Origin of the sequence: Streptomyces sp. NPDC006012 (assembly GCF_042871185.1) — a bacterium.
Taxonomy (GTDB): domain Bacteria; phylum Actinomycetota; class Actinomycetes; order Streptomycetales; family Streptomycetaceae; genus Streptomyces.
The window spans coordinates 57,672-115,342 of the sequence record NZ_JBIAIE010000024.1; the positions used below are offsets into that span (position 1 = coordinate 57,672).

50 protein-coding genes, 1 tRNA gene and 1 riboswitch (2 of these 52 cut by a window edge) are annotated in these 57,671 nt (G+C 70.4%); of the genes, 29 read left to right on the top strand and 22 right to left on the bottom strand.

All coding sequences use genetic code 11. The features are described 5' to 3' along the window. Positions 1-81, top strand: partial view of an ATP-binding protein gene (locus ACFYPJ_RS30690; RefSeq protein WP_389024166.1) — the 3' portion only. The gene continues 558 nt to the left of window position 1, outside the view; 81 of the gene's 639 nt are visible here — the last part of the coding sequence; its start codon lies beyond the left edge, outside the window; it ends in the stop codon at positions 79-81. A 397-nt stretch (positions 82-478) separates the two neighbouring features. After that, positions 479-1,468 carry a DUF5926 family protein gene (locus ACFYPJ_RS30695; RefSeq protein ID WP_389024174.1) on the top strand — a complete coding sequence of 330 codons (990 nt, stop codon included), beginning with the start codon at positions 479-481 and terminating at the stop codon, positions 1,466-1,468. Between the two features lie 244 nt (positions 1,469-1,712). Here ACFYPJ_RS30695 and ACFYPJ_RS30700 read toward each other — a convergent pair whose 3' ends face one another. Both ACFYPJ_RS30700 and ACFYPJ_RS30705 read right to left on the bottom strand, forming a co-directional pair. Next, a complete protein-coding gene (locus tag ACFYPJ_RS30700) occupies positions 1,713-2,318 on the bottom strand; it encodes a hypothetical protein (RefSeq protein ID WP_389024177.1) in 606 nt (201 codons plus the stop codon). 55 nt (positions 2,319-2,373) lie between these two features. Further along, positions 2,374-3,039, bottom strand: a complete 666-nt coding sequence (locus ACFYPJ_RS30705) for a bifunctional DNA primase/polymerase (RefSeq protein ID WP_389024180.1) — start codon at positions 3,037-3,039, stop codon at positions 2,374-2,376. A 636-nt stretch (positions 3,040-3,675) separates the two neighbouring features. Between ACFYPJ_RS30705 and ACFYPJ_RS30710 the strand changes: the two genes are divergently transcribed. From ACFYPJ_RS30710 to ACFYPJ_RS30720, 3 genes are all read left to right on the top strand, one after another. Further along, positions 3,676-5,088, top strand: coding sequence for a PP2C family protein-serine/threonine phosphatase (locus ACFYPJ_RS30710; RefSeq protein WP_389024183.1), 1,413 nt, complete (start codon positions 3,676-3,678; stop codon positions 5,086-5,088). A gap of 430 nt (positions 5,089-5,518) precedes the next feature. Next, positions 5,519-6,985, top strand: coding sequence for an aminopeptidase P family protein (locus ACFYPJ_RS30715; RefSeq protein WP_389024186.1), 1,467 nt, complete (start codon positions 5,519-5,521; stop codon positions 6,983-6,985). A 78-nt stretch (positions 6,986-7,063) separates the two neighbouring features. After that, the gene (locus ACFYPJ_RS30720) at positions 7,064-7,909 is read left to right on the top strand and encodes an aminotransferase class I/II-fold pyridoxal phosphate-dependent enzyme (protein WP_389024189.1); all 846 of its coding nucleotides are present in this window, start codon (positions 7,064-7,066) and stop codon (positions 7,907-7,909) included. 116 nt (positions 7,910-8,025) lie between these two features. Here the strand turns inward: ACFYPJ_RS30720 and ACFYPJ_RS30725 are convergent, their stop codons facing one another. After that, positions 8,026-8,466: an ATP-binding protein gene (locus ACFYPJ_RS30725; RefSeq protein ID WP_389024192.1), complete on the bottom strand. Its 441-nt coding sequence runs from the start codon at positions 8,464-8,466 to the stop codon at positions 8,026-8,028. A 183-nt stretch (positions 8,467-8,649) separates the two neighbouring features. Between ACFYPJ_RS30725 and ACFYPJ_RS30730 the strand changes: the two genes are divergently transcribed. The 9 genes from ACFYPJ_RS30730 to ACFYPJ_RS30770 all read left to right on the top strand — a co-directional run bounded on the left by ACFYPJ_RS30730 (position 8,650) and on the right by ACFYPJ_RS30770 (position 18,854). Further along, positions 8,650-9,579 carry a hypothetical protein gene (locus ACFYPJ_RS30730; RefSeq protein WP_389024195.1) on the top strand — a complete coding sequence of 310 codons (930 nt, stop codon included), beginning with the start codon at positions 8,650-8,652 and terminating at the stop codon, positions 9,577-9,579. Between the two features lie 193 nt (positions 9,580-9,772). After that, on the top strand, positions 9,773-10,522 hold the full coding sequence (locus ACFYPJ_RS30735) for a YcnI family protein (protein ID WP_389024198.1): 750 nt from the start codon (positions 9,773-9,775) through the stop codon (positions 10,520-10,522). A 90-nt stretch (positions 10,523-10,612) separates the two neighbouring features. Further along, positions 10,613-11,266, top strand: a complete 654-nt coding sequence (locus ACFYPJ_RS30740) for an SCO family protein (RefSeq protein WP_389024201.1) — start codon at positions 10,613-10,615, stop codon at positions 11,264-11,266. Beyond that, on the top strand, positions 11,263-11,715 hold the full coding sequence (locus ACFYPJ_RS30745) for a copper chaperone PCu(A)C (RefSeq protein WP_389024204.1): 453 nt from the start codon (positions 11,263-11,265) through the stop codon (positions 11,713-11,715). The genes ACFYPJ_RS30740 and ACFYPJ_RS30745 overlap by 4 nt, the downstream gene beginning before the upstream one ends. A 13-nt stretch (positions 11,716-11,728) precedes the next feature. Beyond that, on the top strand, positions 11,729-13,840 hold the full coding sequence (locus ACFYPJ_RS30750; protein ID WP_389024207.1) for a copper resistance CopC/CopD family protein: 2,112 nt from the start codon (positions 11,729-11,731) through the stop codon (positions 13,838-13,840). An 8-nt stretch (positions 13,841-13,848) separates the two neighbouring features. Further along, the gene (gene efeB / locus ACFYPJ_RS30755) at positions 13,849-15,147 is read left to right on the top strand and encodes an iron uptake transporter deferrochelatase/peroxidase subunit (RefSeq protein WP_389024210.1); all 1,299 of its coding nucleotides are present in this window, start codon (positions 13,849-13,851) and stop codon (positions 15,145-15,147) included. A 158-nt stretch (positions 15,148-15,305) separates the two neighbouring features. Then, entirely contained in the window at positions 15,306-16,238 is a 933-nt protein-coding gene (pheA, locus tag ACFYPJ_RS30760; RefSeq protein WP_389024213.1) for a prephenate dehydratase, read from the top strand. 529 nt (positions 16,239-16,767) lie between these two features. Next, the gene (gene serS, locus ACFYPJ_RS30765; protein ID WP_389024216.1) at positions 16,768-18,045 is read left to right on the top strand and encodes a serine--tRNA ligase; all 1,278 of its coding nucleotides are present in this window, start codon (positions 16,768-16,770) and stop codon (positions 18,043-18,045) included. Further along, positions 18,042-18,854, top strand: a complete 813-nt coding sequence (locus ACFYPJ_RS30770; protein WP_389024219.1) for an HAD family hydrolase — start codon at positions 18,042-18,044, stop codon at positions 18,852-18,854. The genes serS and ACFYPJ_RS30770 overlap by 4 nt, the downstream gene beginning before the upstream one ends. A gap of 307 nt (positions 18,855-19,161) precedes the next feature. On the opposite strand, the gene ACFYPJ_RS30775 is transcribed toward ACFYPJ_RS30770, so the two are convergent. From ACFYPJ_RS30775 to ACFYPJ_RS30800, 6 genes are all read right to left on the bottom strand, one after another. Beyond that, positions 19,162-19,249 (bottom strand) — tRNA-Ser (locus ACFYPJ_RS30775). A 266-nt stretch (positions 19,250-19,515) separates the two neighbouring features. Next, complete coding sequence (locus ACFYPJ_RS30780) at positions 19,516-19,758, bottom strand: hypothetical protein (protein ID WP_389024222.1); 243 nt, start codon at positions 19,756-19,758, stop codon at positions 19,516-19,518. A 102-nt stretch (positions 19,759-19,860) separates the two neighbouring features. Next, complete coding sequence (locus tag ACFYPJ_RS30785) at positions 19,861-20,580, bottom strand: ABC transporter permease (RefSeq protein WP_389024225.1); 720 nt, start codon at positions 20,578-20,580, stop codon at positions 19,861-19,863. A gap of 10 nt (positions 20,581-20,590) precedes the next feature. After that, a complete protein-coding gene (locus tag ACFYPJ_RS30790) occupies positions 20,591-21,502 on the bottom strand; it encodes an ABC transporter ATP-binding protein (protein WP_389024228.1) in 912 nt (303 codons plus the stop codon). After that, positions 21,499-22,407, bottom strand: a complete 909-nt coding sequence (locus ACFYPJ_RS30795) for an ABC transporter permease (protein WP_389024230.1) — start codon at positions 22,405-22,407, stop codon at positions 21,499-21,501. The genes ACFYPJ_RS30790 and ACFYPJ_RS30795 overlap by 4 nt, the downstream gene beginning before the upstream one ends. Then, entirely contained in the window at positions 22,397-23,365 is a 969-nt protein-coding gene (locus ACFYPJ_RS30800) for an ABC transporter ATP-binding protein (RefSeq protein WP_389024335.1), read from the bottom strand. Before ACFYPJ_RS30800 ends, ACFYPJ_RS30795 begins: the two co-directional genes overlap by 11 nt. A 588-nt stretch (positions 23,366-23,953) precedes the next feature. Here ACFYPJ_RS30800 and ACFYPJ_RS30805 point away from each other — a divergent pair. Together ACFYPJ_RS30805 and ACFYPJ_RS30810 are read left to right on the top strand one after the other, a co-directional pair. Beyond that, a complete protein-coding gene (locus tag ACFYPJ_RS30805) occupies positions 23,954-25,714 on the top strand; it encodes an SDR family oxidoreductase (protein ID WP_389024233.1) in 1,761 nt (586 codons plus the stop codon). A 426-nt stretch (positions 25,715-26,140) separates the two neighbouring features. Beyond that, positions 26,141-26,743, top strand: a complete 603-nt coding sequence (locus ACFYPJ_RS30810; protein WP_389024236.1) for an RNA 2'-phosphotransferase — start codon at positions 26,141-26,143, stop codon at positions 26,741-26,743. A gap of 197 nt (positions 26,744-26,940) precedes the next feature. On the opposite strand, the gene ACFYPJ_RS30815 is transcribed toward ACFYPJ_RS30810, so the two are convergent. Next, positions 26,941-27,852, bottom strand: coding sequence for an LLM class flavin-dependent oxidoreductase (locus ACFYPJ_RS30815; RefSeq protein WP_389024238.1), 912 nt, complete (start codon positions 27,850-27,852; stop codon positions 26,941-26,943). Positions 27,853-28,075: 223 nt separating this feature from the next. Between ACFYPJ_RS30815 and ACFYPJ_RS30820 the strand changes: the two genes are divergently transcribed. After that, positions 28,076-28,963 carry a Cof-type HAD-IIB family hydrolase gene (locus ACFYPJ_RS30820; RefSeq protein ID WP_389024241.1) on the top strand — a complete coding sequence of 296 codons (888 nt, stop codon included), beginning with the start codon at positions 28,076-28,078 and terminating at the stop codon, positions 28,961-28,963. Here ACFYPJ_RS30820 and ACFYPJ_RS30825 read toward each other — a convergent pair whose 3' ends face one another. The 6 genes from ACFYPJ_RS30825 to hisC all read right to left on the bottom strand — a co-directional run bounded on the left by ACFYPJ_RS30825 (position 28,964) and on the right by hisC (position 39,561). Further along, positions 28,964-30,067 (bottom strand): M23 family metallopeptidase, encoded by a 1,104-nt coding sequence (locus tag ACFYPJ_RS30825; RefSeq protein WP_389024243.1) that lies wholly within the window; start codon positions 30,065-30,067, stop codon positions 28,964-28,966. A gap of 122 nt (positions 30,068-30,189) precedes the next feature. Next, on the bottom strand, positions 30,190-31,878 hold the full coding sequence (locus ACFYPJ_RS30830; RefSeq protein ID WP_389024246.1) for a GAF domain-containing sensor histidine kinase: 1,689 nt from the start codon (positions 31,876-31,878) through the stop codon (positions 30,190-30,192). Positions 31,879-31,938: 60 nt separating this feature from the next. Further along, positions 31,939-35,562 carry a thiol reductant ABC exporter subunit CydD gene (cydD, locus tag ACFYPJ_RS30835; protein WP_389024249.1) on the bottom strand — a complete coding sequence of 1,208 codons (3,624 nt, stop codon included), beginning with the start codon at positions 35,560-35,562 and terminating at the stop codon, positions 31,939-31,941. A gap of 61 nt (positions 35,563-35,623) precedes the next feature. Next, a complete protein-coding gene (cydB, locus tag ACFYPJ_RS30840; protein WP_389024252.1) occupies positions 35,624-36,631 on the bottom strand; it encodes a cytochrome d ubiquinol oxidase subunit II in 1,008 nt (335 codons plus the stop codon). Between the two features lie 20 nt (positions 36,632-36,651). Next, positions 36,652-38,160 carry a cytochrome ubiquinol oxidase subunit I gene (locus ACFYPJ_RS30845; protein ID WP_389024254.1) on the bottom strand — a complete coding sequence of 503 codons (1,509 nt, stop codon included), beginning with the start codon at positions 38,158-38,160 and terminating at the stop codon, positions 36,652-36,654. 321 nt (positions 38,161-38,481) lie between these two features. Next, positions 38,482-39,561 (bottom strand): histidinol-phosphate transaminase, encoded by a 1,080-nt coding sequence (gene hisC / locus ACFYPJ_RS30850; protein WP_389024256.1) that lies wholly within the window; start codon positions 39,559-39,561, stop codon positions 38,482-38,484. Between the two features lie 437 nt (positions 39,562-39,998). On the opposite strand from hisC, the gene ACFYPJ_RS30855 reads away from it, so the two are divergent. The 3 genes from ACFYPJ_RS30855 to ACFYPJ_RS30865 all read left to right on the top strand — a co-directional run bounded on the left by ACFYPJ_RS30855 (position 39,999) and on the right by ACFYPJ_RS30865 (position 43,603). Then, a complete protein-coding gene (locus ACFYPJ_RS30855) occupies positions 39,999-41,111 on the top strand; it encodes a LacI family DNA-binding transcriptional regulator (protein ID WP_389024259.1) in 1,113 nt (370 codons plus the stop codon). Positions 41,112-41,476: 365 nt separating this feature from the next. Beyond that, on the top strand, positions 41,477-42,553 hold the full coding sequence (locus ACFYPJ_RS30860) for a metallophosphoesterase family protein (RefSeq protein ID WP_389024261.1): 1,077 nt from the start codon (positions 41,477-41,479) through the stop codon (positions 42,551-42,553). Between the two features lie 180 nt (positions 42,554-42,733). Further along, the gene (locus tag ACFYPJ_RS30865) at positions 42,734-43,603 is read left to right on the top strand and encodes a hypothetical protein (RefSeq protein WP_389024264.1); all 870 of its coding nucleotides are present in this window, start codon (positions 42,734-42,736) and stop codon (positions 43,601-43,603) included. A gap of 219 nt (positions 43,604-43,822) precedes the next feature. On the opposite strand, the gene thiC is transcribed toward ACFYPJ_RS30865, so the two are convergent. Then, a complete protein-coding gene (thiC, locus tag ACFYPJ_RS30870; protein WP_389024267.1) occupies positions 43,823-45,661 on the bottom strand; it encodes a phosphomethylpyrimidine synthase ThiC in 1,839 nt (612 codons plus the stop codon). Beyond that, positions 45,654-45,831: riboswitch (TPP riboswitch) on the bottom strand. It overlaps the preceding gene by 8 nt. A gap of 71 nt (positions 45,832-45,902) precedes the next feature. Here thiC and ACFYPJ_RS30875 point away from each other — a divergent pair. Beyond that, complete coding sequence (locus ACFYPJ_RS30875; RefSeq protein WP_389024270.1) at positions 45,903-47,399, top strand: YibE/F family protein; 1,497 nt, start codon at positions 45,903-45,905, stop codon at positions 47,397-47,399. An 87-nt stretch (positions 47,400-47,486) separates the two neighbouring features. Here ACFYPJ_RS30875 and ACFYPJ_RS30880 read toward each other — a convergent pair whose 3' ends face one another. From ACFYPJ_RS30880 to ACFYPJ_RS30895, 4 genes are all read right to left on the bottom strand, one after another. After that, a complete protein-coding gene (locus ACFYPJ_RS30880; RefSeq protein ID WP_389024272.1) occupies positions 47,487-47,924 on the bottom strand; it encodes an SsgA family sporulation/cell division regulator in 438 nt (145 codons plus the stop codon). 98 nt (positions 47,925-48,022) lie between these two features. Next, complete coding sequence (locus tag ACFYPJ_RS30885) at positions 48,023-48,886, bottom strand: IclR family transcriptional regulator (RefSeq protein ID WP_389024275.1); 864 nt, start codon at positions 48,884-48,886, stop codon at positions 48,023-48,025. A gap of 199 nt (positions 48,887-49,085) precedes the next feature. Continuing rightward, on the bottom strand, positions 49,086-49,298 hold the full coding sequence (locus tag ACFYPJ_RS30890; protein WP_389024278.1) for a DUF5326 family protein: 213 nt from the start codon (positions 49,296-49,298) through the stop codon (positions 49,086-49,088). 200 nt (positions 49,299-49,498) lie between these two features. After that, positions 49,499-49,816, bottom strand: a complete 318-nt coding sequence (locus tag ACFYPJ_RS30895; protein WP_389024281.1) for a cupin domain-containing protein — start codon at positions 49,814-49,816, stop codon at positions 49,499-49,501. 59 nt (positions 49,817-49,875) lie between these two features. Here ACFYPJ_RS30895 and ACFYPJ_RS30900 point away from each other — a divergent pair, with 59 nt between their 5' ends. The 5 genes from ACFYPJ_RS30900 (at position 49,876) to ACFYPJ_RS30920 (ending at position 53,603) form a co-directional block, all read left to right on the top strand. Beyond that, entirely contained in the window at positions 49,876-50,256 is a 381-nt protein-coding gene (locus ACFYPJ_RS30900) for a phage holin family protein (RefSeq protein ID WP_389024284.1), read from the top strand. 7 nt (positions 50,257-50,263) lie between these two features. After that, positions 50,264-50,755, top strand: coding sequence for a low molecular weight protein-tyrosine-phosphatase (locus tag ACFYPJ_RS30905; protein WP_389024287.1), 492 nt, complete (start codon positions 50,264-50,266; stop codon positions 50,753-50,755). After that, a complete protein-coding gene (locus ACFYPJ_RS30910) occupies positions 50,752-51,900 on the top strand; it encodes a cystathionine gamma-lyase (RefSeq protein WP_389024290.1) in 1,149 nt (382 codons plus the stop codon). Before ACFYPJ_RS30905 ends, ACFYPJ_RS30910 begins: the two co-directional genes overlap by 4 nt. A 227-nt stretch (positions 51,901-52,127) precedes the next feature. Then, the gene (locus ACFYPJ_RS30915) at positions 52,128-53,033 is read left to right on the top strand and encodes a LysR family transcriptional regulator (protein ID WP_389024292.1); all 906 of its coding nucleotides are present in this window, start codon (positions 52,128-52,130) and stop codon (positions 53,031-53,033) included. Positions 53,034-53,120: 87 nt separating this feature from the next. Continuing rightward, entirely contained in the window at positions 53,121-53,603 is a 483-nt protein-coding gene (locus ACFYPJ_RS30920; RefSeq protein ID WP_389024295.1) for an NUDIX domain-containing protein, read from the top strand. Positions 53,604-53,625: 22 nt separating this feature from the next. On the opposite strand, the gene ACFYPJ_RS30925 is transcribed toward ACFYPJ_RS30920, so the two are convergent. After that, positions 53,626-55,179, bottom strand: coding sequence for a globin domain-containing protein (locus ACFYPJ_RS30925; protein ID WP_389024298.1), 1,554 nt, complete (start codon positions 55,177-55,179; stop codon positions 53,626-53,628). Positions 55,180-55,711: 532 nt separating this feature from the next. Here ACFYPJ_RS30925 and ACFYPJ_RS30930 point away from each other — a divergent pair. The 3 genes from ACFYPJ_RS30930 to ACFYPJ_RS30940 form a co-directional block, all read left to right on the top strand. Beyond that, on the top strand, positions 55,712-56,578 hold the full coding sequence (locus ACFYPJ_RS30930) for a GNAT family N-acetyltransferase (protein ID WP_389024301.1): 867 nt from the start codon (positions 55,712-55,714) through the stop codon (positions 56,576-56,578). 346 nt (positions 56,579-56,924) lie between these two features. Next, positions 56,925-57,383 (top strand): MarR family winged helix-turn-helix transcriptional regulator, encoded by a 459-nt coding sequence (locus ACFYPJ_RS30935; RefSeq protein ID WP_389024304.1) that lies wholly within the window; start codon positions 56,925-56,927, stop codon positions 57,381-57,383. Positions 57,384-57,392: 9 nt separating this feature from the next. Next, positions 57,393-57,671 carry the 5' portion of a GNAT family N-acetyltransferase gene (locus tag ACFYPJ_RS30940; RefSeq protein WP_389024308.1) on the top strand. It continues 174 nt past the right edge of the window, so only the first 279 of its 453 coding nucleotides appear in the window; its start codon is at positions 57,393-57,395; its stop codon lies beyond the right edge, outside the window.

Below are 57,671 nucleotides of genomic sequence, written 5' to 3' on the forward strand. Positions count from 1 at the left end.
TTCGGCGCGCGGGTCCCGGCACCGGCCGGCTCCGTGCTTCCCGACCTCGGGTTCGCGGACGCCTTCGACGACGCGGACTGACGGCCCGGACCCCGACGGCCCGCTTCCCGACGGCCCGAAACCGTCCGGTCGCTTCCCGACGGCCCGTTCCCGACGGCTCGCCTCCAGGGTGCGCGTCCCCGATCGTCGGCCCCGGTCGGCGGCAGCGACGACGCTGCCGCCGAGCAGGGCGGCCCGTCGGGGAAGCGGTGGGAGTCCTCGCCCGAGCGGAGCGACTCATCGGGACGTGCGGGCCGGCCGTCGGGCGGCTCGCCGCGGGGCGCCGCGCAAGGGCACCGCCCCGGCGTACGCCTCGTCGTCCACACGGACCGCCCGCGTCGTCCACAGGAGCCGCGTCATCCACAGGTCCCGGTCGGGCTCCGCGGGAGCGGCTAGGCTCCGCCCGTACGAGATGAGCCGTAACCGGGAGACAGCCACCATGGCCAAAAAGCGACCCCAGACGAAGGCCAAGCACCCGCAGACCGCGGGTGGTGTCGGTGCCGTAGGCGCTGACGGGCAGGTTCCGGTTGTCGGCGCCCGCGAGCCCTGCCCCTGCGGCAGCGGCCGTCGCTACAAGGCGTGCCACGGCCGGGCCGCCGCGCACGCCGCGACCGAGCTGGTACAGCGCCCCTTCGAGGGCCTGCCGAGCGAGGGCGACTGGGTGGCGCTGCGCGAGCTGGTGCCCGCCGCCACCGCGGAGCTGACCCTGAAGGACGAGCTGCCCGAGGACGTTCCTTCGGTGACCCTCGCCACGGTGCTCCCCATGGCCTGGCCGGCCCTGCGCCGCGACGACGGCACGGTCCTGCTGGGCCTGCAGAACGACACGTCGTCCGGCGACATCAGCCGCGACCTCGCCGACACCCTCCAGCGGGCCCTCGTCGCCGAACCGGGCACGCCCGTCCAGGGCCGCCGCGCGCCGGCCGACGGCCCGCGTCTCCAGGACCTCCTCGCCCCCGAGGGTGCCTTCGAGCCAGTTGTGCACAGCGGCTTCGAGTTCTGGGTGCCGGACGCGGAGAACGCCGCCCCGGACGTGGTCTCCTCCCTGGAGCGGGCCAACGCCGCGGCCGTCCCCACGGTGAAGCTGACCGGCGTGGACTGCGCGTACTGGTGCGAGACCACGGAGAAGAACCACCTGCGCTGGGTCATGCCGTACCCGGAGGAGGCGCTTCTGGACGCTCTCGCCCGGCTGCACGCGGCGGGCCGCTCGGGTCTCGGCGAGGGGACACGCCTCGTCGGGTCCTTCCGCGCCCACGGCCTCACCGTGCCGGTGTGGGACCTGCCGAGCTCGGTCTCGGCCGACGACGTGGAGAAGCCGGCCGCCGAGTTCGCCGGGCGGCTGACCGCCGCCCTGGCCGCCGACGCGCCGCTCACCCCCGACGAGCGACGCGCGCGCGGAGGTCTGACCAACCGACAGGTCACGCTCAGCTGACGCACAGACTCCGCACGGGGTACGCCCGGCCGGCCGGTCAGTCGTGCCCCGTGCCACCGCATCAGGTGACTCCTGTCACAACTCCCCGAAATGACAGGGAAATCGGTGTCCGAATAGCCGAGACGGAATTTGCGAACCGCCGATCTCTTGTTACCGTTCGAGTAGCCCGGTTGCTGGTGCATCCCCCGTCGCCAGCAACCGGGCCTTTTCATGCCGGCCGCCTTGTACGGAACGTGACCGTCAGTCAACTGCCGTCAGACGGCTCGGAGTTGCTTCCCGAACGCAGCAGCAGTGGCCCCCGGCCCTCGCGGGTGGAGAACTCGGTGACCGCGCTGTAGCTGTCCGGGCCGCCCCGGATGGACTCGCGCGGTGTCTCACACGTGCCGGGCGCGTCGTCGGCTCCCACCAGGCATCGCGTGCGCACAGTACGGTCGCCGGGCGCCATCAGGGTGAGCACGGACTCCAGTGCCGACCCGGTGGCATTGCGGTAATAGGTGCGCGCCCAGGTGTCCGCGCCCTGTGTCAGGACACAGGTCTGGGCCTCGATGCCGTCGGGTGAGGAGAGTTCGGGCCCGCAGCGGGCGGCCGTGGCAAGGCCCAGGCCGAGCCGCAGCGGCGAGGAACTGCCGGACGCGCCGGGCGGGACGGGTGACGCCTTCTCGTCATCGCCCGCGTCACCGTGCACACGCTCGTACGAGAGGTCGTACGGCGCATCACGGGTGGCCTCGTGCACGGCACGGCGTACGGCTGCTGCGCCCTTCTCGCCTACGGGACCCGCGGACGCCACGGCCAGCGGCAGCGCCAGCGCGCAGGCCGCGACGCCCGCCAGGGCGAGCAGACGAACGTTCATGTGCGGACGATAACGAGCGGGAACGGGGCCCCTGTTCCGCGCGCGCCCGACACCCCTACAACTCGGGCGCGCTCACACCCGTACGAGTGAGCGCGTCGACCGCCGCGTCCACCACGGCCTCCACGTCGGGCACCCAGGGCGCGGCCGAGCCGGGCAGCGGGGCGCGCTCCCAGCGGACGGCGCCCTGACCGGTCTCGGAGGGAGGCAGCGCGAGGTAGCCGCCCTCGCCGTGGAAGCGCAGGGAGCCGGGGACGAAGTCCTTGGCGTAGAGCAGTTCGCCCAGTTGCTCCATGGAGTACGGCCGCACGAGCAGGGCCCACCGGGTGGGTGAGGCGACCACCGGGCCGAGCCGCATGCCCCGGCGGTCGAGTGCGTCGAGGGCGCGGGCCGCCGCGAGGGCGGGCAGGCTGACCGCGCAGGGCGCGCTGCCCCCGGTGGCGAGGACGATGGGCGCACCCGGCCGGTTGGTCCACCACCAGCGCACCATGCGCTCGTCGGTGGTGGCCGCGAGGAGGCCGGGGTCGAAGGGGTGCGCACCGGGCACCGTGCACTCGGGGTCGGGACATGCGCAGCGGGCCCGGCCCTGCGGGTCCGGGGCCACGCCCGGGAGCACCGGCCACTGCCACTCCGCAGCGAAGGTGAGAGCCGCGCCGATCAGGTCAGGCCCCCCGCCGTTCCGCCTGGACAGGAGCCTGCGTCGCCTTTTGAGGATCTCGCGCATGAGCGCTCGTTCCTTTCCGTTGCACCGCTGGCAACACCGTGGGACCACATCACATCATGTGTCGATCATTTCACTGTGCGTACCTGTTGGCGCATCACGCCCCTGCTCCGGGCAAGGGGCCCCAAGGGGTCGAGCGTTGGCCGTTTCCGCGTCTCTACTGCACTGCGTCTGCCAAAACACGGCCGCGGCGGGGGTGGCGAAGTGTGGCGTTTCGCCGTCCCGCGCATTGTTCTCCGCCTCGCCACGGGAGGATGGGGCACGGTCGTCGGTGGTTAAGACGCCCGGGTCGGCCGCCAGGTTCCGGGCGGCCCCCAACCGCCCCTGGCTTTCTCCGAGTACGTACCCATCACGACCGTTGTGACGCTCCGTGGAGCAAACCCAGTCGACCGCAATGAACCGTTACCCGAGGCAGTTTCAGGCCAACTTCACTGTAGCGCAAGAGGTCCGGTGGAAACGCGCAACGGGCCCACGGACACCAGGAATCCCCGCAGGACAATGCTGGACATCTCATCACGAGTGCGTGTACATGTGGAGACATTGCTAGCTACGCAGAATGACATGGGGGTTTGCGATGCTATTGAGCAATACGCGCCGGTCTGAATGCCGGGCGCCATGAGCGCCTCGCACCCTCCGAAAGTGGCTGGAATCGACTCTTCGATCGCCACATCCGCACACACTGTCGCGCCCGCACCAGCCGCTCCGAGTACGCCCCTCGTGACGAAGACCACTGTCCCGGACGTCCCGGCACCGGGCACCCTCCTCCAGGACCGGCTGGCCGGCTGGGTCTCCGACCTCACCACCCTCCACGAACTCACCGAACGCCTGGCCCGCACCGACTCGCTCGACCCCGCGCTCCAGGAACTGCTGAGCGCCGGAGCCGCCCTTGTGGGCGCCCGGCGCGGTCTGTTCGTCCTGGAGCCCGACGACGGTCTCGGTCCCTGCCGGACGGTCGGCCTGGGCCTCGCCGTGTCCGATCTCGGACACATCGAGACCGTGCCCCGCTGCGCCCTGCCCTACGGCAAGCTCCTCGACACGGCCGCCGGGCTGCCCGGCGGCGACGGCGAGATCGTCCACTCCGACCTGTTCGCCGAGGACGGCCTCGACCCGCGCCACCGCGAGGTGGCCGTCCGCCTCGGCTACGCCGCCAGCTACTCCCTGCCGCTGTCCACCAAGGACGCGGGGCGGCTCGGCGCGGCCGTCTGGTTCTACGACGAACCGGCCGAGCCCAACGAGCGGCAGCGCCACCTCGCCGGCCTGTACGTGCGCTACGCCACCGAACACCTCGCCCGGCTGCTGGAACTGGAACGCACGCGCGCGTGCATGGCGACCGTCGCCGAGGAACTGCTCCCCTCCCGGCTGCCCCGGGTGGCCGGCGTGCAGCTCGCCGCCCGGCACCGCAGCGGCCCGCGCGGCGGCGGCGACTGGTACGACGCGCTGCCGCTGCCGGACGCCGCGCTCGGCCTCGCGGTCGGCTCGGTCACCGGCTGCGGGCCGAGCGCGGTCGCCGCGATGGGCCGGCTGCGCGCGTCCCTGCGGGCCTACGCCGTGATGGAGGGCGAGGACCCGGTCGCCGTCCTGTCCGACCTCGAACTGCTGCTGCGGCTGACCGAGCCCGCCCGCTCCGCCACCGCGCTGTTCGCCTACTGCGAACCCGCGCTGCGCAAGGTCACGCTGGCCGGCGCCGGTCACAACCCGCCGCTGCTGATCGGCGAGCGGCGCACCGAGTTCGCGGAGACCTCCGTGTCCGCGCCGCTCGGGATGCTCGCCTGCTGGGAGGCGCCGAGCGTGGAGATCCAGGCAGAGGCTGGAGAGACGGTTCTGCTCTACACCGACGGGCTGCTGCGCCGCACCGGCGACCCCATGGACCGCGCTTTCGCCCGGTTGCACGCGGCGGGCGCCACCGCCCCTCGCACGCTGCGCCGCGACCCCGACGCCCTCGCCGACCACGTACTGCGGGCCATGCTCCCGGAGGGGCCGGACGGGCCGGGCGCAGCGGATGCGACGGACAGCGAGGAGGACGTCGTCCTGCTGGCGGCGCGCTTCGAGTGACGTCTGTACGCCGGGGATGCGTATCGGGCGGCCGCTGCCCGCGTCGGCGGGCGGTGCGCTTCGGGCGGCCGCTGTCCGCACGGGCGGTACGCGCCGATCGAACGGTGCGCGGTGCGCGCCGGCCTCCGGCGCCCGTCGGCGGCGGGCGTGGGCCGAGCCGTGCGCGGGCCGCGTGACCCGGCCGGACAGAGCCGCCGGACGCGGGACGCGTGCCCGGGCCGGACCGGGCACAAGCGGCCGGCGTGACAGCACCGGGCACCGGCGGATGACGTAACGGCGCCGGCCCCAAGCGGGTCGCATGACCAGGCATAACAGGTCTTCCCACCCGGGGGCCGACCCGGTGCGACCGTACGATGATGGGGATCCCCCCTGCTCGTGCGGAGCCCAGAGCGCCGAGCGCCCGGGGAGGATCCGTGCCATATCGAGGAGGATGACCGTGGCCGACGAACTCAACCCGGAGACCCCGGAGACTGAGTCGGAGGAGCCGATCAAGCAACGCAAGAACGGCCTGTACCCGGGCGTTTCTGATGAACTGGCCGAGAACATGAAGTCCGGCTGGGCCGATACGGAGCTGCGCGACCTGAAGCCGGCGGAGCAGGCCGAGCACGCCGCGCGCCGCCGCGCCGCGCTGTCCGCCCGCTTCCCCGGCGAGCGCCTGGTGATCCCGGCGGGCAACCTGAAGGTGCGCTCGAACGACACGGACTACCCCTTCCGGGCCTCCGTCGAGTACGCGTACCTCACCGGGGACCAGACCGAGGACGGCGTACTCGTCCTGGAGCCGACCACCGACGGCCACCAGGAGACGATCTACCTGCTGCCCCGCTCCGACCGGGAGAACGGCGAGTTCTGGCTCTCCGGCCAGGGTGAGCTGTGGGTCGGCCGCCGCCACTCGCTGACCGAGTCCGCGGCGCTGTATGGCATCCCGGCCGCGGACGTCCGCGAGCTGGCCGACGCGCTGCGCGAGGCCACCGGGCCGGTCCGCGTCGTACGCGGGTACGACGCGGAGATCGAGGCCGCCCTCACCGACAAGGTCACCGCCGAGCGCGACGACGAGCTGCGGGTCTTCCTCTCCGAGGCGCGGCTGGTCAAGGACGAGTGGGAGATCGGCGAGCTGCAGAAGGCGGTCGACTCGACCGTGCACGGCTTCGAGGACGTCGTGAAGGTCCTCGACCGGGCCGAGGCGACCAGCGAGCGCTACATCGAGGGCACCTTCTTCCTTCGCGCGCGCGTAGAGGGCAACGACGTCGGGTACGGCTCCATCTGCGCCGCGGGACCGCACGCGTGCACGCTGCACTGGGTCCGCAACGACGGTCCGGTCCGCTCCGGCGACCTGCTCCTGCTGGACGCGGGCGTCGAGACCCACACGCTGTACACCGCGGACGTCACCCGCACGCTGCCGGTGAGCGGCACGTACAGCGAGCTCCAGAAGAAGATCTACGACGCGGTGTACGAGGCCCAGGAAGCCGGCATCGCGGCCGTGCGGCCCGGCGCCAAGTACCGGGACTTCCACGACGCCGCCCAGCGGGTGCTCACCGAGCGGCTCGTCGAGTGGGGCCTGGTCGAGGGCCCGGTCGAGCGGGTCCTGGAGCTGGGTCTGCAGCGCCGCTGGACGCTGCACGGCACCGGTCACATGCTCGGCCTGGACGTCCACGACTGCGCGGCCGCGCGGACCGAGACGTACGTGGACGGCGTGCTGGAGCCCGGCATGGTGCTGACGGTCGAGCCCGGCCTGTACTTCCAGAGCGACGACCTGTCCGTGCCCGAGGAGTACCGCGGCATCGGCGTCCGCATCGAGGACGACATCCTGGTCACCGAGGACGGCAACCGGAACCTCAGCGCCGGGCTGCCCCGCCGGTCGGACGAGGTCGAGGCGTGGATGGCCGCGCTGAAGGGCTGACGTCGTGGTGAATGGCCGGGTACCACCGGGTACTCGGCCATTTCAGGTGTGCGGACCGAGGGGACGCCAAGGGGGATCGTGGACGACGTCTGGACGGGTGTCGGGGTCGATCCGCGCCTCGCACCGGAGACGGCGGACGGCCGCCGGGCCGGCCTGCAGCGGATCCTCCGGGACGCCGTACGGGACGGCCGGCTGACGCCGGGCACACGGTTGCCCGCGACCCGGCAGCTCGCGACGGAGCTGGGCATCTCACGGGGCACCGCGAAGGCGGCCTACGACCAGTTCCCCACCGGGGCGACGCTGCACCCCGAGCGGCGCCGGGCGCTCGGCGACTGGGCACGCGCGCGTGGCGGACTGATCGTCGAGGACGACTACGACGGGGAGTTCCGCCACGACCGCCAGCCGGTCGGCGCGCTCCAGGGCATGGCCCCGCATCAGGTCGTCTACCTGGGCACCGCCTCCAAGACGCTGGGCCCGGGACTGCGGCTGGGCTGGATGGTGCTGCCGCCGCACCTGGTGGACGCGGTCGCCGACGTCAAGCTGCACAGCGACCACCACACCGAGTCCCTGGGCCAGTTGGCGCTGGCCGACCTGATCGACAGCCAGGGCTACGACCGGCACGTACGGGCGGGCCGGCTCTGCTACCGGCGCCGCCGGGACCGGCTCCTGGACCGGATGGGCGCCGACCGCCGGGTGAGTGGGATCGCCGCCGGCCTGCACGCCCTGGTGGAGGTCGGTGACGAGGCGGAGGTCCGGGCCCGGGCCGAGGCGGCGGGGCTGGCCCTGGGCTGCCTGGGCGACCACTGGCACGCGCCCGGCGGCAGAGGACGGCCGCAGGGACTCGTCGTCGGGTACGGAACGCCGCAGGAACGGGTTTATCCACAGGCTCTGGAAGTCCTGGCCGAGGTGCTGGACGGCGACTGAGGCGACGACTGTCGTGAAGGCAGCGGTCACTGACGCGACGGTCGCAGAAGAAGCAGTCAACGGAGGCGGAGGTCGCGCAGGCAGTGGTCGCACCGCGGCTTCCTGCGTCGTGGAGGCTAGACCGCAATCAGCGGAGCGTCCTTCGTCCACTTGAGCATCTTGTCGAAGCTCACCACCGTGCCGCCCCGGCCCGGCTTGTTGCCGATGTGGACGTGATCGGTGAGTTCCCTGATCAGACACAGTCCGCGGCCGTGTTCCGCATCCACCCGCGCGGGCCGTATGGCCGGGGGATGCGCGAAGCCCGGCCCGGAGTCGGTCACCTCGATCCGGCACTTCTCGCCGTCCAGATGGACGGTCACCCGGTACGCCCCCGACGCGCCGCGCGCGCCGCCCCCGTGTTCCACGGCGTTCGCGCAGGCCTCGCTGAGGGCGACGGACAGATCGTAGGAGATCTCCGGGTCCACGCCCGCCGTCTCCATGGCGCCGAGGAGCAACCGTCTCGCGAGGGGAACGCTCGCGGCATCACGGCGCAGATGGAGTGACCACCAGATGCTCATGCTCCAGCCTCCTGGCCGCGGCTCGACATACCGTTACCTATTGCCGCGCGCGCCCCGGTGTAAGCACACCGTTGACGTGACGCCGCCCATACGGGGGATGTACTCAGACAGGAATCGGTGTATGGAGAGAGTTTCGTACCTGCCGTAGGACACGGGTGGGTCCGGTGGGATGATGAGCGCGCCATGTCTGCCCCCCAGCCGCGCACGGCGCGCTCCGGACACCGACTCCGGATCCTGCGGGCCGCGGTCTTCGCCGCGGTCTGCGTCGTGCTGGCCGCGGCCGGGCACGCCCTGGCCTCCTGCGCCTCCGTCCCGCTGTGGACGCTGGGCATCGGCTTCCTCGGCTTGCTGGTGCTCGTGGTGCCGCTCACCGGGCGGGAGCGCTCGCTGCCGGGTATCGCCGGCCTGCTCGCGTTCGGCCAGATCCTGCTGCACGCGCTGTTCGGGCTGGGGCAACACGGTATGACCGCCATGTCGTCCGGCGCGGTGCCGTCGGGTTCCATGGGCGCGACGGGTTCGATGGGGTCGATGGGCGCCATGGACTCGATGAGCGGAACGACCGACGCCACCCTGGTCGAACAGGCCGCGCGGCTCGTCTGCGGCGCGGGCGCCGCGGCGATCTCCCCCGCCCACGCCTACCGGATCCTGACGGACGCCCACCTGATCACCGGCTCCTCCGGTCCGGTCTCCGGCTCCGCCGGCCTGAACGCGGCCCACCACGCGGCCGCCGCCACCGGATCCGTCGGTTCGGCCGCCGCCATCTCCTCCTCGGGTTCCCTCGGCGCGCTGCTGCCGTCGCTGCCGATGCTGCTCGGCCACGTCCTCACCGCGATCGTCGCCGGCTGGCTGCTGCGCCACGGCGACCTGGCCCTGCTGCGCCTGGTGGAGCTGTCGACGCACGGGGTCGCCGAGGCGGCGCTCGTACGGTCCCTGCGCGGGGCGCTCGCGCTGGCCCGCGCGCTGCGCGGCGGCCTCACGGCCGAACGGGATCCCGGCCCGCGGCTGCGGCGCAGCCTCCCGCACGACGCGCCCGCCCCGCTCACCACCACGCTCCAGCACACGGTGGTCCGGCGCGGTCCCCCGGCCGCGCTCCCGCTCGTTCTCGCCGCCTGACGCGACGCGACCCCTGCTCCACCGAGGTCCGGCCGACCAGGATCCAGTCACTGCAATCCAGTCACTGGGATCCGGCCACCGGGATCCGGCAGGGGAAGGCCGCCGCGTCCCGCGGCACGCGCGCGTGCGTACGCGCGCCCTTCTTCCTTACCTGAGATCCACCGGAACTCACTCGGAGTGGAGTGCTTCTGCCATGAAGGCTTCTCGTATCGCCGCCGTCACCGCCGTCGCGGGCTCGGCCGTCCTCGTCCTGTCCGCCCCCGCCTTCGCGCACGTCTCCGTGCAGCCGGAGGGCACGGCGGCCAAGGGCGGCTACGCGGTCGTCGACTTCAAGGTCCCCAACGAGCGTGACGACGCCTCGACCACCAAGGTGGAGGTCAACCTCCCCACCGACCACCCGCTGGCCTCGGTGATGCCGGAGTCGGTCGACGGCTGGACGGTACAGATCACCAAGTCCGCGCTGGCCAAGCCCGTCGAGGTGCACGGCGAGAAGATCAACCAGGCCGTCACCAAGGTCACCTGGACCGCCGACGGCAAGGGCATCCAGCCCGGCTACTTCCAGAAGTTCCCGCTGTCCATCGGCGCCCTGCCCGAGGACACCGACGAACTCGTCTTCAAGGCCGTCCAGACGTACGACAACAAGGACGTCGTGCGCTGGATCGAGGTGCCGGAGAAGGGCCAGGCCGAACCGGAGAACCCGGCCCCGGTCCTCGCCCTGAGCGCCGCGTCCGACGACGGGCACAGCGGCTCCGCCGCGGGCTCGGGCAACTCCGCCGACCAGGCGGACACGGCGGCCGGCGGCAAGAACACGGCCGCCAAAGCGTCGGACTCCTCCGGCGGCAGTGACACCACCGCGCGGGTGCTCGGCATCGTCGGCATCGTCGTCGGCGCGGCCGGCGTCGCATACGCCATGATCGCCGGGCGGCGGCGGACCGCCGTCTGATCTCGCTCGCCAGTGGTGTGCACCGGGGCCGGGCGGCCCCCGCACCGACCCCGGTGCACACCGGATCATTCACATCTGGGACATTTTTCTATGCGCAAGACAACGTTCGCCGCGGCCGCGCTGCTCGCCGCCGCCACCTTGACCCTCTCCGCCTGCGGCAGCGGGGACGACAGCAAGTCGCCCGTGGCCGTGGTCTCGGAGGAGTCCGGCTCGGCCAAGTCCGCCACCGTCCTCGACCAGCCGTTCGAGAAGCCGGCCCTGGTCCTCACCGACACCCGGAGCCAGAAGTACGACCTGCGCGCGGAGACCAAGGGCCACCCCACGCTGGTCTACTTCGGCTACACGCACTGCCCCGACGTCTGTCCGCTGACCATGAACAACCTAGCGGTCGCCAAGAAGGCGCTGCCGAAGGCGGCACAGGACGAGCTGCGGGTGGTGTTCGTCACCACCGACCCGGGCCGCGACACCCCCGCCGAGCTGGGCAAGTGGCTCAAGGGCATCGACCCGCAGTTCATCGGTCTGACCGGCGACTTCGCCACCGTCCAGGCCGCCGCCCGCTCCCTCGGCATCTCCATCGAACCGACGAAGAAGGACAAGAACGGCAAGCTCGTCTCCGTGCACGGCACCCAGGTCGTCGCCTTCTCGCCGAAGACCGACGCCGGCTACCTCCTGTATGGCGAGGACGCCACGGTCGACGACTACACCAAGGACCTCCCCAAGATCGTCAAGGGAGCCAATCCGTGAGGCGCCTCACCCTGCCCGGCGCGGCGCTGGCGGGCGCGCTGGCCCTCGCGGGCTGCGGTGGCTCCGACGCCTCGAAGCCTGATCTTTCGGCCAGTTCCGTCTACATGCCCCAGCCGGTCTCGGCCGACATGGCGGCCGGATTCCTGACGATAGTGAACAAGGGCGGTACGAAGGACGAGCTGACCTCGGTCACCAGTGACCAGGCGGGCCGGATAACCCTGCACTCCACCAGCGGCGGGGCCATGCAGGAAGTCACCTCCTTCGCCGTACCCGCGCACGGCCGGCTCGTCTTCGAGAGCGGCGGCAACCATCTGATGTTCGAGAACCTGAAGCACAAGCCGAAGCAGGGCGACACGCTCACGCTCCGGCTGAAGTTCGCCGGCTCCGGGCCCCTCACCGTCGAGATGCCCGTGAAGCCGGCCACGTACAACCCGTCGACCGATCACTGAGGAGGGAACCACCTTGACGCGGACCACCACCTCCCGCCTGCGGATCCTGGTGCTGCTGCTCCTGGCCGTCAGCGGAGCGCTGCTGGCCGGTGCCGGCCCGGCCTCCGCGCACGCAGCGCTCCTCGGCAGCGACCCCGCTCAGGGGGTGGTGGTCGACAAGGCTCCGGACAAGGTGTCGCTCACCTTCTCCGAGCCGGTCGCGATGAACAACGGCTCGGTGCGCGTGCTGGACCCCAAGGGCAAGCGGGTCGACAGCGGCGAACCGGCCCACGTCAGCGGCGCGACGTACGCGGTGCGGCTCGTGAGCGGCCTGGCGGAGGGCACGTACACCGTCGCCTACCAGGTCGTCTCCGCCGACAGCCATCCCGTCGCCGGTGCCTACACCTTCTCCGTCGGCGCTCCCTCCACGACCACGGTCTCGGTCTCCGGTGAGACGGTGGGCGGCGGAGTCGTCGGCTGGCTCTACGAGTTCGGCCGCTATGTGTCGTACGCCGGCTACATCGTGCTGGTGGGCGGGGCCGTCTTCGTCCTCGCGTGCTGGCAGCGCGGCTCCGGGGTGCGCCCCGTGCAACGCCTCGTCGTCGGCGGCTGGCTCGCCCTGACCGCCGCCACGCTCTGGCTGCTGCTCCTGCGCGGCTCCTACACCGGCTCCGGGACCTTCGGCGAGATCTTCGACCTGGGCCTGCTCGGTCAGGTGCTGCAGACCAAGTCCGGGGCGGCGCTGGTCTCCCGGCTGCTGCTGCTCGCCGCCGCCGCGCTGTTCATCGCCGTGCTGTTCGGCGCCTACGACAAGCGGAAGGACGACGAGAAGCGCGACCTGACCTTCGGGCTCGCGGTGGGCGGGACCGTCGTCGCCGCCGGGCTCGCGGCGAGCTGGGCCATGGCCGAGCACGCCTCGACCGGTCTGCAGTCGGGCGTGGCCATCCCGGTCGACGTACTGCACCTGCTGGCCGTCGCCACCTGGCTGGGCGGTCTCGTCGCCCTCCTCGTCGCGCTGTACCGGGCGCCCGCCGGGACACCGGTCGGTGCCACCGCCGTACGCCGCTTCTCGGCCATCGCCTTCGGATCCGTACTCACCCTGGTCGCCACCGGCATCTATCAGTCCTGGCGGCAGCTGGGCTCCTGGTCGGCGTTCACCGACACCCGGTACGGACAACTGCTGCTCGTCAAGATCTGCCTGGTGGCGTTGCTGGTCGGCATCGCGTCGACCTCCCGGCGGTGGACGGCCCGGCTAGCGAACCCGGCCACCGCGCGGACCGGGACGACGGGACCGGAGACGGCGGGAACTGGGTCGCGACAGGCCGGGACGGCGAAGTCGGACGCGGAGCTGTCCGAGGTGGGGACGGCCGAGAAGACGCCGGCCGATGTACGGACGTCGGAAGGGGCGTCAGCAGGGGCATCGGAAGGGGCGTCGGCCGAGAAGGAGCAGGTCGCTGCGTCGGCCACGGCCCGTGGAGCTGCCCTGTCCGAACCGGCCGCGTCCGGCGGGTCCGCACCCACCGGCAGCGACAACGGCACCGACAACGGCGCCGAAACCGACACCGCCCGCGCCGCCCAGCTGGCCCGGCAGCAGGCCGCCGTGGATGCCGCCCGGCAGAAGCGGCTGCGGGACGCCGACCCGAACCGTTTCGGGCTGCGCCGCTCGGTGCTCGCGGAGGCGGGCGTCGCCGTCGTGCTGCTCGCCGTCACCACCGTGCTGACCCAGACCGAGCCGGGACGCACCGAGCTGGCGGCCCAGGCCGCGCAAGCGTCGTCCCCGTCCTCCTCGGCGTCGGCCTCGTCCGACGGGGTGACGCTGGACATGCCGTTCGACACCGGCGGCCAGGACGGCAAGGGCGTGGTACGGATCGACCTCGACCCCGCGCGCGTGGGCGGCAACGAACTGCACGTCTATGTGCAGCGCCCCAACGGCCGGGCCTTCGACATCCCCGAGGTGAAGATCGCCTTCACCCTCGATGCGAAGAACATCGGCCCGCTTCCCGTGACGCCCGACCACATCACCACCGGGCACTGGTCCGCGAGCGGAGTGCAGATCCCCATGGCCGGCGACTGGAAGATCGCCGTGACCGTGCGCACCTCCGACATCGACCAGATGACCGTCTCCAAGAACGCGCAGATCGGCTGAACCGCACCATGCCAGACCAGGCCACTCCCTCCGGAAAGCCCGCCCCCGACGAACCCGCAGCCGCGCGGCCCACAGCCGAGCAGCACGGCTCCGGGGCGGGCATATCGCGGCGGACGCTGCTCGGTACCGCCGGCGCCACGGGTCTGGCGCTGGGCGCGGCGGGCGGCGCCGTGGGCTACACGACCGCGCCCGCCCAGGCCGCACCGCTGACCTCGGTGGGTGCCGGCCGGGCAATGTTTCACGGGAAACATCAGCCCGGCATCACCGAAGCCCTCCAGGCCCGCGGCCACCTCATCGCCTTCGACCTGGTGGCGCGCGCCGGCCGCACGGAGGCGGCGGCCCTGCTGCGCCGCTGGTCGAGGACTGCCGGGCGGCTGATGGCGGGCGAACCGACCGGGCACGACGACACCGGCGTCGCCCGGGACGCCGGGCCGTCCTCGCTGACGGTCACCTTCGGCTTCGGCCACTCCTTCTTCACCCGCACCGGGCTGGAGAAGCAGCGGCCGACCGCCCTCGACCCGCTGCCCGACTTCTCCTCCGACCGGCTCGACAAGGCGCGCAGCGACGGCGACCTGTGGGTGCAGGTAGGCGCGGACGACGCCCTGGTCGCCTTCCACGCCCTGCGCGCGATCCAGAAGGACGCGGGCAGCGCCGCCCGGGTGCGCTGGCAGATGAACGGTTTCAACCGCACGCCCGGCGCCACGGCCCGCCCCATGACGGTCCGCAATCTGATGGGGCAGGTCGACGGCACCGGCAACCCGAAAACCACGGACGCGAACTTCGGCCAGCAGATCTTCGTGCCCGGATCGGGCGAGCCCGCCTGGATGGCGAACGGCTCGTACGCCGTCGTACGCCGGATCCGCATGCTCCTCGACGACTGGGAGAAGTTGTCGGTCTCCGCCCAGGAAGGCGTCATAGGCCGCCGGAAATCCGATGGGGCACCGCTCACCGGAGGCACCGAGACGACCGCGATGGACCTGGAGAAGGCCGACTCCCAGGGCGAGTACGTCGTCGCCATCAACGCGCACGCCCGGATCAGCCGGCCCGACCAGAACGGGGGCGCCGCCATGCTCCGGCGGCCGTTCTCGTACCACGACGGCTTCGACCCGGACGGTACGCCGGACGCGGGGCTGCTGTTCATCTGCTGGCAGGCGGATCCGCTGCGCGGCTTCGTGCCGGTGCAGCGCAAGCTCGACCGGGGCGACGCCCTGTCGAAGTTCGTCCGTCACGAGACCAGCGGCCTGTTCGCGGTCCCGGGCGGGGCGGCGGAGGGCGAGTACGTGGGACAGCGGCTGCTGGAAGGGTGAGACCCGGCGAGACGCGGCCCGGCTGCGGGCGAGGGCCTGGAGGAACGCGGGACGGGAGCCCGGTTCGTCGAGACTCCAGTGATACGCGGCCCGGCTGCGGGCGAGGGGTCCGGAGGCACACCGGAGCCGGGTTCGGCCGCGGCTACTAGGGTGAAGTCATGCCAGCGAGCTACGCGTATCTCGGTCCCGAGGGGACCTTTACCGAGGTCGCCCTGCGCACGCTGCCGGAGGCGGCCACCCGGGAACTGGTCCCGCAGGTGTCCGTGCAGTCGGCGCTGGACGGCGTGCGCGCCGGGGACGCCGAGGCCGCGTTCGTGCCCATCGAGAACTCGGTCGAGGGCGGCATCACCACCACCCTGGACGAACTGGTCGCGGGCGCTCCGCTGATGATCTACCGCGAGGTGCAGTTGTCGATCGCCTTCGCGCTGCTGGTGCGGCCCGGCACCCGGCTGTCCGACGTCAAGACGGTCACCGCCCACCCGGCGGCCCAGCCGCAGGTCCGCAACTGGCTCCAGGCCAACCTCCCGGACGCCGGCTGGGAGTCGGCCGCCTCGAACGCGGACGGCGCCCGCCTGGTCCAGGAGGGCCGCTACGACGGCGCCTTCGCGGGTGAGTTCGCCGGCGCCCGCTACGGACTCGTCGCCCTGGAGACCGGGATCCACGACGCGGAGAACGCACAGACCCGGTTCGTACTCGTCGGTAGGCCCGCCCGGCCCGCCGCACCCACCGGGGCGGACAAGACCTCCGTGGTGCTGTGGCAGCGCGAGGACCATCCGGGCGGGCTGCGCGACCTGCTCGGCGAGTTCGCCACCCGGGGCATCAACCTCATGCTGCTCCAGTCCCGGCCGACCGGGGCCGGCATCGGCCACTACTGCTTCTGCGTCGACGCCGAGGGGCATATCGCCGACCGCCGTATGGCCGAGGCCCTGATGGGGCTGAAACGGTTCTGTCTGCAGGTGCGGTTCCTCGGCTCGTACCCACGCGCGGACACCGGGCCGGACGGGGTGCGGTCCGCGCCGCCCGGCACCTCGGACGCGGAGTTCATGGCGGCGGCGGACTGGCTGGCGCAATGCCAGGACGGTCGTTTCTAGCCAGTCCTACCTGCATATCTTCGTTATCCACAGAGTTATCCACAGGTGCCCATCTCGACCTGGGGACAAGTCGACAAGAGGGGATCAATCGGTCGACAAATCGCTTCGAGAGGCCGGACGGGGGCATCACCACGCCAGTCGACCGTCGTCCACCCGTTTCTCATGGTTCATCTTTTGGGGCGACCCCTTTCCACCCGAAAGTGGGTGTCGCCCCGGTTTGAACCGGGAATTGATCAGCTTGACCCAGACTTACGGAGTGATCAATTCCGTAATCCACAGAACTTCCACACAGCCTGTGGATAACTCACCCTGGGGTGTGGATCCCTGTGGACAACCCTGCCCCCAAGTCCCTTTCTCCCCAAGGGATTCGAGTCAACTTGGCGCCCCGCGCATGCCCCGTCCCGGGGAGTGAGACGGCCTGAATTGACACAATGGGCAATTGCCACGTAACCGAACGTAAGCCGTCATTTCGGAAAGTGATCGAATAACGATTCGTTGGCGACACCCCCACACCGGTAGCCTTGGGCCCGTGATTGACCTTCGCCTGCTCCGTGAGGACCCCGACCGTGTGCGTGCCTCCCAGCGCGCCCGTGGAGAGGATGTCGCGCTCGTCGACTCCCTCCTGTCCGCCGACGAGCGGCGCAGGTCGTCCGGCGTCCGCTTCGATGAGCTGCGGGCCGAGCAGAAGCAGCTCGGCAGGCTGATTCCCAAGGCCTCCGGCGAGGAGAAGGCCGAGCTGCTCGGGCGTGCCGAGCAGCTCAAAGCCGATGTCAAGGCCGCCGACGCGGACCGCGACGCGGCCGACAGCGAGACCCACGAACTGCTCCTCAGGCTCGGCAACCTCGTCCACCCCGACGTGCCCGTCGGCGGCGAGGAGGACTTCGTCACGCGGGAGACGCACGGCACGATCCGCGACTTCGACGGGGAGGGCTTCACCCCCAAGGACCACCTGGAGCTGGGCCAGCTCCTCGGCGCGATCGACGTCGAACGGGGCGCCAAGGTCTCGGGTTCGCGTTTCTACTTCCTCACCGGCGTCGGCGCCCTGCTGGAACTGGCCCTGGTGAACGCCGCGATGGCGCAGGCCACGGCGGCCGGTTTCACGCCGATGCTGACCCCGGCGCTGGTCCGCCCGCAGTCCATGGCCGGCACCGGCTTCCTCGGCCAGGCGGCCCAGGACGTCTACCACCTCGACAAGGACGACCTGTACCTGGTCGGCACCTCCGAGGTGGCGCTGGCGGCCTACCACATGGACGAGATCCTGGACGCCGACCGGCTGCCGCTGCGCTACGCGGGCTTCTCGCCCTGCTTCCGCCGCGAGGCCGGTTCGCACGGCAAGGACACCCGGGGCATCTTCCGGGTGCACCAGTTCGACAAGGTCGAGATGTTCTCCTACGTCGCGCCCGAGGAGTCACAGGAGGAGCACCGGCGGCTGCTGGAGTGGGAGAAGCAGTGGCTGACCTCGCTCGAACTGCCGTTCCGCGTCATCGACGTCGCCTCGGGCGACCTGGGTTCCTCGGCCTCCCGCAAGTTCGACTGCGAGGCGTGGATCCCGACCCAGGGCAAGTACCGCGAGCTGACCTCGACCTCGGACTGCACCGAGTACCAGTCCCGCAGGCTGCAGATCCGGGTCCGTGACGGCAAGAAGGTCCGCCCGCTGGCGACGCTCAACGGCACGCTGTGCGCCGTACCGCGCACCATCGTGGCGATCCTGGAGAACCACCAGCAGGCCGACGGGTCCGTGCGCGTGCCCGAGGTGCTGCGCCCGTACCTGGGCGGCCGGGAGGTCCTGGAGCCGGTGGCCAAGTGACCACCGGTTTCCCGTACGGCCTCGTCGCCACCGACCTCGACGGCACGCTGCTGCGCACCGACGGGTCGGTCTCGCGTCGCACCCGTGACGCTCTTGCCGCGGCCGCCTCGGCGGGCGCGGCCCACATCGTCGTCACGGGCCGTGCCGTCCCCTGGACCCAGCACATTCTCGACGACCTCGGCTACCAGGGCCTCGCGGTGTGCGGTCAGGGCGCGCAGGTGTACGACGCCGGAGAGCGCCGCCTGCTGACGTCCGTCACCCTGGACCGGCAGCTGGCCGGGGTGGCCCTGGCCAAGATCGAGGTCGAGGTCGGGCGGCTGTTCCTCGCCGCGAGCCGGTCCGGCCTGGACGGCGAGGTGCTCGTGGGCCCCGGGTACGCGGTCGCCGGATCGCTTCCGGCGACGCCGTTCACGGATGTCGCCGACCTGTGGGCCGCCCCGCTGACCAAGATCTACATACAGCACCCGGAGCTGTCGGACGACGAACTGGCCGAGGCCGCGCGGCGCGCGGCGGGCGGCTTCGTCACGGTCGCCATGGCCGGCGAGGGCATCGTCGAACTGCTTCCGCTGGGGCTGAGCAAGGCCACGGGGCTCTCCGTGGCGGCCCGCCGCCTCGGCCTGAAACCGGCCGACACCATCGCCTTCGGCGACATGCCCAACGACATCCCGATGTTCGGCTGGGCCGCTCACGGAGTGGCGATGGCCAACGCCCACGAGGAACTCCTGGCGGTGGCGCACGAGGTGACGTCCTCCAACGACGAGGACGGCATCGCGGTGGTCCTGGAGCGGCTGCTGGACGGGGACGGCTGACCGGCCGTCCGCCAAAGAGCCGCCACTCCGGGCTGTGCCGCCGATGCAGATGGGCACCCCGCCCGCTTGGCGACACGGTCGGTCATCCACCGGAGACCGCCCCACCGCCCAGCAGTCAGGCGCGCGGATTCTTTCGCCGTACGGTTGACGGTGGTGGGGTCGGTGCCGGTGCGGTCGGCCCTGGTGCAGCTGGTGTTGAAGGTCCGGCCGGCCCGGTGTCCCCGGGCCCGGGTCCGCTCGGGTACCCGCCCTCTTCGGTCCAACCCCCGGTCCAGAGGCGCGGCCGAGTCCCAGTGACGCTGTCGTGCGGAGGATGCACGGATCGAACGTGCGCGGGCTGTTCAGGCCCGACCACGGCTTAGCAAGCCGGTGCCTTACCACTCGGCCAATCCTCCGGGTGGGCGGCCCACGCGAGAGCGACATCGCGTGCTCGAAGCGGCCGCCCCGGGCAGCTCCCCGTGTGGTGCGGGCTTCAGACGGAGCGGGTCGTCAACTCCGCAGCCCGCCACAGGCTGCCCTGACGGGAACCGGACGTACTGTCGTGCATGGACATCGCCCGGATCCTCTCCCTGAACGTGGCGCCGGGGCTGTCCCGGCGGTGTGGCACACACCACTGTGCCGGGCCGGCCGGACCGACGCCACTGAATTAAACGGCCCACGCCTACCGCCGGCGCCACCTGCGCCGACGCACCTTGCTGAAGAACCAGCCCGCCGGCGGCTCGTCCGACCGCCACGGCTGGGGCCCGGGCTCATGGGAACGCCAGCGCGCGGCGAGCATACGGGCCCGGGCGGACGGCTCGGATCTGTCGGCGGCCCGTATGAAGTCGTCGTCCAGGACGGCGCCGTCCCACGTCTCGTCCTCGGATCGCCCGCCACCGTCGTACTGTGGCGCCTCGTCAGCCATCCCCGTGCCTCCTAGCGATGCAGCGCATCCCCCATTTGCCCCAGTGTGCCCGGCTGAAGGTGAAGCCCCCGTCAAGTCCGGGAGCCTCACCTCCGGGGCGGTCTACTCCTCCCCTGCCAGGGTCAGCGACCGCAGCTTCTGTCCCGCGTACCAGGTGGCCAGGACGGTGACCGCGACCAGCAGCACCGTCGCCGTGACCAGCCCCACGTCCGAGGTGATCAGATTGCCGCCGGCGACCTTCTGGGCGACGGCCAGTGACCACTGCTGCACGCTCAGCGTGCGCACACCGGGCACCAGGGAGCCGAACAGCGCCTCCCAGACGAGCGCGTAGACCAGTCCGAAGACCACCGCGTGCCGGGAGACCGTGCCCAGGAGCAGGAAGAGGGCCGCGTACGCGATCGAGGCGACCAGCGCGGCGATCGTGTAGGCGACGGCGACCTGCTGCCCGTTCCCGTTCAGGATGAGGCCCGCGATCAGGGTGGGCACCGCGGAGAAGGCCATCGTCACCGCGACCGCCACGATCAGCTTGGTGAAGATGATCGCCGGCCGCTTGATCGGCTTGGACAGCAGATACACCACGGAGCCGTCGTCGATCTCCGGGCCGATCGCACCGGTGCCCGCGATGACGGCGACGATCGGCACCATCACGGCGAGCGCGAAGCCGCCCAGAACGTCCGCGGCCGTCTGATCGTCGGCTCCGGCGAGGGCCCGCACGGCCACCGCGATCACGATCAGCAGCAGGGGCACGGCGCCGAGGATGAGGGCCCGACGGCGGCCGAGCAGAGCCCGGTAGGTGAGCCGGGCGACTGTGGGGTCGTACATCTTCGGCCTCCTACGCCGCGACAAGATACGAGAAGACGGACTCCAGGGACTCGTCCGACGGCGAGACCGTGAGCAGCCGGATGCCGTGGTCGCGGGCGACCTTCGGCAGCAGCGTGGTGAAGCGGCCGAAGTCGACGGCCTGGATGCGCAGCGCACTCTCCGTGAGGTCGACCTCGATGCCGGACGTCGACGGGTCGGCGATCAGCGCCGCCGCGAGGGCCCGGTCGTCGCTGGAACGCACCAGGTAGCGGTGCGGGCGATCGGTCATCAGGCGGCGGATCCGGCGGAAGTCACCGCTGGCCGCATGCCGTCCGGCGACGATGACCTCGATGTGCCAGGCGAGTTGCTCGACCTCTTCGAGGATGTGCGAGGAGAACAGCACCGTGCGGCCCTCGTCGCCCATGCGCCGCAGCAGCTCCATGAGCTGCATGCGCTGGCGCGGGTCCATGCCGTTGAACGGCTCGTCGAGCAGCAGCAGCGAGGGTTCGTGGACCAGCGCGGAGGCCATCTTCACGCGCTGCCGCATGCCCTTGGAGTACGTGGAGATCTTCCGGTCCTGCGCGTACTCCATCTCGACCGTGGCCAGGGCGTGCTGGGCCTCCTTGTCCCCCAGGCCGTGCAACTCGGCGTTGGCGACGACGAATTCGCGTCCGGTGAGGAAGTCGTACATCGCCTCCCGCTCGGGGACGATGCCGATGTGCTGGTAGATGTCCTCGTTCCGCCACACCGTCTGCCCGTCGAGGGTGACCGAGCCGGTGGAGGGGGCGAGGAAGCCGCCCATCATGTTGATCAGGGTGGATTTTCCGGCGCCGTTGGGGCCGAGCAGGCCGGTGACACCGGGGCCGATCGTCATGGTGACGTCGTTGACGGCGACCACGTTGCCGAACCAGCGGGAGACGTGGTCGATGGAGAGCGTGGTCACAGTCCCACCTTCTGGTAGCGGCGCAGCAGGAGGCCGTAGCTGCCGGCGATCAGGCCCAGCGCGACGAGCAGATGGACCAGACCCGCGCCGGTGGACGGGCCGGCCCCTCCGGGGTAGGCGGAGGTGGCCCCCAGGAAGGCGGACTGCACGCCGTCGACGATCGTGATCGGTGAGAACAGGCCGATCCAGGCGATCGCACCGGTGGCGTCCTGTGCGTACGCGATGGCCTGGAGCGTGGAGACCGCACCGTAGGAGATGGTCAGCACGGCGATCACGGCGGCGATGCCGAAGCCGCGGCGCGGGGTGACGGCGGCGATGACCAGTCCGATACCGGCGAACAGCAGCGAGAGCAGTGCCACGGAGACCAGCCCCTGTGCGAATTCCTTGGTCTGGTGGGCGAACCCGAGCTTCGCCAGCAGCGCGCCCACGTAGAGCACGGTCAGCGGGGCCGCGGTGAGGATGAACATCGCCGTGGCCAGCGCCGCGTACTTGGCGCGGACGTAGTCGGCGGTCTCGATGGGCCGCGAGAAGTACAGCGGCACGGTCTTGAAGCGCAGGTCCCGCGAGACGGACTGGGGCGCCTGCGAGGCGACGTACAGGCTGATGACCGCCTGCATGACGATCGCGTAGCGCGTGTAGTCCAGCGGCAGTTCCTTCGCCTTGGTGACGACGGCGACCGCGACCATGATGGCCGCGGGCACGCACATCACGATGAACAGCAGGATCGGCAGCGCCTTGGACTTCACCGAACGGCCGAGGCCGTAGGCGCCGCGCAGGGACTGCGAGTAGAGAGAGCGGCGGGCGTACGCGCGGCCCAGCCGGGGACCGTCGTAGGAGCGGTAGCCGATGTTGTGGATGCGGGTCTGGTCCCCCGAAGGCGCGGCTACCGGGTGTTCAGTTGCCATGGCCGACCGCCTCCTTCCGCTGCTCGTCGCTGTCCTCCCGGAACACCTCCGAGATGTGGTGCCTGCGCTGCTCCATGCGGACCAGGCCGAGGCCGAGGTCGGCGACGACATCGCGGACCAGGTCGTACATCTCGTCGCCCGAGGCGCTCAGCAGCAGGATGTGTCCGGCACCGGGCAGGCCGCTGCCTTCGTCGTGGACGTCCACCCCGCGCGCGTGGAGCGCCTCACGCACCGCCCTGGTGCCGTTGGGGTGAGTGTCGCTGTCGGTGACCTCGATCGCCAGGGTGGTGGTGGTCTGCGTGAAGTCCCGGGTGGAGCTGGAGCGCAGGAGCTTGCCGCCGTCGACCACGACGACGTGGTCGCAGGTGCGTTCCAGTTCGCCCAGCAGGTGGGAGGTGACCAGGACCGAGATGCCGAAGTCGGTGTGGATGCGGCGGATCAGGCCGAGCATCTCGTCACGGCCGACCGGGTCGAGGCCGTTGGTCGGCTCGTCGAGGAAGACCAGCTGGGGATCGTGGACCAGCGCCTGCGCCAGCTTCACGCGCTGCTTCATACCGGTCGAGTAGCCGCCGATGGGGCGGTAGCGCTCCTCGTACAGACCGACGTGGCGCAGGGTGTCCGCGGTGCGCTCGCGGGCGGCGGCGGGCGGGAGTCCGGACATCCGGGCCATGTGGACGACGAACTCGGTGGCCGAGACGTCGGGCGGCAGGCAGTCGTGCTCCGGCATGTACCCCACCCGCTCCCGGATGGCGGCACCGTGGGTGACGACATCGAGGCCGAGTACCTCGGCACGGCCCTCGGTGGCGGGGGAGAGACCCAGCAAGATCTTGATCAACGTTGATTTGCCGGCCCCGTTGGCGCCCACGAGGCCCGTCACACCGGGTCCCACGTCCACGGAGAGCCGGTCAAGAGCGGTCACCCGGGGGAACCGCTTGCTCAGGCTTTCGGTAGCGATCACAGTCACGCCATCGACGGTAGTGATACAGGGCCCTGACGGTCGTCAGACCGGAGAGCCGTCTTCACGTCACCCTCCAGTCGTACGGACCCGTAAGGGAAGCCCTGCCTGAGAGCTACCCAGAGTTGTCCACAGCCGACGATCTCGCCTATTGACGCAGCCTCTAACAACTGTCACATTCACAGTGTCAAGTTACGGGTGAGTAGCGCAACCGACGGCCGGGCTGTCCCGTGCGAGCGCACGGACGGCAGCCCGGGGAAGGCGGGGCGGTGTCGGCATGACGAGGGCAGTGGCGGACGAACTCTCCGTGGACCTGCGGGGATGCAGGCGGGTCCCACGCCCGGCCTACGAGTACGCAGACTCGCGGGACCCCGAGCAGCGCGCATTCTGGTGGGAGGACGAGCCGCCGTGGTGGTCCCCTCGCGCGCGGGAGCGCGGGCACGGGAGCGAGATCGGGGGCGGCGGCACGATCGAGTCCGGCAGTGAGATCGGGACGATCGGGACCAGGAGCGGGTACGACCCCGGGAGCAGGTACGGGCGTGGGAGCAGGTACGTGGGTGCGGGTGTTCGGCGCTGGGCGGAGGACACGTGATGACGCTGAAGGACGCGCGGGAGCGCTGGGTGCGCACCACGGGCGGGGTCGAGCTGTGCGTGGCGGAGCTGGGTGACCCCGAGCAGCCGACGGTGGTGCTGGTGCACGGCTATCCGGACAGCAAGGAGGTCTGGTCGGAGGTCGCCGTGCGGCTCGCCGACCGCTTCCACGTGGTGCTGTACGACGTGCGCGGCCACGGCCGCTCGACGGCCCCGAAGCCGTTGCGCGGCGGGTTCACGCTGGCCAAGCTCACGGACGACTTCCTGGCCGTCGTGGACGCGGTCAGCCCGGACCGGCCGGTGCACCTGGTGGGGCACGACTGGGGGTCGGTGCAGTCCTGGGAGTTCGTCACGGTCGACCGCACCGAGGGCCGCATCGCGTCGTTCACCTCGATGTCCGGCCCGTCCCTCGACCACTTCGGGCACTGGATCCACGCGCGCGTGCAGCGGCCCACGCCCCGCCGGGTGGGCCAACTCCTCGGCCAGGGCGCGAAGTCCTGGTACGTGTACCTGCTGCACACCCCCGTCCTGCCCGAACTGGCCTGGCGCGGCCCGCTCGGCAGGAGCTGGCCGAAGATCCTGGAGCGGGTCGAGCGGGTCCCCGGCGGCGACTACCCCACCTCGTCCCTGCCGCAGGACGCCGCGCACGGCGCCTGGCTGTACCGGGACAACGTGCGGTCCCGGCTGCGCAGTCCGCGCCCGGACGCGTACGCGCACGCGCCCGTGCAGCTCATCACGCCCCTGGGGGACGCGTTCCTGTCCGAGAAGCTCTACGACGAACTGGAGCGGTGGGCACCGCAGTCGATCCGTCGCACACTCCCCGCCAGGCACTGGATCCCCCGCACCCGCCCGGACCAACTGGCTTCCTGGATCATCGAGTTCGTCGACCGGATCGAGGGCGGACGCCCGGAGCCGGCCGTGCCCACCGGCAAGTACACGGACCGCTTCGGCGGCCAACTGGTGCTGGTCACCGGCGCGGGCAGCGGCATCGGGCGGGCGACGGCGTTCGCGTTCGCTCAGTCCGGCGCGCGCGTGGTGTCCGTCGACCGGGACGCGGAAGCCGCCGCCCACACGGCGGAACTGTCCCGTCTGCTCGGCGCCCCCACCGCCTGGGCGGAGACCGTGGACGTCTCCGACGAGCAGGCCATGGAGAAGCTCGCCGACAAGGTCACCGCCGAGTACGGCGTGGTGGACGTGCTGGTCAACAACGCCGGAATCGGCCTTTCCGGATCCTTCTTCGCCACCACGCCCGACGACTGGCGTGCGGTTCTGGACGTCAATCTCTGGGGCGTCATCCACGGCTGCCGCCTCTTCGGCGGGCGGATGGCCGAGCGCGGCCAGGGCGGCCACATCGTCAACGTCGCCTCGGCCGCGGCCTATCAGCCCTCCAGGGCGCTGCCGGCCTACAGCACCTCCAAGGCCGCGGTCCTGATGCTCAGCGAGTGCCTGCGCGCCGAACTGGCCGTCCAGGACATCGGGGTGACTGCGGTCTGCCCCGGATTCGTCAACACCAACATCACCTCCACCGCGCGCTTCACGGGCGTGGACGACGAGGAACAGCGGCGTCGGCAGCGGCGCACCGCGCGGCTGTACGGGCTGCGCAACTACCCGCCGGAGAAGGTGGCCGAGGCGATTCTGCGGTCGGTGGTGCGCAACGAGGCGATGGTCCCGGTCACCGCGGAGGCCCGCGGCGCTCACCTCATGTCCCGTTTCCTGCCGGGGGCGTTGCGCCGGATCGCCCGGGTCGAGCCACGACTGTGAGGACGGGTCGGCCCAACTTTCGCTATGAACTACCGTAATTGATAGGTCAGGAGGTGCATGCGTCTGCTTTTGCACCGGAGTTCACGCACGTCGGAGGACGGGCGCGAAACGCGCCGGGAACCAACCGGTGAGGCGCCTTGTGGGGATATCGGCAGATACGATCCCGGCCGTGGAGTGGCTTGTTGGACCATGGCGGACGACATCCTTTGCGGCGACTCGTCACCGAACGGAAGGCAACGGAAGGGCACTTGGTCCAAACGGCGGCAAGTCACAGGACTATTAACGAACTTGACGAACCATCCTGAATCACGCAGGAGTTGTCCACAGATCACTCAATTCCCCTGTGGATAACCGCACTTGGCTGTGGATCAAACCTCCGAGTGAAAACAACATGCGTGATCCGCGTCTCCTCGGCATCCTGATGGAGTGAACATCCGAAGAGAGAGAAACGAGAGAGAGGGCGGCGGCGAGACCGACGAGAGGCGGACCGTGCGCGTGTCGAAGTACCTCTCGAAGCACCTGCGCCATCAACCCGACCGGATCGGCCTCGCGCTGGACGAGGGCGGCTGGGTCGAGATCGACACGCTGATCGCCGCGGCGGCTGCGCACGGGTTCCGGTGCACCTGCAGGGAACTCGACCACGTCGTGGCCACCAACGACAAACAGCGCTTCGCCATCGAGGGGACCCGGATCCGCGCCGGCCAGGGGCACACCGTCGAGGTCGACCTCGGCCTGCCCCCGGCGACTCCGCCGCCGTACCTCTACCACGGCACCGTCGCCCGGAACCTGGACGCGATCCGCGCCACCGGTCTCCAGCCGATGAACCGGCATGACGTGCACCTCTCCGCCGACCGGGCGACCGCGACCCGGGTCGGCGCCCGCCGCGGCCGCCCCATGGTGCTGCCGGTGGACGCGGGCGCCATGCACCACGACGGTCACGTGTTCCACGTCAGCGCGAACGGGGTGTGGCTCACCAAGGCCGTACCGCCCCGCTACCTGCGGTTTCAGCAGCCCACCGACCCGCGGTGACCGCGCCGCCCCACGAAGGCCGGTGACCGTTCCCCCACCGCCGAGGCCACCGCCGCGAAGTGCCGCTGAGACCACCGTCGCGGAGTACCACGGAGGCCACAGTCATGCGGTACCGCTGCGGCCGTCGTCGCGGGGTCACCGTTGAGGCCGTCATCGCACGGTCACCGCTGCGGTCACCTTCGCGGACGGCCAGTTCATCAGCCCAGTTGTGCCGGCGCCTCCCTGGCGATGCGCTCGAAGACGCCCTCGTCCGCGGCGAAGTCCGAGTCCGGGATCGGCCAGTGGATCACGATCTCGGTGAAGCCGAGTTCCCTGTGCCGGCCGGCGAAGTCGACGAAGGCGTCGAGGGACTCCAGGGGACGCCCGCGGTCCGGCGTGAAACCCGTGAGCAGGATCTTGTCCAGGGCGACGACGTCGCGGCCGATGTCCGCGCACGCCCTGCCCAGCTTCTCGACCTGATCGCGCAGGGCCTGCCGGGACTGCTCGGGAGTGCCGGTCTCATACAGCTTCGGGTCACCCGTGGTCACCCACGCCTGCCCGTGACGCGCGGCGAGCCGCATTCCCCGGGGGCCGGTGGCGGCCACCGCGAAGGGCAGCCGGGGACGCTGTACGCAGCCGGGAATGTTGCGCGCCTCGTGCGCCGCGTAGAAGTCGCCGGTGTGCGAGACACCATCCGTCCCGTCATCGGTCAGCAACCGGTCCAGTAGCGGGACGAACTCCGCGAAACGGTCGGCACGCTCCTTAGGCGTCCAGGGCTCCTGCCCGAGGACGGTCGCGTCGAAGCCGTTGCCGCCCGCGCCGATACCCAGCGTGATCCGCCCGACGGAGATGTCATCCAACGAGATCAGTTCCTTGGCGAGGGTCACCGGGTGCCTGAAATTGGGCGACGTGACGAGGGTTCCCAGACGGATCCGTTCCGTGACACCCGCGGCGGCCGTCAGCGTCGGTACCGCCCCGAACCACGGGCCGTCCCGGAACGAACGCCAGGAGAGGTGGTCGTAGGTGTACGCCGTGTGGAACCCGAGTTCCTCCGCGCGCTGCCATGCGGAACGGCCTCCCTCGTTCCAACGGCGGTACGGGAGGATCACTGTGCTCAGGCGCAGGCTCATGGCTCAGAGCCTACGGCGACGCTCGACGAGCCCCGAAAGAGCGCCCGGCAGGCAGCCCGGCCCCTGTCCGCCCCCACGTGGCCCGGGTCGACGCCGCTCCCGGAGGCCACGGCGGGAGGGCAGACGCCGGCGCGGCCGGAACGGCCCCGAGGAGGGAGACCGCCCCCGGATTCGGGCCATATATCACTCATCCGTGCGAACTGTCGCACGGTCGTGCGGGCATATGCGCGAGAATGGCCCGGTGACCTCAGCGACCCGACAGCCCACGACCCCGACTGCCGCCGTTCCGCCCCGCCTGATCGCCACCGATCTGGACGGCACCCTGCTCCGCGACGACAAGTCGGTCTCCCCGCGCACGGTCGCCGCGCTCGCCGCCGCCGAGGAGGCGGGAATCGAGGTCTTCTTCGTGACCGGCCGCCCGGCCCGCTGGATGGACGTCGTCAGCGACCACGTGCACGGCCATGGCCTGGCGATCTGCGGCAACGGCGCGGCCGTGGTCGACCTGCACGGCGGCCCCGGCACCCACCGGTTCGTCAAGGTGCGCGCGCTGGCCCGGGAGAACGCCCTGGACGCCGTACGGCTGCTGCGCGACGCGGCACCGGGCACGGTGTACGCGGTCGAGCAGACCTACGGCTTCCACCAGGAGCCGGCCTACCCGTATCAGCACATCGAGGTGCCCGAGATCCTCCAGCCCGCCGAACGGCTCCTCGCGGCCGACGGACCCGGAGCCGGCGAACCGGTGCTCAAGATCCTCGCCTACCACCCCGACCTCGACCCCGACGCCTTCCTCACGCTCGCCCGGCTCGCCGTGGGCGAGCGCGCCACCGTCACCCGCTCCAGCCCCAGCACCCTGCTGGAACTGAGCGGCCCGGGCGTCTCCAAGGCCAGCACGCTCGCCCTGTGCTGTGCCGAGCGCGGCATCTCGCCCGAGGAGGTCGTCGCCTTCGGGGACATGCCCAACGACGTCGAGATGCTGACCTGGGCGGGCCGGTCGTACGCCATGGGCAACGCCCACCCGGACGTGATCGCGGCCGCTTCGGGGCGGACGGACGGCAACAACGATGACGGCGTGGCGGCCGTCATCGAACGGATGCTGGCGGAGCGGGCGTAGTCACCACGGCCGCGCACCGCGCAGCCGCACACCGTGCCGGGCCAGCCACGACACCGGATCCACCGCCGATCCCGCCTCCGCGGTGACCCGTACCTCGAAGTGCAGATGCGGGCCGGTCGAATTGCCGGTCGTGCCCGACTGGCCGATCCACTGCCCGGTGCTCACCCGGTCCCCCTCCCCGACGGCCACGGCGGCCAGATGCGCGTACTGCGTGCAGTAGCCGCCGGGATGCCGGATCACGATCTGGATGCCGAAGGCGCCCCCGCACGACACCTGATCCACATGGCCCGCGCCTGCCGCCCGCACCGGTGTGCCGATGGGCACCGCGAAGTCCTGCCCGGTGTGCCGGTGCGCCCACCGTTCCCCGCCGCGGCCGAAGCCCGCGGACAACTGGTACGTCCGCACCGGCGCGACCCATGCTTCGCCGACCGGTGTGCCTTCGCCGACCCGTGTGCGGGGCTGTTCCAGTCGTGCGGCGGCGTGACACCGGCCCGCGGCAACCGAGGCGTCCGCCCGGTCCTGCAACTGGCCGCGGGCCGTCGCCAGCTTCCGTTCGATGTCCCGCCGCAAACCGGCGAGTTCCGTGGTCCGACGCCGTACCGCCCGCCAGGCCGTCCTGGCCCGCGCCTCCTCCGCGGCCAGCCGCGCCTCGGCCCGGCGGCTGCTGTCCACGGCGCTGCTCACCGCGAGGCTCGTCCGCGACCAGGCGTGCTGACCGCGCATCAGCTGGTCGGGGCCGGTGGCGAGCAGGATCTGCGCGGTCAGCGGCAGGCCCCCGCCCGACCGGTACTGGGCACGGGCGAGACGGCCGAGGTTCGCGTGCAGTACGGAGATCCGACGTCGCTCACGGCCGAGCAGCCGGTCGGCGCGCAGGGCCCCGGCGTGCTGTTTCTCCGTCTCGCGCCGCCCGGTCTCGTACTGCCGCGTCGCCTCGGCCGCGTCCCGGTACAGATGCGCCACCTGGAGGCCGACCGCCGGCACATCACCGAGGCGGGGCCCGGAGCCGGGTCCGTCCCCGGCCGCATGGGCGGGCGGGACCGCGAGGACGACGAGCGCCCACAGCAGGGCCCAGACTGCCGGCGGACGACAGCGGTACGAGCGCATGCCGCGATGGTGGCGTGCCGGGACGGCCGCGGTCACCCGCGACGCTCACACCGGGGGACCGGTTGCCGCCAATGGCGCAGCGCCGGGCCGACCGACGCCTCGGTTCCACGCGAACCGGCCACTCAGAACGGTGCCTGCCACACCACCGCGGTGCCCGCGCCGTCCGGCCCGATGCCCGGCCCGAGCCTGCTGTCGCCGCCCAGGGACTCGGCACGCCGCTCAAGGTTGTGCAGCCCGCTGCGCCGCCCGGCCTGGGCGGCGACTCCGACTCCGTCGTCCGCGACGGTCAGCCGCACTCCGGACCGGCCGCTCGGCAGGGCCACGGTCGCGTCGATGACGACCTCGATCCTGGACGCCCCCGCGTGCCGGAAGGCATTGGACAGCGCCTCCCGCAGGACGGCGATCAGGTTCCGGCCGGTGTCGTCGCCGACCAGGGTGTCGACGGCGCCGACGAAGCGGTACGTCGGTCTGAAGCCCAGAGGCACAGCCGCCATGTCGATCTCCCGCAGGATCCGGGTACGCAGCCCGGACGGCACCTCCGCGGAGTCCTGCTGGAGCGCGAAGATCGCGGCACGGATCTCCTGGATCGTGACGTCGAGTTCGTCGACCGCCTTCCGCACGCCCTCCCGCACCTCGGGCACGACCGACCTGCGCTGCGCGCTCGCAAGCAGCATCCCCGTCGCGAACAACCGCTGGATGACCAGGTCATGCAGGTCACGGGCGATCCGGTCGCGCTCCTCGAATACCGCGAGCCGCTCCCGGTCGCGCTGGGCCCCGGCCATCATCAGCGCCAGCGCGGCCCGCGCGGCGAACTGCACCGCCAGGGTCCGTTCAGCCCGGGTGAACGGACGCTCTCCCCGCGCCCGCGGTGTGACCAGAGCGCCCAGAACGCGGCCGTCGCTCTGCAGGGGCACCATCATGACCGGCCCGTAGCCACGCGCGTACTCGGTGCGCAGGCGGCCGTCGGCGGTCGCGTCGTGCATGAACACCGGCTGGCCGGCCAGCAGTTCGGCGACGATCGTGCTCCGTGCCGGAAGCACCGCGCCCAGCAGGTCGGAGGGCCGGTCCGAGGCGACGGCGACGGTCTCCAGGCCGCCGTCGGCGGCGGGCAGCAGCACCGTCCCGGCCGCCGAGCCGGACAGCCTGCGTGCCTGCTCCGCGACGACCTGGAGGGCGTCGTGCGCGTCCCCGCCGGACAGCAGGGCGGTGGTGACGGCCACCGACCCGTCGATCCAGCGCTCCCGCTGCTTGGCGGCCTCGTACAGCCGGGCGTTGCCGATGGCGATGCCGGCTTCCCCGGCCAGCACCCGGACGATGGTCAGATCGTCGTCGTCAAAGGGCCTGCCGCCGCGTTTCTCGGTCACGCAGAGGCTGCCGAAGATCTCCCCTTGCGCCCGGATCGGGGCACCGACGAAGCCAGTCATCGGCGGATGGTGCGCCGGGAAGCCGCAGGCACGCGGGTCCGCGGTCAGATCCCGGAGGCGTACCGGGGCCGGGTCGTGGACGAGCGCGCCGAACAGCCCGCGGTGCCCGTCCGGAAACCGGCCGATGCACCGGGCGACGGTCTCGTCGACGCCGTGATGGACGAAGTCGGCGAGCCCCTTGCCGTCCTCGGCGACGATCCCGATCGCCGCGTACCGGGCATCGGCCAGTTCGGCGGCCGTCCGGCAGATCCGGTCGAGCGTGGAGTGCAGTTCGAGGCCGCCCTCGTCCGCGCACCGGACGGCCTTCGGCAGTGGCGGCACGGCCGGTAACGACTCGGACGAGGGCTGCGGGGGATGCACGCCGGCGTCGGAGGGCGGTACGGACATGGAGCAGAGCGTAGATAGTCCTGTTTGCCAGGGAAAATCGAAGCCCGGCGGCGAACCCGGCTACGGTGCCGAGACCAGCAGTTCCGCCGCCGCCTCCCGCTCCGCCATCGCCCGCAGCGGCCCGTCCGCCGCGGCCAGTTCCGCGTACGTACCGCGCTGCGCCACGCCGCCCCCGTCCAGCACGATCACCTCGTCCACGGCATCGAGTCCGGCCAGCCGGTGCGTGATGAGCAGCGTGGTACGGCCCTCGGTGGCGGCCAGCAAGTCGGCCGTGAGCGCGTCGGCCGTGGGCAGGTCCAGATGCTCGGCGGGCTCGTCGAGCACGAGGACCGGGAAGTCGGCCAGCAGCGCGCGGGCGAGCGCCAGCCGCTGCCGCTGGCCGCCCGACAGCTGCGCCCCGTGTTCACCGACGAGGGTGTCCAGCCCGTCGGGCAGAGCGTCCACCCATTCGAGCAGCCGGGCCCGGGCGAGCGCGTCCCGCAGTTCGGCGTCGCCGGCGTCCTTCCGGGCGAGCAGCAGATTCTCCCGCACGGTGCTGTCGAAGAGGTGCGCGTCCTGGGCGCACAGCCCGACCAGGCGCCGTACGTCGTCGCCCTCGACAGCACAGGCGTCCACGCCTGCCAGCGTGTAGGAGCCCGCGTCCGGATCGAGAAACCTCAGCAGGACCTGGCCGAGGGTCGTCTTACCGGCCCCGGACGGGCCCACCACGGCCACCCTGCGCCCCCGCTCCAGCGTCAGGTCGAACCCGGTGAGCGCGTCCCGCTGCTGCCCCGGGTGCCGGACGGCGAGCCCCTTCACGACGAGTGGGAACGGGGACACGGGCGCCTGCCGGGGCCGCTTCGGCTCCCGTACGGGCTCCGCCGCGTCCAGGATTTCGTGGACGCGCTCCGCGCTGCGCCGCGCCCGCTGGCGGTGGCGCACGGCGAGCGGCAGTCCGAGCACGGCTTCGAAAGCAGCCAGCGGAGTGAGGACGACCACGGCCATGGCCACGCCGTCGAGCCGTCCCGCGGCGACCGCCTGGGCGCCAAGCAGCGCGGTTGCCGCCACGGTCAGGCCGGAGATCAGGGCGGTGAGGCCGTCCCCGAGTGCGGTGGTGGCGGCAGCGCGCGAGGCGATCCGGGTGAGGGTGCCGTCGGCCCGCCGCGCTTGGTGGGTACGAGCGGGCAGCGCGCCGGCGACGGTCAGTTCGGCAGTGCCGGTGAGCAGGTCGGTCACGCGGACGGCGAGCAGCCCTCGGGCGGGCGCCAGCCGCTGCTCGGCGTGACGGGCCACCGTGGCGGTCAGCAGCGGGACGCCGACGCCGGCCGCGAGCAGGCCCACCGCGAGCGCCGCCCCGGCCCCGGGTAGCAGCCACGCCGTGAACGCCACGGATCCGGCGGAGACGGTGAGCGCGACCCCGGCGGGCAGCAGCCAGCGCAGCCAGTAATCCTGGAGTGCGTCCACGTCGGAGACCAGCCGGGACAGCAGGTCGCCCCGCCGGACGGTACGGAGCCCGGCGGGGGACAGCCGTTCCAGCCGTCGGTACACCGCGACCCGTGTGTCGGCCAGCATCCGCAGTACGGCGTCGTGAGCGACCAGCCGCTCCGTGTACCGGAACACGGCCCGCCCGATACCGAAGGTTCGCGTCGCCGTCACGGCCACCATCAGATACAGCACCGGCGGCTGTTGGGAGGCGCGTGAGATCAGCCAGCCCGAGGTGGCCATCAGCCCGACGGAACTGCCGAGAGCAAGGCTCCCCAGCAGCAGCGCGAGCGCCAGGCGGCCGCGCCGGGGGCCTGCCATGGCCCGGACCCGGGCGAGGGCACCGGACGCGGGAACGCGGGACCGGTCGCCGTCGTCGGCTGCGGGAGCCGGGGCGGGCGTCCGGACGGTGTCCGGGGCGCCCACGACCGGACCGTGTCCCACCGCCACGGACGAGGGCGGGGACGCTGCCTCCGCCGGGAAGGCCGGCGTGGCTGCGCCCTCGGACGAAAGCCGACGGATGGCTGCGGCCTCGGACGAAAGCCGGCGAGTGGCTGCGGCCTCCGCCGACGGGCGGACAGACGCGCCCTCCTCCAGCCGCACCACCCGGTCCGCCACCCCCAGCAGCGCCGGCCGGTGCACGACGAGCAGGACCGTGCGTCCCACGGCCAGCCGCCGCACCGTCGCCACGACCTCGGCCTCGGTCGCCCCGTCCAGCGCGGCCGTCGGCTCGTCCAGCAGCAGCATGGGACGGTCCGCCAGGAAGGCCCTGGCCAGTGCCAGCCGCTGCCGCTGACCGGCGGACAGCCCGGCTCCGTCCTCGCCGAGCGCGGTCCCCGCGCCGTCGGGCAAGGCGTCCACGAATTCCAGCGCGCCCGCGTCGGACAGCGCACGGCGCACGGCCTCGTCGTCCGCGTCCGGACGGGCCAGCCGCACGTTCTCCGCGATCGTCCCCGCAGAGAGGTGCGGCCGCTGGGGCACCCAGGCGATCCGTGACCGCCACTGCTCCGGATCGACGTCCGCGAGGTCGGCTCCCCCGATGCGCACCCGGCCCGCGGCGGGCCGTACGAAGCCCAGTACCACGTTCAGCAGCGTCGACTTGCCCGCACCGCTCGGCCCGACAAGGGCGACGGTCTCGCCGGGTTCGACGGTGAAGGACACCTCCGTCACGGCGTCCGCGGCCCGCCCGGGATAGCGGACGGTGACCCCGTCGAAGGCCAGCGTGCCCGAGGGCACCGCGCCCTTCCCGGCCTCCGGGAGAGGCGTTTCCAGCACGGCGAAGATCTCTTCGGCCGCGGCCAGCCCCTCCGCCGCCGCATGGAACTGCGCTCCCACCTGACGCAGCGGCAGATATGCCTCCGGAGCCAGGACGAGGATGACCAGTCCGACGTACAGGTCCATGTCGCCTTGGACGAGCCGCATGCCGATCGTCACGGCGACCAGCGCGACGGACAGGGTCGCCAGCAACTCCAGCGCGAAGGAGGAGATGAACGCGATCCGCAGCGTACGCATCGTCGCCTGCCGGTACTCGCCGGTGATGCGACGGATGGACTCGGCCTGCGCCTTGGCCCGCCCGAAGACCTTCAGTGTCGGCAGACCCGCCACCACGTCCAGGAAGTGGCCGGACAGCCGTGACAGCAGCCGCCACTGACGGTCCGTCCGGGACTGGGTGGCCCAGCCGATCAGCACCATGAAGACCGGGATGAGCGGCAGGGTGCCGACGATGATCGCCGCCGACACCCAGTCCTCGGTGACGATCCGTGCGAGCACGGCGACCGGCACCACGATGGCGAGCCCCAGTTGCGGCAGATAGCGCGAGAAGTAGTCGTCGAGGGCATCGACTCCGCGGGTGGCGAGGTTGACCAGCGATCCGGTCCGCTGCCCGCTCAGCCAGCCCGGGCCGAGCACCACCGCCCGCTCCAGGAGCCGTCCACGCAGCTCCGACTTCACCGAGGCACTCGCGCGGTGCGCGGCGAGTTCGGTGAGCCAGGAGACGACCGCACGACCGACCGCGACAGCGGCCAACAGCAGCAGGGGAGTGCGCAGTTCACCGGCCGAGAGGTGGTGGTGGAAAGCACCGACGACCACCTCGGCGATGAGCATGGCCTGAGCGATGAGCAGGCCGGCTCCGAGCGCACCGAGGCCGACGACCGCGACCAGGAAGACGCGGGTGGCCCGGGCGTATTGAAGGAGACGCGGATCGATCGGTTTCACGTGAAACATGCCCTTCGGCCTGGGGAGGGGTGTTTCACGTGAAACACCGTGGAGGCCCCTCCCGGCAGACTCAGTGACCGGCTTCGGGAGCGATGTGCTGCGTCCCGATCCGCTTGCGGAACACCCAGTACGTCCAGCCCTGGTAGAGCAGCACGATCGGCATGGCGATCACCGCGCACCAGGTCATGATCTTCAGGGTGTACGGGCTCGACGCAGCGTTGGTGACCGTGAGGTTCCAGTCCGCGTCGAGCGAGGACGGCATGACGTTCGGAAAGAGCGACAGGAAGAACATCGACACGGTCGCGACGACAGTGATGCCGGAGAGCGCGAACGCCCAGCCCTCGCGGCCCACTTGGTTCGCCACGAGTGCGGCCACCAGCGCGGCCACCGCCACGACCACGGCTGCCAGGCTCCTGCCGTTGCCGCTGTCGATCTGCGTCCACAGCAGGAAGACAAGAGCCAGCACGGCCGTCGCAAGACCGACCCGCAGCCCGAGCTTCCGGGCCCGGACCCGGATGTCTCCGACGGTCTTGAGCGCGACGAACACCGCACCGTGGAAGGTGAACAGCGTCAGCGTGACCAGGCCGCCGAGCAGCGCATACGGATTGAGGAGGTCACCGAGGCTGCCGACGTAGTCGAAGTGCTGGTTGATCTTCACACCGCGCACGATGTTGGCGAAGGCGACACCCCACAGGAACGCCGGAACCAGCGAGGCCCAGAAGATCGCTCTCTCCCAGTTGCGCTGCCAGCGCTCCTCCGGACGCTTCACCCGGTACTCGAAGGCGACACCCCGGACGATCAAGCACAGCAGGATCACCAGCAGCGGCAGGTAGAAGCCGGAGAACAGCGTGGCGTACCACTCCGGGAAGGCGGCGAAGGTCGCACCGCCCGCGGTGATCAGCCACACCTCGTTGCCGTCCCAGACGGGGCCGATCGTGTTGATCAGCACTCGCCGCTCGGCACGGTCACGGGCCAGCAGTTTGGTGAGGACGCCGACTCCGAAGTCGAAGCCCTCCAGGAAGAAGTAGCCGATCCACAGGACGGCGATCAGAACGAACCAGACATCGTGAAGTTCCATGGCTGTGCAGCTCCCCCGGCCTAGTACGAGAAGGCCATCGGCTTGTCGGCGTCACGGGAGTCGCCGCCGATCTTCGTGGGCGGGTTGAGGTCGGCCTCGGTCAGTTCGGGCGGCCCGGCCTTGACGTACTTCACCAGCAGCTTGACCTCGATGACGGCGAGGATGGCGTAGAGCGCGCCGAAGGCGATCATGGAGGTGAGGACCTCGCCCTGCGAAACCTCGGGGGAGACCGCGTGCCGTGTCTGCAGGACGCCGTAGACGACCCACGGCTGACGGCCCATTTCGGTGAAGATCCAGCCCCACGAGTTGGCGATCAGCGGGAAGCCCAGGGTGCAGATCGCGATGCGCCAGTACCAGGGGGTGAGCTTCGGGCCGAGCGCCTTGTTCTTGAACAGCACCAGGTGCGGCACCTCGTCCTCGGCCACCCGCAGATGCTGCGGCAGCATGAACTTCTTGCGGGTCAGCCAGAGTCCGGCCAGCCCGATGGCGAAGGACGCCATGCCGAAGCCGATCATCCAGCGGAAGGCCCAGAAGGTGACGGGGATGATGGGCCGGTAGTCGCCCGGACCGTACTTGGCCTGCTCGGCCTTGTTGGTGTCGTTGATGCCGGGGACGTACGAGCCGAAGTCGTCGTCGGCAAGGAAGGACAGCACCCCCGGGACCGACAGTTCTACGCTGTTGTGCCCCTTGCTGACGTCGCCGTAGGCGAACAAGGAGAACGGCGCGGAGTTCTGGCCGTCCCAGAGGGCCTCGGCGGCGGCCATCTTCATCGGCTGCTGCTTGAACATGACCTTGCCGAGGGTGTCACCGCTCACCGCGGTGAGCAGGCCGGCCACGACGACGGTGACGAGACCGAGGCGCAGTGAGGTCTTCATCACACGGATGTGCTTCTTGCGGGCCAGGTGGAAGGCGGCGATGCCGACCATGAAGGCACCGCCGGTCAGGAAGGACGCCGCCAGCGTGTGGAATGCCTGGGTGAGTGCCGTGTTCTGGGTGAGCATCGCCCAGAAGTCGGTGAGCTCGGCCCGTCCCTTCGCCTTGTCGATCTTGTAGCCGACGGGGTGCTGCATCCACGAGTTGGCGGCGAGGATGAAGTACGCCGACAGGATCGTTCCTATGGAGACCATCCATATGCAGGCCAGGTGGATCTTCTGAGGCAGTCTGTCCCAACCGAAGATCCACAGACCGATGAAGGTGGACTCGAAGAAGAACGCGATGAGTGCTTCGAAGGCGAGTGGGGCACCGAAGACATCACCGACGAACCGCGAGTAGTCCGACCAGTTCATGCCGAACTGGAACTCCTGCACGATGCCGGTGACGACGCCCATCGCGATGTTGATCAGAAAGAGCTTCCCCCAGAACTTCGTCGCTCTGAGGTACTTCTCGTTCTCGGTGCGTACCCAGGCGGTCTGCAGCCCGGCCGTGAGGGCGGCCAGGGAGATCGTCAGGGGAACGAAGAGAAAGTGGTAGACGGTAGTGATGCCGAACTGCCAACGCGCCAGTGTCTCCGGCGCCAAAGCCAAACCCACGTCGTCAGCTCCTTTCCTTACATCGCCGTGAAAAAGCGGCGGTTTTGCCCCTTTTGTCACGCACACCGTTGGGCAATCGGGACTCACTTGTGAACGCGTTCACATTCACAAGCAATTATGACGCATGGCCGTTCGACACCCGAGACGCGGGGGGTCTTTTTACTCGGACCGGCCGGATCCGGACAACCACGGACCGAGGACCCATGAACGACATCAGCCCCGGGTTCGCACCCGGGGCTGATGAATCACCTTCGATACGGAGGTGCCCGTTTCACGTGAAACGGGCACCTCAGCGGGCGTCGCGCCCGAGGACTCGGAGCTCTACAGCCCCTTGTGGAACTCCCCCGCCACCTTCAGGAAGATGTCGTTCCCCTCGTTCTCCCCGATCGTCACCCGCACGCCCTCACCGGGGAACGGCCGGACCACCACTCCGTGCTCCTCGCAGGTTGCCGCGAAGGCACTCGTGCGCTCCCCCAGCCGTAGCCAGACGAAGTTGGACTGAGTCTCGGCGACGGTCCAGCCCTGGGCGCGCAGGGCATCGACCACCCGCGTCCGCTCACACACCAGCGAGCCGACCCGGCCGAGCAACTCGTCCTCGGCACGCAACGAGGCGATGGCCGCCTCCTGAGCGAGCTGGCTCACCCCGAACGGCACCGCCGTCTTGCGCAGCGCCTCGGCCACCGGCTCATGGGCAACGGCGAAGCCGACCCGCAGCCCCGCGAGGCCGTACGCCTTCGAGAAGGTCCGCAGGATGCAGACGTTCGGCCGGTCGCGGTACAGCTCGATCCCGTCCGGCACCTCGGGGTCACGGACGAACTCCCGGTATGCCTCGTCCACCACCACCAGGACGTCGCCCGGCACCCGGTCGAGGAACCGCTCCAGCTCGTCCCGCCGTACAACCGTGCCCGTAGGGTTGTTCGGGTTGCACACGAAGATCAGGCGCGTCCGGTCGGTGATCGCGTCGGCCATCGCGTCCAGGTCGTGCACCTCGCCCGGGGTGAGCGGCACCTGTACCGACCGGGCACCGCTGACCTGCGTGACGATCGGGTAGGCCTCGAAGGACCGCCAGGCGTAGATGACCTCGTCGCCGGGTCCGCTGGTGACCTGCAGCAGTTGCTGGGCCACGCCTACGGCACCCGTACCGGTGGCCAGGTGGCTGAGCGGGACGGCGAAGCGCTCCGACAGCTCGTCCATCAGCCCGGTGCACGCCATGTCCGGGTAGCGGTTGAAGGACGAGGCCGCCGCGGTCACGGACTCCATCACGCCCGGCAGCGGGGGATACGGGTTCTCGTTCGAGGAGAGCTTGTAGGCGGCCGAACCGCCCTGCACGGCGGGCCTGCCCGGCTTGTAGGTGGGGATACCGTCCAGCTCGGCGCGCAACTTGGGGCTCGTCTCGCTCACCACAGTCCTCCTCGCGACCACCGGCTGCTCGTCAGCGCCGGCATCCAATACTGCTTACCTTATGAGGATTCGGCCTTCCTGCGTACAGGTGCGACCGGGCGAGATTTGGCGGAGGGAGCAAACCCCACGAACCCCACCGGCATCACGGGCAACACGACAGGAAGGCGCATGAAACGGGGGCGCGCCGCACATATATCTACGCGCCGGTGGCTTGCGCCCTGGCGCGCGTCCCTCATGCAGGTGAGTTGAGACCTCTTCGAAACATCGGACACTTGGCAGGCCCATGCGCGCCGACAAGTCACGTCTTGCCATAGGACCGGTCAATTGGCTTGCATTCCAAGGAACTTACCCCTAGATGACCTTGCAGAAACGTGCCTGTCAACGCGTGCATATGCGTCCGCACTACCCCACCGCATGAGCCCTACTATCGGCTCGCCATGACAGCAGCAGGGAAGCACCAGGTGAGCCGCGCGGAAACCTCACGTCGAGGCAGCCGGCCGGGTCGGGCGGGCATCAGGGACGTGGCCGCCGCCGCCGGAGTCTCCATCACGACCGTCTCCGATGCCTTGAACGGCAAGGGCAGGCTCCCGGACGCCACCCGCCGCCATGTCCGCGAGGTCGCGGACCGGTTGGGCTACCGCCCGTCGGCCGCGGCGCGCACGCTCCGCACGGGCAAGTCCGGTCTGATCGGTCTGACCGTGACGACCTACGGGGATGAACCTTTCACCTTCACCGAGTTCGCCTACTTCGCCGAGATGGCCCGGGCGGCCACCTCCGCCGCGCTGGCCCGCGGCTACGCGCTGGTGATCCTGCCCGCGACCTCGCGCCACGACGTGTGGTCCAACGTCGCCCTGGACGGCACCGTCGTCATCGACCCCTCCGACCAGGACCCGGTGGTCAGCGAGCTGGTCCGGCAGGGCTTACCGGTCGTCTCCGACGGCCGCCCGGCGGGTCCGATCCCGGTCACCGCCTGGGTCGACAACGACCATGAGGCCGCCGTCCTCGGCATCCTCGACCACCTCGCCGACGCGGGCGCCCGTCGCATCGGCCTGCTCACCGGGACGACGACGGACACCTACACCCACCTGTCGACCACCGCCTACCTGCACTGGTGCGAACGCGTCGGCCAGGACCCGGTGTACGAGGCCTACCCTGCACACGACCCCTGCGCGGGCGCGGTCGCCGCGGACCGGCTGCTGGCCCGCCCGGACCGCCCCGACGCCGTCTACGGGCTGTTCGACCCCAACGGCACGGATCTCCTCGCCGCCGCCCGCCGCTACGGTCTGCGGGTCCCCGAGGACCTGCTCCTGGTGTGCTGCAGCGAATCCGTGGTGTACGCCAACACCGAGCCGCCCGTCACCACGCTCTCCCTGAAGCCACGCCGCATCGGCACGGCAGTGGTTCAGCTGCTCATCGACGCCATCGAAGGGGTCGAGTCGGAGCAACCGGTCGAGCAGGTGATACCGACCGAACTGATCGTGCGCACCTCGTCCCAGCGGCGCCCGCCGCGCACGACGGTCAGTCCGCCACGGGTCCCGGAAGAGAGCTGAGCGCTGCGCCGGAAGGCCGTCGTGCGTCAGCGTTCTCCGGCGGCGACATCACGGCCGGTCGCTCCCCGAGTCCCGGCTTCGCTCGAACGGGGGCACTACCCGTGACGCCGTTCCGTGCCGGGCCAACGTTGTCCGCGGAGCGCCGCCGGGCCGGGCGGGCGGCGAAACCCGCCCCGGCCCGGGCGGTGACAGCAGTGACCAAATCGGGGCGAAAGCCACGATGAAGGGGAGTCCTGCGCCGATTCACCACCCCTGGGTCATCACATGGCGCGATCCGCATTCCTATGATGGGCCCACGACACCGTGACCGCTGCGACCAGGCAGTCCGACGCGGTGCAGATGCGGCGTGATGGTGGAGGGGTCGGATGACTCAGGGGGCCGGTCGGGGACCCGAAGCGGAGCGGGCCGAGACGTTGCGCGACTTCCGGGTGCCCGCGTACGTCAACGAGACCGGTCCGTACGCCCACAGCACCGACCCCGGCGGCACGGCTCCGCCCGCCGAGGAGGGCTACCCGGAGGGATACACGCCCACCGAACGCGACCTGCCCGTCATCGGCCCCGGCGACACGCTCCAGATGCCGGTGGAACCGGTGGCCGCCCCGGCCGCGCCGCACCCGGCCGCCCCCGGCCCGCTGTACGTCGTCGGCGATGTGCACGGCTATTTCGACGAACTGCTCGCCGCCCTGCGCCAGCAAGGCCTGATCGACGCCGACGGCAACTGGTGCGCGGGCAACACACGTCTGTGGTTCCTCGGCGACTTCACCGATCGCGGCCCCGACGGCATCGGCGTCATCGACCTCGTGATGCGGCTGTCCGCCGAGGCCGCAGCGGCCGGCGGCTACTGCAAGGCCCTCATGGGCAACCACGAACTGCTCCTGCTGGGCGCCAAGCGGTTCGGCGACACACCGGTCAACTCCGGCGCGGGCACCGCCACCTTCCAGGCCGCCTGGCTGCTCAACGGGGGCCAGAAGACCGACATGGACCGGCTCCAGGACCACCATCTGCAGTGGATGGCCCGCCTCGACGCCGTCGAGGAGGTCGACGGCTATCTGCTCGTGCACTCCGACACCACCGCCTACCTCGACTACGGCGACTCGATCGAGGCCGTCAACGACACCGTCCGTGAGACGCTCACCCGCAATGACGCGGACGAATGCTGGGATCTGTTCCGCAAGTTCACCAAGCGTTTCTCCTTCCGCGACGAGGGCGGCGCCGACGCCGTGCGCTCCCTGCTCGACACCTACGGCGGCACCCGGATCGTGCACGGCCACAGCCCGATTCCCTACCTGCTCGGGGAAGTCGGCTCCGAGGACGGCGAGGAAGCTGCCGGGCCCGTGGTCGACGGTCCGCACGTCTACGCCGACGGGCTCGCCATCGCGATGGACGGCGGAGTGACCATGGCCGGAAAGCTGCTGGTCCGGCAACTTCCCCTGGATAGCTGAGCATCCGCGGGGCAGACGCGACGCCACGACGTCCGCGCAGGCCGGGCACCAATTTCCGGCAACCCCTGTCACCGCGTACCGTCACGGCTCTACCATCGGCTTATCCGTAGCAGGCTCCCCTCCGTTTCTGCCCGACGGCTCGCCGGCGTGCGAGCCCCAAGCCCTACGGAGCATCGGGGGATGCACATGAACAGCGTTCCGCAGCACCTGCTGAGCGAGGACCGCCAGGATTTCGAGCGGATCCTCGATGAGGCGCTGCGCTCCGCACCACACCGTCCTGACCTGGCCGCTGTCGGACAGCGGCTGAACCTCGAACAGCTGCGCACGATGGCACTGAACGCCACCGCACTCATCACGGCGTCCGCGGCGACCGAGTACCAGCACTACGTGAAGGCCCGCGAGGAACTGCGCCAACCGGTCCAGTCCACCCCGTCGTCGTCCGCCCGTGCGTCCGCTCCCGCGGATCCGGGCGCGGGAGCGATAGGGCTCGCCACCACTCTCGGCGAGGCTGCCGAGACCACCGGCGCGGGCGCCATCGCCGTCGTCGCGGTCCTGGCACCCGTTCTCGCCGGAACCGCCGCGGCGATATTCCTGCTCGTCGGCTACATCCTGAAGATGCTCACGCCCGAGCCGGCGTTCGCCCGGACCATGCTCACTGCGGGTTGGGTGTTCGGCACGGTGGCCGCGGCCGCGATCCTCGTGGCCGCCGTCGGGCTGTTGCTCACCGCCTTGCGCAACCGCCCCTCGGGAGAGACCGCGACCTGCACCGCGGCGAACACGGAGGTCCGCCGGGCCCGGGAAGCCTGGCAGGAAGCCCTGCTGGAACGGGGCGTCCTCCCCTTCCTGCTGGAATCGCTGGCAGAGCCCGGCGCGGTGGCGACCCACCGTACGTACCCGCCGACACCGACCGGCCGCATGCCACGCCTCGGCTACGGCCGGCCGGGCTTCAGCAGCCCCGAGGACACCTCCGCACCGGGCTCGCGCCCGAGTTTCAGCAGCCCGGACTACTCAAGCCCGGACTTCGGCGGCCCGGACCACCAGCCGGAGTGAGTCCGGCTTGCGCCCCCGCGGGGGCGCAAGCCGGGCACCCCGGTGGCACCGCTCGATCACCGGGACTCCGAGGCCCAGGACGTAGTTTTCCGGCCACATTCCAGCGGCCGGGACGGCGTCCTACGGCGCATGGCTCGCACGGGCACCGGCTCGCGGCGCTCCCCCGTCCCGCGGTCCGGTTTCCCCCGTGCGCTGTGGTGAACTCCGTACCCAGGTGCGTCAGTCGGCGATCGGCAGATACACCCGGTTGCCGCTCGCCGCGAACTCCTTCGATTTCTGGAGCATCCCTTCGGCGATCTCCTCCGGCGAGGCCCCGTCGGCCGAATCGCCCCCGAAGCGTTCCGTGATCGCGCGACTGATCTTCATAGAGCAGAATTTCGGGCCACACATGGAGCAGAAGTGGGCCGTCTTGGCGGGCTCGGCCGGGAGTGTCTCGTCGTGGAACTCCCGTGCCGTGTCCGGGTCCAGGGCGAGGTTGAACTGGTCCTCCCACCGGAACTCGAACCGGGCGTCGGACAGCGCGTCGTCCCACTCCTGGGCACCCGGGTGTCCCTTGGCGAGGTCGGCCGCGTGAGCTGCGATCTTGTAGGTGATGACGCCGGTCTTGACGTCGTCTCGGTTGGGCAGGCCCAGGTGTTCCTTGGGCGTGACGTAGCAGAGCATCGCCGTGCCCCACCAGGCGATCATCGCGGCTCCGATGCCGGAGGTGATGTGATCGTAGGCCGGAGCGACGTCCGTGGTCAGCGGGCCGAGCGTATAGAACGGAGCTTCATCGCAGATCTCCTGCTGCAGGTCGATGTTCTCCTTGATCTTGTGCATCGGGACATGTCCCGGGCCCTCGATCATCGTCTGTACATGGAAACGCTGGGCGATCCGGTTGAGTTCCCCGAGCGTGCGCAGTTCCGCGAACTGCGCCTCGTCGTTGGCGTCCGCGATCGAACCGGGGCGCAGGCCGTCGCCGAGCGAGTACGTGACGTCGTAGGCGGCGAGGATCTCGCACAGTTCCTCGAAGTTCTCGTAGAGGAAGGACTCTTTGTGGTGCGCAAGGCACCAGGCGGCCATGATCGAGCCGCCGCGCGAGACGATGCCGGTCTTGCGGTTCGCGGTCAGCGGCACGTACGGCAGCCGGACGCCCGCGTGGACCGTCATGTAGTCCACGCCCTGCTCGGCCTGCTCGATGACCGTGTCCTTGTAGATCTCCCAGGTCAGGTCCTCGGCCTTGCCGTCGACCTTCTCCAACGCCTGGTAGAGCGGCACCGTGCCGATGGGGACGGGGGAGTTGCGCAGCACCCACTCGCGGGTGGTGTGGATGTTGCGGCCGGTGGACAGGTCCATGACCGTGTCGGCGCCCCAGCGGGTCGCCCAGGTCATCTTCTCGACCTCCTCCTCGATGGAGGAGGTCACCGCCGAGTTGCCGATGTTGGCGTTGACCTTGACCAGGAACCGTTTGCCGATGATCATCGGCTCGATCTCCGGGTGGTTGACGTTGGCCGGCAGGACGGCCCGTCCCGCAGCGATCTCCTCGCGGACCACTTCGGGAGAAACGTTCTCCCTGATCGCCGCGAACTCCATTTCCGGAGTGATCTCGCCGCGTCGCGCATAAGCGAGTTGCGTGACCGCTGCGACGCCGGCACGGCTCCGGCGCGGCTGCCGGGGGCGGCCGGGGAAGACGGCGTCCAGGTTGCGCAGCCCGCCGCGCGGCGAGGTGTGCTTGATTCCGTCGTCCTCAGGACGGACGGGACGGCCCGCGTACTCCTCCGTGTCCCCGCGCGCGACGATCCAACTCTCCCGCAGCAGCGGCAGGCCTCTGCGGACGTCGGTCTCGACGAGCGGATCGGTGTACGGCCCCGAGGTGTCGTACAGCGTGACCGACTCCCCATTGGTGAGATGCACCTGACGGACCGGCACGTGCAGGTCGGAGCGTGAGCCCTCGACATACGCCTTGTGCCACCCGATGGACTTCCCCGTCGTCGTGCCCTCGGCGCCATCGGATCCGTTGGCGGCTCCGATCGTCGCGTGCTGCGTGGAGACAGGCGTGCGTTCGTCCTTGTTGGTCATGAGACCTACTCCCTACGCCGGCATTACCCGGTAACAGGTTCAGCGGTCGACGCAGCGGCTTCCGTTCATCGGTGCTTCGTGCGAAACGTCGGTCGTTCCACGTGAAACATCGCGAATACGGAGGTCAGCGCCCTCTCAGCCCGGTGCTCCGAGCTCCCGCGTGTGCAAAGGTGCCTCCACGCTAGCGTCAATTCGGGCGCGGTGAACAGAGGGCCCCTGTCGTTCTTGCGATGATCGGTCGGTGACCACGATGCAGCAGCCCCCGTACCCCCCGCCCGAGCCGCAGCGCGGACGCGGTTCCGAGCAGGGCAGCGGACACGGCCACGGGTCCGGTGCGGGCCACGGCCACGGTCCGGGTCACGAACACGGGCCGGGAGCCGGCCAGGGGTCCGGCCAGAGCCCCGGTGAGAGCCCCGGGCATGGCCATGCGCACGGTCACAGCCACAGTCACGGGCCCGCCGCGCCCGTCTCCAAGCATCTGCGCAAGGTCATCGCGGCCGTCCTCATCCCCTTCACGGCGGCGGTCGTCGTCGGGCTCGTGGTGCTCTGGCCCGGCGGAGCCCCGCCGCACGAACGCACCGGGGTCGGCTTCGACCGGCAGACGCACCAGGCCACGGTCACCCAGGTCGTCGCGGTGAACTGCAAGTCGGTGAACGCCTCGGGGGACATCCCGACCGGCGACACCTCCACCGCCGAGGGCAGCTCGGCACAGCAGCAAACCACCGGTACCTGCAAGAAGGCCACCATCCGGGTCGACACCGGCAAGGACAAGGGCCGTACGTTCACGGAGATCGTGCAGCCGGACCAGTCACGGCAACTGCACCAGGGCGAGAAGGTGATCGTCGCCTACGAGCCGTCGGCTCCGAAGGACCTTCAGTACTCGGTCACCGATGTGAACCGGAAGTTCCCGCTGGCGCTGCTCGCCGGCATCTTCGCGCTCGCCGTCGTGGTGGTGGGCCGGCTGCGGGGCGTGATGGCGCTCGTCGCCCTGGCCATCAGCTTCCTGGTGCTGACCCTCTTCATCCTGCCCGCTGTCCTACAGGGCTCGAATCCGCTGGTCGTGGCCGTGATCGGTTCGAGTGCGATCATGTTGATCGCCCTGTACATCTGCCACGGCCTGTCGGCCCGGACCTCGGTGGCGGTGCTCGGCACGCTGGTCTCGCTCCTGTTGATCGGCGTCCTCGGCTCCGGGTTCATCGGCTGGGCGGCGCTGACGGGCAACACGGACGACAACACCGGCCTGATCCACGGCCTGTACCCGTCGATCGACATGAGCGGTCTGCTCCTGGCCGGTGTCATCATCGGTTCTCTGGGCGTGCTGGACGATGTGACCGTGACGCAGACGTCGGCTGTCTGGGAACTGCACGAGGCCAATCCCTCGATGGGCTGGCGCGGGCTGTACCGGGCGGGCATCCGCATCGGCCGTGACCACATCGCGTCCGTCGTCAACACGCTCGTCCTCGCCTACGCCGGCGCCGCCCTGCCGCTGCTGCTGCTTTTCTCCATCGCGCAGAGCAGCGTCGGCACGGTCGCCAACAGCGAGTTGGTGGCGGAGGAGATCGTCCGCACGCTGGTGGGCTCCATCGGTCTGGTCGCTTCGGTGCCGGTCACCACGGCACTGGCGGCACTGGTCGTGTCGGCCGACCGGCCGGGGCAGGAAGCACCGGCGCCCGTGGAAGCGGCAGTCCCGGCGGGCGCGGCAGCGCGCGGCGGAAGGGGCAGGCGCCGCAAGCGGTGAGGCGCCGCCCCGGGCGGAACGGTCCAAGAGGAAGCGTTCCTGCACAATCCGCCACTGGCGCGGCCCGGCGCCCCCGCCGACCACGCCTCAGCCGGCGCTCTGCTCCTCGGCCAGGATGCGGTCCAGGGCCTCTTCGAGGTGGGCGTCGAAGTCCGCGAGCGCGCCTTCCTGGCCCAGCGGCACCAGCTTGTCCGTGCGGTCCAGGAACGCCACCAGCGGCGGTGCCGAGGAGCGGAAGACCGCCTGGTCGCCACCGACCTGGAGCCGGATCAGCACCTCGCCCAGAGCTTCGGAATCGTTGGGTGCGATGTGCACGTCACCGTCCCCGCACGGCCGGCCCACCCCGTCGATCAGCAGCTCCCGTCCGAAAGCCCAGGTCACCGGGGCGTCCCCGGGCAGGTGGAAGGTCAGCCGCACGGCATAGGGATCACAGGTCTCGTACCGCAACTCCACCGGAATGCGGAAGGCGAGCTCCTCGGACACGAGAAAGCTCATCATGACCTCTGCCTGTACGGACTCACGCATTGCCTATCCCGTCGTGTCATGCGGACTGGCCTGGAATGACCCATTGGCACTGATGGCATCTTGCTGAACGTACACGACAGATCACAAGGAGTGAGTTTTCAGATACTGATAGAGATCGCGAGTGTCCCAAGATGACGTGCGACTTCCGCCTGCAGGAGTTCCACCGCGGGCAGCAGCCGGTCCGCCTGGTGGAAGGGGACCGAGATGGCCATGGTGGCGGCCGTGGTGCCGATCGTGATCGGGATGGCTGCGCAGACCGTGCCCAGCGCGTACTCCTGCCGCTCCGCCACCGGCGCCATCCGGCGCACTCGCTCCAGGCGCCGCAAGAGGCTGTGGTCGTCACGCACGGTGTACGGAGTGATGGACTGCACCGGATGGCGGTCGAGATGGTCGCGCCGGGCCGCCTCGTCAAGCTGCGACAGCAAGCACTGCCCGATCGCGTGAGCGTGCCCGGTCTCGCGGAAGTCCGCCCACTCCTCGACCGCCGGGTTGCCCGGACTGTCCGAGACGCACATGACCTCGATCTCACCCTCGCGGTACGCGGCGTAGTACACAGGCACGCCGATGGAATCGCGCCACTGCGCAAGCGTGGAGGCCACCGTGCTGCGACGTTTCTGCCCAGCGCCGCTGCTGCTCAGCCGCACCGCCGCCTCGCCGAGGAAGAACAGTCCCTTGTCGCGCCGTAGATAGCCCTCGTGCACGAGGGTGCGCAGCAGGTGGTACGCAGTGGGGAGCGCCAGTCCGGTCTCGCGGGCCAGTTGCTTGGCCGGGGCACCGTACTCGTGCCCGGCGGCACACTCCAGCAGGCGCATGGCGCGCTGCACGGAGCCGATGAGGGTCGCGGAGTGCGGCTGCTCGGGGACCGACACGGCGGGCGGCCTCGGTGCAGGGGGCGGCGCGTCGGAGGGCGGCGGCGCGAAAAGCGGGTGCGTTTCCGCAGGTGCGGTATCAACCGTGGCCAAAGGTTACTCCCGAAGCGCGAGAGGCAACCCCGTGCGGAGGAGACACGGGTGGGGGGCCTGCACCGCTCGGGAGGGCTGGACCCCGCGTGGAGTTCCGGACTCTAACCGTCGGCCGCCGTTCTCGGACGGCCTGCCCGGAAACTTCCCTCGCCCGAGGGATCCGGTGACTCCTGTTTCTGCCACCGGTCTCCCGCTGTGCTCACCAGTCGCTGCGCGACGAGGAACTGGACGTGAATTTCCGCACGATGTAGATGAGTCCGCCGACCAGCGCCACGAAGATCAGCGCCTTGAAGAGGAGGCCGATCACGAAGGCGACCACGGTCGCGATCAGGCCGCCGAACACGACCAGGGCGATGACCGGCACCGCGATCCACTTCACCCACCACGGCAGTCCCGTGAAGATCCCTCGCATTGCCCTCGTCCTTCTCTGCGTTCTTAACGTTGCCGAAGGTGCCGCCGGTTGACGACACCTGCCGGGCGGTTCCCGATGCGACACCTGTCGACGGTCCCCGTGTCCTGCTCTCGATGCTAGAGCCGCGAGGTGCCCCCGCGGGCGCCTCGCACCCCTTGCGCTCCCCTGACCGTTCCCCTAGGGAATCCCGGGACCCGAGGTCACGCCTCAGGCGGAGAGAACACCACCAGGACCCGCAGATCCTCGCTGATGTGGTGGAACTTGTGGGCGACCCCGGCCGGCACGTACACCACGCTGCCGCGCGCGACCTGTGTGGTCTCCATGCCGACGGTGATCGAGGCGCGGCCGCTGACGACGAAGTACACCTCGTCCTGGCGGTGGGGCTGCTGCGGGTCCGCGTCTCCCGCGTCGAGCGCGTACAGGCCGACCGACATATTCCGTTCACGTAGAAACTGCAGGTAAGCACCCTCGTTGGCGGCGCGTTCCGCCTCCAGTTCGTCCAGCCGGAATGCCTTCATCGTTCTTGCCGCCCTCGCCCCACTGCTCGTCTCCGGTCCCGTCTGCCACGATCAGACACATGAAGAATTTCGTAGTCAAGACGATCGCCAATGCCGGTGCGCTGGCCGTCGCCGTGTGGTTGCTCGACAAGATCACCCTGACAGGTGACAGCACGGCCAAGAAGATCGGCACCCTGGTCGTCGTCGCCCTGGTCTTCGGCTTGGTGAATTTCCTGGTCAAGCCGATCGTCCAGCTCCTCACCTTCCCCCTGTTCATCCTGACGCTCGGCCTGATAACGCTGGTGGTCAACGCGCTGATGCTGCTGCTGACCTCCTGGCTGTGCGACAAGCTCCACCTGAGCTTCCACGTGCAGGGTTTCTGGACCGCCGTCCTCGGCGGCCTGATCATCTCGATCGTCTCCTGGGCGCTGCACCTCGTCCTGCCCGACGGCAAGGACTGAGCCCGCGATGCCCTACCGCGTCTGCTTCGTCTGCACGGGCAACATCTGCCGCTCCCCCATGGCCGAGTCCGTCTTCCGTGCCCGCACTGCGGAGGCGCACCTGCAGGCCCTGGTCGAGGTCGACAGCGCCGGCACCGGCGGCTGGCACGAGGGCGACAGCGCCGATTCGCGTGCCGTCGCCGTCCTGGAGGAGCACGGCTATGACATCGACCACACGGCCCGGCAGTTCCAGCCGTCCTGGTTCGCCCGGCTCGACCTCGTGATCGCCCTCGACTCCGACCACCTCAAGGCCCTGCGCCGCCTGGCTCCCACGGAGGAGGACGCGCGCAAAGTGCGGCTGCTGCGCTCCTACGACCCCGCCGCCGGGGACGACCTCGACGTACCCGACCCCTACTACGGCGGGCTGGACGACTTCACCGAGTGCCTTGAAATGGTGGAGGCGGCGAGCACGGGGCTGCTCGCCGCCGTACGCGACCGTCTGGAGGAACGGGCCGAATGAGCGACACCCCCGAGAACGACGGCCGGTCCGGCGACGGCACACGCGCCGTCCGGGCCGGACTGCCCGAGCCGGTCAAGAACGAACCGACATTGCCCGGACCGGTCTTCGCTGCCCATTTCCATCTGCCGGGCGAGGTGACGGGCCCGTACTCCTACGGCCGCGACGACAACCCGACCTGGACCCTGCTGGAGCGCGCCATCGGGGAGCTGGAAGCGCCCGGCCAGGACGGTGCGGAGACACTGGTGTTCGCCTCCGGCATGGCGGCCATCTCGTCGGTGATCTTCTCCCAGCTGCGCGCCGGGGACGCGGTCGTCCTGCCCTCCGACGGCTACCAGGCGCTGCCGCTGGTACGCGCCCAGCTGGAGACGTACGGCATCGAGGTACGCAGCGCGCCGACGGCCGGCGACGCCCAGCTCGACGTGCTGGACGGCGCGAAGCTGCTGTGGATCGAGACGCCGTCCAACCCCGGGCTCGACGTGTGCGACATCCGCCGCCTGGTCGGAGCGGCACACGCGCGTGGCGCGCTCGTCGCGGTCGACAACACCCTCGCCACGCCCCTCGGGCAGCGCCCGCTGGAGCTGGGCGCGGACTTCTCGGTGGCCAGCGGCACCAAGCAGCTCGCCGGTCACGGAGACGTCCTCCTGGGCTACGTCGTGGGGCGTGACGGCGAGGCCATGGCCGCCGTACGCCGCTGGCGCAAGATCGTCGGGGCGATCCCGGGGCCCATGGAGGCATGGCTCGTCCATCGGTCCATCGCCACGCTCCAGCTGCGCGTGGACCGGCAGGACACCACCGCGCTCACGGTGGCGCGGGCCCTGCGGGACCGGCCCGAGGTGGCCGGGCTCCGGTATCCGGGGCTGCCCGACGACCCTGCGCACGAGATCGCCGCGCGGCAGATGCGCCGCTACGGGTCCGTGGTCTCCTTCACGCTGCCCACGCGCGCGCGTGCCGAGCGTTTCCTCGCGTCGCTGCGGCTCGTCGAGGATGCGACGAGTTTCGGCGGGGTCCGCTCCACCGCCGAACGCCGTGGGCGCTGGGGAGGGGACGCCGTTCCTGAGGGCTTCGTCCGGCTGTCGGTGGGCGCCGAGGATCCCGAGGACCTGGTGGCCGATCTGCTCCGGGCTTTGGACGAGTCCGCGAGGTGACCGGACGAGGGGGCCGGCTCGGGTTTCCGTCGGGCACGACGGGCGGTCCGAGCCTCCCCCCTCGTGGCTCGGGCCGCCCCGGTTCCGCGCGAAGAACCGCGCGAACAAGGCTAGTTGACTCTGTGTCAGTGTCCAATCACAGTAGCGACAGAGGCCTATCGACTTATTTATAGTTGGGCTCTGCCTGGGGGGCGAGGAAAGGGGCAGGGGAAAGGGGAAGACGTGCCATGGATCTGGCCTTGCTGCGCACCTTCGTGACCGTGCACCGGGCCGGCTCCTTCACCCGCGCCGCCGCACTGCTGGGTCTGTCGCAGCCGGCGGTCACCTCCCAGATCCGGACCCTGGAGCGACAACTGGGCCGGCCGCTGTTCCTGCGGCAGGCCCGCGGGGTGACCCCGACGTCCATCGGCGACGAACTCGCGCACAAGGCCGCCCCGCATCTCGACGCGCTGGTGGAGATAACCGAGACCGGCCTCGACGACGAGTCCTCCCTGCGCACGCTGCATCTCGCCGGTCCGCCCGAGTTCACCGCCGAACGGGCCCTTCCCGCGCTCACGGAACTCGCCGGCGACGAGGGCCAGGGCTTTGCGCTCCGCGCCTCCTTCGGGAACGCCGAGGAGATCCTGGAGGGGCTGGCCGCCGGACACCACGACCTGGCCATCGGCACGGCCCGGCCACGCGGTGCCCTGCTCACGGCGACCCCGCTCTGCGACGAGGAGCATGTGCTGGTCGCCGCCCCGCGCTGGGCGGGGGAGATCGACACCGGGCAACTGCGCAGCAAGGGGGCGCCCACCCTGGAGAATCTGCCCGTCGTCGAGGTCCATGAGTCGCTGCCCTTCGTCTCCCGTTACTGGGCCTCGGTGTTCGACTGCCGCCCGGCCGCCGCGGGCACCGTGATCGTTCCCGATCTCCGGGCAGTCCTCGCGTGTGCGACGGCGGGCGCGGGCCTGGCCGTCCTGCCTCGTTATCTGTGCGCTCCCGCCCTCGATCGCGGCGAGGTGGTCGCACTGCACGAGCCCGCCGTACCCCCGCTGCGGACGTACTTCCTGGTGGTACGCACCGGCACCCTTGCCATGCCGCACATCGCGCGAGCGCGCGAGTGGCTCCAGCGAGCGGCCGCGGACTGGGGCTGAGCGGTCCGTGGGCCGGGTCACGCCGTGCGGTCGTGCCGTATCGCTTTGCAATGTTTCACGTGGAACCAGCCGGGCCACATTCCCTCCATGACCGTCCGACCCGTGGTCAAGCGCACCGCCCGTGCCGTTCTCCTGGATGGCGACGACCTGATCCTGATCAAGCGCACCAAGCCCGGAGTCGATCCCTACTGGGTCACCCCCGGTGGCGGGGTCGAGCCGAAGGACACGACCGTCGTCGATGCCCTGCACCGTGAGGTGCACGAGGAACTCGGCGCCAAGATCACCGATGTGGTGCCCTGCTTCGTCGACACCGTGGAGCACATCGGTGAGGACGGCGGCGCGACCGGTGTGAAAGTGCAGCACTTCTTCGTCTGCCGACTGGAGTCCATGGATCCGGCCCTGCGTCACGGTCCCGAAGTGGACGAACCCATGGGCGAGTACGAGATCGTGCGGGTGCCGTTCACCCGTGTCGGCATCGCCTCCGTGCATCTCGTACCGCTGTCGCTGCGGCACTTTCTGGACGGCAACATCGAGGGCGTACGCGCTATGCACGCCCCTGATCTCGGCTGACGGTTCGATCTCGACCGGCGGTTCACCCGACGGTGACGAGTTCCTCGACCGAGTCGTGCCATATGCGCTCCGCGGGGATCCCGACGTTCCGCAACATGGTGACCCCGCTGCGGATCATTCCGGGCGGTCCCGACAGGTAGGCGTCGTACTCGTTCCAGGGGCCGAATTCCCGGATGGCCTCGGGAAGCTGAAGATGCGCCTGCCGGTCGATGATCGCCCGGACCGAGAGCCAGGGATGGGCCTGCTGGAGCCGGAGCATCGTGTCGATGTCGTACAGATCGTGATCGGTGCGGGCGCCGTAGAACACCTCGACCGTGCGGCGCTCGCCGTGCTCGGCGACATCTTCGACGAGCGCCTTGATGGGCGCTATGCCGGTGCCGCCGCCGAGGCAGAGCAGACCGCTGTCGGTGGTGTGGTCCACGGTCATCGAGCCGGCCGGCGGACCGAGCCGGATGATGTCGCCGGGGCCGGCACGGTGCACGAGTGCGTTCGAGACCCAGCCCGCGGGAACGGCCTTCACATGGAACATCAGCAGCCCGTCCGAACGGGGCGCGGAGGCGAAGGAGTAGTGCCGCCAGACCCGCGGCCACCACGGAGTCTCCACGCTCGTGTACTGCCCGGCGAGGAACGGATAGGGCTGGTCCGGGCGGACGGTGATGACCGCTACATCGGGCGTCCGGAGGTCATGGCTGACGACCTCCGCCTGCCACCAGGCCGGGGCGCGCAGTTCGTCCAGGGCCGCCGCGTCGATCATCACCTGCGAGATCTTCGTGTACGCCCGCACCCACGCCCCCTCCGTCTCCCCGTCCCACACGGTGGAGGCGTACTTGCTCAGCGCGCCGATAAGGCACTCGCCGACGGCCGGGTATTGCTCCGGCCGGGTGCCGTACTTGCGGTGGCCCCGGCCGAGGTTCTGCAGGTAGTCGACGAGGACGCGGGTGTTGTCGATGTGCTCGGCCGCGGTCAGCAGCGCCTTGAGCAGCCGGTCTCGCTGGGCGTCCATCGCGGCCGGGAACAGCGGCCGCAGATCGGGATGGCGGACGAAGAGAAGCGCGTAGAAGTACGAGGTGACCTTGTCGGCGATGGGAGCGACCTCGGCCATGGTGCGGCGGATGAGGACGGCATCCGGGGAAGCGTCCGGGGGCGGCGGTGCGGAGCGCTGTGAGGGCACCCTCTGTTCGTGCTGCGGTGGCTCGGACGGAGTGCGCGGCGCCTCAGGGGGGCCCGAGGCGGACCCCGGTATTCGCTCCCCGAGGTCCTGGACTCCGGTCGCGGTTGCGGGGGCAGAAGGGGCGGATCCACGCGCGGTACCGGGGGCAGGAACGGCAGGTTCGGTCGCGGTAAAGGGAGCAGGAGCCGCGGGGCCGGTCTCCGCAGTGTGCTGGCGGTTCCCTGCCGCACGTCGGCCCACCGGTCGCAGGACCGCGGGGCGGCGGCCGTCCGGCATCTCCTGATCGCCGTCCGACGGCTCGATCGGCGGCATCTTGCGTGGCGTGAACCAGCTGCCCCCGCCAGAGGTGCCGTTGTCCGCCGACGTGGTGGTCGGAGCGTCCATGGTGTGCCTCGCCTCGAACATCTTTCGGTCGGTCTGCGCACTTCCTCGAACGGAGGTGCCTGCTTTCCCTGCGGACGGCTCGCCCTTCCAGCTTCGGCCCGGCGGCCGGTGAAGCCACCGAAGCTTCCCACTCCGAGCGGTGGTCCGCGCCGCATACCCGGAAATGCGGGTTTTCGATCTCTCCGTCCCGTGAGACGCCCTTACCCTTCGACTCGAACGGGATGGCTGAACTTCACCCCGGACATGAACCGGAGTCGACCATACCGGCAGCCGCCGCCCACACAAGTCCCCCCTTCCTTCCTCACGAATCGAACAACGGGCGAACCATGAATTCCCTCAATTACCGGGCGTGCCACACCAATTCATAGATATCCCACAGATCCCGCCCACCACGACAGCGCAAGCCGTTGGACGTCGGACGCCTCTTCAGGTTTCACGTGAAACACCCCCACCTGTCCACTTGTTGTCCAGATAGCCATGGCGTGGCCAAAAGAACGTGCGTCTACTCGAAACAGGTGGACGTCGGGGGTGCCATTCGGACAGCCTGACCTGCGTGCCAACTCCTTCCCTCGTCTCTTTGCCCATCCGCCGCCTGACGCCTCGTGATCTCAGCGCCTGCGCCGACTTGTCAGAGAATCGGGGGTGGCCACGCGAGGAACACAAGTGGGGCTTCCTCCTGACAGCAGGCAGGGGTTACGGCATCGACGACCCCGACGGTGGTCTCATCGCCGCGTGCGTCGTCACGCGGTACGGCCCGCAGGACCGCCCAGACCTGGCTGCCATCGGTATGGTCCTCGTCGCCGAACGGCATGCCCGCCAAGGCGTGGGGCGTCACCTGATGATGCATGTCGTGTCCACGTTGGAGGCCACCCCGCTGACGCTGTACGCGACGCCGTACGGGCGCCCGCTGTACGAGGAGTTGGGCTTCAAGGTCACCGGCCGTGCGGAGATGGTGCGCGGGCAGTTCAGTCCTCAGGAGCCGGAATCTCCGGTGTCGACCCGTGCGGCCGCCGCCGAGGACCTCAGCTCGATCATCCGACTGGACGAGGAGGTGTTCGGCGCAGATCGCACCCCCCTCATCACCCGACTGCCCGCCTTTGCCGACCAGTTGTGCGTGGCCGAGGACAACGGCCGGATCACCGGGTACGCGGCGGCCTGGCCCAATATGGACACACAGGTCGTCGGACCACTGATCGCCCGCGACACCGAGACCGCGAAGGCCCTGATCTCCGCCCTCGCCGCCCGCACCGACAGACCTCTGCGCACCGACATCGACGTACAGCACGAGGAGTTGCTGGCGTGGGCGAGGAAGTGCGGGCTGGCGTCCGTGTCCACCAATGCCGTGATGGTGTACGGCTGCACGGAGTTGCCCGGCGACTGGACCCGCAGGTTCGCACCGCTGACGGTAGCGGCAGGCTGAGGAACGGTCTCGGAGGCCGGGGCAGTCCGACTCCCGCATCTGGGGGACCAGACTGCCGACGACTGCCCGCCCGGCGAGGCCGAGGGCCGCGACGATACCGAAGACCAACCGCCAGCCGACGGGCCGCTCGCTGAGCATGCCACCGGGACACCGACAACATCGACGTTCACCCCGGGCTGAACGCCATCGCAATGGCCCCGGCATCCTCGTTCGTGACGGCCGACTCCGCGGCGGCTACAGTCCAGCCCTCCAAATTAATTGCACGCGCGGACTATATGCAATCGCGGTCTATTGCGAATTTGCTCTACCCTGGTCTCAGCCGGTTCCAGGACGGAGGAAAACGCCCATGACAGCGACCGACCCCTCACTCACCGCCCTCGCCCAGGGCTGGTGCGCTCTCTCCTTGCTGCACGGAAGGATCGAGGCGCGTATCGAGCGTGCCCTGCAGACCGGCCACGGCCTGAGCGTGCGCGAGTACTCCCTGCTCGACGTGCTCAGCCGGCAGCACGACGGCGACGGCGGCCATCTCCAGATGAAGCAGGTCGCCGACGCGGTCGTCCTCAGCCAGAGCGCCACCACCCGACTGGTCACACGGCTTGAGGACCGCGGACTGCTGGAGCGCTACCTGTGCCCGACAGATCGCCGCGGCATCTACACAAACGTCACCGAGGCGGGACTCGCTCTCCTCACGGAAGCGCGGCCCACCAACGACGCGGCCCTGCGCGAGGCCCTCGACGAGGCGGCCACCAACCCCGAGCTGGCCCCACTCGTACGGGTCGTCGAGTCACTGAACGTGCCCACGTAGGCTGCAAGCATGGGAGATCTTGAAATACGCGCCGCCGTCGCCGACGACGTCCCCGCCATCGTCGCCATGCTCGCCGACGACCCGCTGGGCGCGCAGCGGGAATCCCCCGACGATCTCACCCCGTACCTGGCCGCCATGGACCGGCTCACCACTGACCCGAACCAGCTGTTGGTCGTCGCCGTACTCAAGGGCCGCACCGTCGGCACGCTCCAGCTCACCTTCATTCCCGGACTCTCGCGACGTGGTGCCACCAGGGCGCTCGTCGAGGGCGTGCACATCCACGCCGAC

Coding starts and splice junctions, on each gene's coding strand:
- ACFYPJ_RS30695 (WP_389024174.1), top strand. CDS start 479: ATGGCCAAAAAGCGACCCCAGACGAAGGCCAAGCACCCGCAGACCGCG.
- ACFYPJ_RS30700 (WP_389024177.1), bottom strand. CDS start 2,318: ATGAACGTTCGTCTGCTCGCCCTGGCGGGCGTCGCGGCCTGCGCGCTG.
- ACFYPJ_RS30705 (WP_389024180.1), bottom strand. CDS start 3,039: ATGCGCGAGATCCTCAAAAGGCGACGCAGGCTCCTGTCCAGGCGGAAC.
- ACFYPJ_RS30715 (WP_389024186.1), top strand. CDS start 5,519: ATGACCGTGGCCGACGAACTCAACCCGGAGACCCCGGAGACTGAGTCG.
- ACFYPJ_RS30725 (WP_389024192.1), bottom strand. CDS start 8,466: ATGAGCATCTGGTGGTCACTCCATCTGCGCCGTGATGCCGCGAGCGTT.
- ACFYPJ_RS30730 (WP_389024195.1), top strand. CDS start 8,650: ATGTCTGCCCCCCAGCCGCGCACGGCGCGCTCCGGACACCGACTCCGG.
- ACFYPJ_RS30735 (WP_389024198.1), top strand. CDS start 9,773: ATGAAGGCTTCTCGTATCGCCGCCGTCACCGCCGTCGCGGGCTCGGCC.
- ACFYPJ_RS30740 (WP_389024201.1), top strand. CDS start 10,613: ATGCGCAAGACAACGTTCGCCGCGGCCGCGCTGCTCGCCGCCGCCACC.
- efeB (WP_389024210.1), top strand. CDS start 13,849: ATGCCAGACCAGGCCACTCCCTCCGGAAAGCCCGCCCCCGACGAACCC.
- pheA (WP_389024213.1), top strand. CDS start 15,306: ATGCCAGCGAGCTACGCGTATCTCGGTCCCGAGGGGACCTTTACCGAG.
- ACFYPJ_RS30780 (WP_389024222.1), bottom strand. CDS start 19,758: ATGGCTGACGAGGCGCCACAGTACGACGGTGGCGGGCGATCCGAGGAC.
- ACFYPJ_RS30785 (WP_389024225.1), bottom strand. CDS start 20,580: ATGTACGACCCCACAGTCGCCCGGCTCACCTACCGGGCTCTGCTCGGC.
- ACFYPJ_RS30795 (WP_389024230.1), bottom strand. CDS start 22,407: ATGGCAACTGAACACCCGGTAGCCGCGCCTTCGGGGGACCAGACCCGC.
- ACFYPJ_RS30805 (WP_389024233.1), top strand. CDS start 23,954: ATGACGCTGAAGGACGCGCGGGAGCGCTGGGTGCGCACCACGGGCGGG.
- ACFYPJ_RS30815 (WP_389024238.1), bottom strand. CDS start 27,852: ATGAGCCTGCGCCTGAGCACAGTGATCCTCCCGTACCGCCGTTGGAAC.
- ACFYPJ_RS30820 (WP_389024241.1), top strand. CDS start 28,076: ATGCGCGAGAATGGCCCGGTGACCTCAGCGACCCGACAGCCCACGACC.
- ACFYPJ_RS30825 (WP_389024243.1), bottom strand. CDS start 30,067: ATGCGCTCGTACCGCTGTCGTCCGCCGGCAGTCTGGGCCCTGCTGTGG.
- ACFYPJ_RS30830 (WP_389024246.1), bottom strand. CDS start 31,878: ATGTCCGTACCGCCCTCCGACGCCGGCGTGCATCCCCCGCAGCCCTCG.
- cydD (WP_389024249.1), bottom strand. CDS start 35,562: ATGTTTCACGTGAAACCGATCGATCCGCGTCTCCTTCAATACGCCCGG.
- cydB (WP_389024252.1), bottom strand. CDS start 36,631: ATGGAACTTCACGATGTCTGGTTCGTTCTGATCGCCGTCCTGTGGATC.
- ACFYPJ_RS30855 (WP_389024259.1), top strand. CDS start 39,999: ATGACAGCAGCAGGGAAGCACCAGGTGAGCCGCGCGGAAACCTCACGT.
- ACFYPJ_RS30860 (WP_389024261.1), top strand. CDS start 41,477: ATGACTCAGGGGGCCGGTCGGGGACCCGAAGCGGAGCGGGCCGAGACG.
- ACFYPJ_RS30865 (WP_389024264.1), top strand. CDS start 42,734: ATGCACATGAACAGCGTTCCGCAGCACCTGCTGAGCGAGGACCGCCAG.
- thiC (WP_389024267.1), bottom strand. CDS start 45,661: ATGACCAACAAGGACGAACGCACGCCTGTCTCCACGCAGCACGCGACG.
- ACFYPJ_RS30880 (WP_389024272.1), bottom strand. CDS start 47,924: ATGCGTGAGTCCGTACAGGCAGAGGTCATGATGAGCTTTCTCGTGTCC.
- ACFYPJ_RS30890 (WP_389024278.1), bottom strand. CDS start 49,298: ATGCGAGGGATCTTCACGGGACTGCCGTGGTGGGTGAAGTGGATCGCG.
- ACFYPJ_RS30895 (WP_389024281.1), bottom strand. CDS start 49,816: ATGAAGGCATTCCGGCTGGACGAACTGGAGGCGGAACGCGCCGCCAAC.
- ACFYPJ_RS30900 (WP_389024284.1), top strand. CDS start 49,876: ATGAAGAATTTCGTAGTCAAGACGATCGCCAATGCCGGTGCGCTGGCC.
- ACFYPJ_RS30905 (WP_389024287.1), top strand. CDS start 50,264: ATGCCCTACCGCGTCTGCTTCGTCTGCACGGGCAACATCTGCCGCTCC.
- ACFYPJ_RS30910 (WP_389024290.1), top strand. CDS start 50,752: ATGAGCGACACCCCCGAGAACGACGGCCGGTCCGGCGACGGCACACGC.
- ACFYPJ_RS30915 (WP_389024292.1), top strand. CDS start 52,128: ATGGATCTGGCCTTGCTGCGCACCTTCGTGACCGTGCACCGGGCCGGC.
- ACFYPJ_RS30920 (WP_389024295.1), top strand. CDS start 53,121: ATGACCGTCCGACCCGTGGTCAAGCGCACCGCCCGTGCCGTTCTCCTG.
- ACFYPJ_RS30925 (WP_389024298.1), bottom strand. CDS start 55,179: ATGTTCGAGGCGAGGCACACCATGGACGCTCCGACCACCACGTCGGCG.
- ACFYPJ_RS30935 (WP_389024304.1), top strand. CDS start 56,925: ATGACAGCGACCGACCCCTCACTCACCGCCCTCGCCCAGGGCTGGTGC.